Here is a 56,702-nt window from a genome sequence, read left to right as displayed (position 1 = left end):
TTTGTCGCACCTTGTTTTATAAAATCTGCAACTTTTAGCGGTTTTTCTTGCGATTGCGTTTCTAACGTAATCAATTGCAACAAGGTTTCGCGCTGTTTTGGTGCTTTATTTAATTGATTTAAAATCTCGATAAAGGCAGTTTCATTTCCTTTTAAATCTGGATGTAATCGGACATAATTATCAATTTTTGGCGTATATTTTTCGTTCAGTTTTTCATCTAACCGAATAATTCCTTTATCAATTAATAATTTAAGTGTTGGAATTGCTGATTTCTCGTCTACAATTAAAGCTGCTTCTTCAACTGAAATGATTTCACGCAATTTCAACGCTTCAAAAACTAAGAATTCATAATCATTTAGCTCTTCAATTGTTTCATAATTTGGATTAATTAATCGAACAAAAGTTTGAGATTCTAATTTTAATGCAGAAGGAAAAGCATTTCGAAAAACATCGCCCAGTGAACACATATAATAATTCGCCATCCATTCCCAAAAATTAATTTGCGTTTGCGTCACCAAAGGTTCATCATCCAAAAAAGCATGAATCGCCTTTGTTTTGTATAATTCTGGCGCATTTTGATGAATAGAATGTACAATTCCTGTATATAATTTTTGCGTTCCGAAAGGCACGGAAACACGCTGACCAACTTTAATTTGCTGTAAATCAATTTCAGAAAGATGGTATGTAAATGTTCCATTTAATGAAAGTGGTAAAATAATTTCGGCAAAATAATTCGTTGTCATTTTATATGATTAAAAACGCAAGTTAAACATTTTTTTGTGTTAAGAATGAAGATTACAATTGCTTAAAATTTCACAAATTATTAATATTTCATTTTCAGATAGTTTGAAGAATTAATACTAATTTTAAGAGAATTCAAAAACTATCATTATGTTACATGCCATTTTAGATCAGATTTCGGAATCGGAAAAACCAATTATAAAAATCATTTTCAGAAATGATGATACGCGTGTTGTTGCTTTTGGACTAAAAAAAAGTTTGAAATTAATCGATCATCAATTACCTGTAAATGCAAAAATTTTAATGCTGAAAGGTGAAATAGAAATTGATTCAAAAATTGAGATTGTCAATTTAAAAGAATTTGACGAATATATTCTTCCTCCAAAAGTTATTCATCAAGTGACTTCCTTACAAGATTCGATGATGTTGGTTATTCTAAATTTTAATAAAAAAAGTTTTTAAAATATAGTTAAACTCTATTTATTTACACTATAAAAAACTTTATATTTATGATTATTAATTTATCAAAATATGAAACTACTTTTCTCATTAACTACTCTCCTTACCTTAGCCCTATCTTCTTGCAGTACAAGTATTAAACACGATCGATTATTTACTGGAACGATTGTGAGAGATTGTACAGGAACTTACATTCGTGTTGATGACAAAGAGGATTATTTGGTTTGTAACAATGAAATATTTTCAGACAAAAAAGAAGGTGAAACCGTGAGTGTTATTTATGATTTTGAAAAAACATGCAAAGAGTTAGAAAATAAAGCAACTTGTATGATGTATCATGAACATAAAGGCAAGATTAGAATCAAGAAAAATAATAATTAATCAAAAAATCCACTCAAATTGAGTGGATTTTTGCTTTATATAAAATACGATTATTTCGATTTTTTACGACGCTCTAATTCTTTTTCAATCAGCATCAATTCGCGTCCTGTTTGTCCTGCAACAGAAGTGTTTTCTTGTGCTCGACGAACCAAGTAAGGCATTACTTCTTTGATTGGCCCGTAAGGTAAATATTTTGCAATATTGTATCCTAAATGCGCCAAGTTGAATGAAATATTATCACTCATTCCAAATAATTGTCCAAACCAGAAATTTGGATTATTTTTCTCAATTCCGTTTTCGTTCATCAATTTGATTAACAATTCGCAACTTTCTTCGTTGTGCGAACCTGCGAATAAACCAAAACGCTCGTGATGAGAAGCAATAAATTCTAACGCTAGATTATAATCTCTATCCGAAGCTTCTTTGTTTGGTTGAATTGGAGATGGATAACCTTCGGCTTGCGCACGTGCACGCTCTTTCTCCATATATGCTCCACGCACAATTTTGAATCCTAAGAAATATCCTTCGCGCTCTGCTTTTGCATGCATTTCTTTCAAATAAGCCAAACGATCATGACGATACATTTGCAACGTATTCCAAACTAATGCACGTTTTGTGTTATATTTCACCATCATTTCGTCAGTCAAATCATCTGCAGAACCTTGCATCCAAGTTTCTTCTGCATCTACCATGATATTAACATCCAAATCATATCCTTTTTGACATACTGCCTCGAAACGTTGACGAATATTAGCCCAAGATTTTTCTTCTTCTGCAGTTAACGTTTGTTTCTTCCCTACTTTTTCAAATAATTCGATTCGACCAAATGCAGTTGGTTTAAATACTACAAATGGAATTGATTGATTAGATTTTGCTAAATCAACCAAGTGTAACATAACGTCACGAACTTCGTCAAATTGTTTTTCTTCTGTTAATCCTTCGATAGAATAATCTAAAATAGAACTTACGTGATATTTAAATAATTCATTTGCGACAACCACACCTTGTTCTGCCGTTTCTCCTCCTACAAATTGTTTGTAGATTGTTTCACGAATTACAGGTTTTACGAATGGGATATCTACCGCAAATGGTAAATTAAAAAACTTAGTTCCAAAACTTGTCAATGCGGGGCTTCCGATTAACTTGTATAAGTAATACGCTTTCTTTAAATCTTTATCTGATTTCGATTCGAAAGCAAACTGTGTATTGTCGAATAAAGACATGTGAGTTAACTATTTTTTGTGTTAATATAACGTTACAAATTTATAATTAAAACCTGATTAAACTAAAAAAAACCTACAAGAAATTCTTGTAGGTTTTTGATATATTTTAAAGATTGCAAATAGTTGCCTATTCTTATCCTTTTTTAGCGTATTTGCTTCTGAATTTGTCGATACGTCCTGCAGTATCAACCAATTTAGTTTTACCTGTGTAAAATGGGTGAGATGTAGAAGAAATCTCCATTTTGATTAATGGGTACTCTACTCCGTCAACAACTAATGTATCTTTAGTATCAGCACAAGATTTTGTGATGAACACATCTTCGTTAGACATATCTTTGAATGCTACCAAACGGTAATTTGTTGGGTGGATATCTTTTTTCATTTTTTTAATCTTCTTTGTTAACTTTATTGGAGTGCAAAGATAATATTATTTACAGAATGTTACAATCAATTTTATTGAAAAAACATTTAAAACAATACATTAAGCAAATTTAATTTCGAGTGTAATGGGCTTCTTAAAATTAAACCTGCACTTCTTGTACACATTTTTCGTGGTGCAAATATAAACATTTTAGTAATTCGTACAAATATTTTTGGTGAATCTATTCATAAAAATCTATTTTTTATCTTTGTCCATCTACAATAAAACCTATTATTTGCTGTTTAAACTTATATAATGAATCATAATTTTATGAACGTAAAAACATTAATCGCCGGACTTGGTATTGCTTCTTTGATTGGTTTTCAATCTTGTCGCGATGATTTTGACTATGATCCAATTAGTTCTGAATTGCGCTTTAGCAAAGATACCGTTTCCGTAGATACCGTATATAATTTCTCTAAATCTGAAACCTATCTGCTTAAAATTTATAATCCTGAGAATGATGATCGCGTGATTCCAAAAATATATTTGACACGTGGAAATAATTCATTTTTCAATATAAATGTAGACGGAAAAGCAGGAACAAGTTTCGAAAATGTGCCGATTCGCAAAAAGGATAGTTTATTTATTTTTGTTGAAGTAAATGCTCAAGAAGCGCCTCTTAATCCGCTTTACGATGACGAAATTAACTTTAAAACAACCAATTCTTCTAAAAAAATCAAGTTACTTTCTTGGATAGAAAAAGCTAAAATTCATACAAAAGATGCTACAATTTCTTCTGCAAATTGGAATATGGACGAAGCCCAAGTAATTGACGGAAATTTAACTATTACAAGTGATTTAACAATTGATAAAGGTGCAAAAGTTTATTTCAAAAAAGGAGCAAGTTTAACAGTTGGAAACAATGCAAAACTTACTGTAAATGGAGCTTTGAATGAAGAAGTGAAATTTCGTTCAGCTCGTCATGATAATAAATACGATTCGATTCCTGATCAATGGAACAAAATCGAACTAGCTCCAAATAGTACATCAAAAATCAATTATGCAAAAATTATTGGTGCAGATACTGGTTTACACGTAAATAATTCGAAATTAGATATTAGTAATGCTAAAATTGTTAATAATCAATCGTATGGAATTTTAGCAACAAACGCTACAATTACAGGTTACAACTTGGTGATGAATAATAGTAATTTGGCAACTTTAGCAATAGAATATGGTGGTTCGTACGAATTTTATCATTCTACTTTTGCCAATTATTACAATTTTGCGACAAGTGCTGGTCCAGCTTATTCGCTTTTCTTGAGTAACGAAAACAATGATAAAAATGTTTCGGCTTTGACAAAAGCAACGTTCGGAAATTGTATTATATATAATGAACGCACGCCAAATGCTATTTTATTGGATAAAAAAGATGGTGCGGCTTTCAATTATTTATTTGACACCAATGTTATTCACAATGCGGATACTTCAGTATTAAATGTGACAACTGCGCCAAATTTCTTGGCAAGTATTACGTTAGATCCGATGTTTGAGAATACAAATTATTTCGCAAATAAATTAGCTGTGAAAAATGAATCACCTGCTAAAGGGAAAGGAAAAATATCTTTTGCGCAACAATATCCGTTAGATTATAACGGACAACCTCGAGGAACAACTCCTACAATTGGAGCATTTCAATAAAATAAATAAGGTCGAGTAAAACTCGACCTTATTTATTTATTATTTAACTGAACAGATACTTTTCCTTTAAAATCATCTCCTTTAAAATTGATTCTATAACTTTTATAAGATTCTAAATGAATAGATTCTTTTTTATTCATTTTTCCTTTCGAAGCACTACCTATTTGAGTTAATTCTTTTCCTGTATAATCTACAATCGAAAAATCCATTAAACCATTTTTTTGTTTCACTTCATAATCTAATTCAAGTTCTATATCTTGATTTGTTTTCAAGAAATAATAAACTTCTCCTTGCATTTGTGTAAAGTCCAAAACGATTTGATTATTATTTCGTCTAATCACTTTTGTTGCTGAATATGTTGTTCCTTCTGTTTTATAAATTCCATCAATACTCAAATATCTTGACGCATTCGTTGACACATTCGAAACAGTTGAAATTGTAATACAAGATTGCACCAACATCACTGCAAAACACAATAAAATAAATTTTCTCATAACATCATATCTTTACTATTAAGATGCATGTTTTATAAAAAAGTTACAACAAAGATTTAAATTCTATTCGTTATTTCTCGTACCAAAACACCAACAACTCCTAAAATAACCACCTCATCATTTTCGTGTATTTGAACACAATCTTTGTAATTTAGATTTATAGCAATCAGTTTATTGTTTATTTTATCAAAGCGTTTCAACGTATAATCTTCATTATTAACAGAAACAATAATATCATCGTGATGCAACGGAATAAGATCTGTCCGAATCACCAAAATATCATTTTTTTGATAAACAGGATACATCGAATCTCCACCAACGACAATCAAAAAAGTAGATTCGGGATGCGTTAAATAACGTTCGTCCAAACTTATTCTATCGTCCACAAAATCTTCTGCAGGTGAAGGAAATCCAGCATTTACATGACCAAAATTCGGAATATATTTTTTCTCACCATCTGTATTTATAACAAAAAGGTTGAGTTCTTTGTCTAACATTTTTATCTCTCCATTCATTTTTTCTATCGTTTAATACACCACCAACAAATCTTTCCACTTGGTTGTATAACAAGGTGATAAATTATTTTGACGCATTTTCCACGTTTTATTCAAATCTTGCGAAGCTAATTTTATTTTTGCCGCACCAAATTTTTTGTTCAACAAATCGATGACTTTCATCAAATCTGGGTGATTTGGATTTTCTTCTTCAAAAAGCGATAATTGTTTTTGATCTGACGAAACAATTCCAGACACCACTACTCCAGCCTTTTTGTACTCATAACCATCTTTATAAATTTGCTCAAACGCTTTAATTGCAAATTTGGACAACGTTATACTTGAATTCGATTCGTAAGGTAAATGGACCGAAATTGTACGGTAATATTGTGGTTTATTTCTATCAAAATTATTGGTCTGAATAAAAACTGTAACCAAATTGCAAGAAGAATTCTGTTTCCGAAGTTTCTCTGCACACGAAACCGCAAAAGTAGCAACACGCTCTTTTACATATTCAAAATCGTTGGTATATTCTTCAAAACTACGCGTCGTTGCAATACTTTTCTTTGCCGAAATCGCTTCTAAATCTAACACCGCTTCACCTAACAAATCTTTTTTCAAACGCAAACCTACTATCGAAAATTCTTTCCGAAGAAAATCATCTTTTAATTGTACAAAATCCAACGCTTTATTGACACCGATCATTCTCAAACGTCGCGACATTCGTCGACCAATTCCCCAAACATCTTCAATATTTAACCATTTTAACGCTTTATGGATTTGTTCTTGAGTCTGAATAATATAAACCCCTTGATGAACTTCTGGAAATTTTTTCGCAATATGATTCGCTAATTTCGCCAAGGATTTTGTTGGAGCAATTCCTACACAAACTGGCAATTTTGTAAATTGATATATTTTAGATTTGATTTCTAATCCGTAATTTTTCAAATCAAAACGATCAAATCCATTCAATTTTAAGAAACATTCGTCTATCGAATAAATTTCCTGATCAGGCGAATACAACGATAAAATCGACATTACACGATTGCTCATATCCGCATATAATTGATAATTTGACGAAAAAACTTTGATTTTTTTCTGTTCAAAAATACGTTGAAATTGATGCGCAGGCGCACCCATTGGAATTCCAGCTAACTTTGCTTCGGCAGAACGCGAAATTACACAACCATCATTATTAGACAATACTACAATTGGCTGATGAAGAAGCTTCGGTTGAAAAACACGATGGCAACTGGCGTAAAAATTATTACAATCTATCAATGCGAACATAATACAAAGTTGAGAAGTTAAAACGCCACATTGTGTCATCGAAAATGTTAAATTATTCAAAAATAAAAAACCACTCAAATGAGTGGTTTGTATTCTTATTTAATTTTATATTTTTTATGCAAATCTTTTATTACAACAGCTGGTTCATAAACCGTTTGAAATTTTATCGGTTTACTGTTTTTGAAATATTGTACTTTCAGCCACGTATCATTATTATCTAACTTTGTATAGCTGTTACTTTTTTCCAAAACTTTATCGTTCACCGTACTTAAAATTGCAAAATAATCAAAATTATTACGCTGACCAATTTCTGCTGCTCTCAACAAAGCATAGTCAAACGTTTTGTCTTTTTTATTGTATTCGTTTCCATCAAAACTAACAATATAGGTATCATTGTTCACCTTTTCTTCGGTATAACCGCCTGTACCATTATCTTTTTGGTATGCAACAGCCTTGCTGTTATGACAACTTGCTAAAGCAAAAATGAAAGCTCCAGCACATAAAATTTGAGTTAATTTTTTCATATCATTATAATTGGTTATTGAGCTTTAACAAAAATTGTTCCTTTTAAGATATGTTTTTGATATTTCTAAATATTTTCTTAACAAATTATTTTTGAATAAAATACTTTGTTATAAACATTTCTGATTAACAGTGTGTTTTTTAAACATTTAAAATCAATTTTGGCACAACATATTTAACATTCTATTAACTCATTGATTCTAATAAAAATCATTTAAGTTTTAATGCTTTATCTGATAAACTCACCTATTTTTGTAAATCAATTATAAGTAATGAGTAAATTAGAAAAATATCTATTTTCTACCAGAACCATGACGGTCTTGCTATTCATCTACGCAATCGCCATGGGTTATGCCACTTTCATTGAAAATGACTACGATACGGCTACTGCAAAAGCTGTTATTTACGAGGCAAAGTGGTTTGAGGTATTAATGATTTGGTTGATCGTTTTGTTCTTAATGAATATCAAACGATACCGATTATGGTCAAAGGAAAAATTGCCTTTATTGGTTTTCCACTTAGCATTTTTGTTTATTTTTATTGGAGGAGGAATTACTCGTTACATCAGTTTCGAGGGTGAAATGCCTATTCCAGAAGGAGGAACAAGTAACGAAATTACATCGTACAAATCTTATTTCAAGATGATGGTTGATGATGGTACACAACGTTTGGCGTATGACAATCATCAATACAATATGACGTATTTTGACAGAAAAGATAGTACAAGTTCTTTGTTCCGTAGACACTTTGAAGGTGAATATCAGTTCAAAGATAAAGTCATTAAATTAAAAACTTTTGATTACGTACCTCACGCTTTAGATACGGTTGTAAGAAAAAAAGAAGGAATTAATGTTTTAGAAATCGTGACAGTTGGACAAGCTGGACGTAATTCTGTTTTCATCAGAAATGGTGAAATAAAAAGTGTTAATGGAACTTTAGTTTCGTACAATAGACCGCAAGATGGTGCGGTACAAATTACTGGAGAAGGAGAAAATTTGGTTATCAAATCGCCTTTCGAAGGAGAATATGTACAAATGGCTGGACAACAAGTTGGACAAATTACAGACATGCAAAAATTGCAAGAAGGTGCTGGAAAAGTTGAATTTAATGTTCCTGCTCCATTAAAACTACGTTCGTTATATACAATCAACGGAGCGCAATTTGTAGTTCCAAATCCGGCTTTCAAAGGTGAAGTTTTATATAGACAAGGTTCTAAATTTAAAGCAGAAGAAAAGAATCTACCTGGTGCAATTAGAGCCGAAGTTATTGTTGGTGATAAACGCGATACAGTGACAATTGTTGGTGGAAAGGGTGTCACAAATTATTCTGCTGATGTACAAATTGACGGAATGAATATTTCGTTAGGTTACGGTTCTAAATTAGTAAAAGTTCCATTTAGCATTCGTTTAGATGACTTTATTTTAGATCGTTATCCTGGTTCTACAAATCCTTCTTCTTTCGAATCTAACATTACAGTTATCGACGAGGGAAAAGAAACAAAACATCACATTTATATGAACAATGTAATGGATTATAAAGGTTACCGTTTCTTCCAATCGAGTTATTTTCCAACGGAAGACGGAACTATTTTACAAGTTAACCAAGACTGGTGGGGGACTAACATTACCTATTTAGGATACTTCTTATTATTTGGAGGAATGTTTGTTTCATTATTCTGGAAAGGAACTCGTTTTACGCAATTAAACTCTCTATTAAAAAGTTTACATACCAAAAAAATAAATATTTTACTTCCATTATTTTTACTTTCTGGATTAGCATTTGCTCAAAATCCAAGTACTACTGATGGAGGAAAAAATGGACATCAAAAAATTCAGACTGATTCGGAAAAAGGGAACGTTCATTCATCAGAGCACATTGGTAGTTTTTCTACAAAAATGGCTGATGGAGATGAATTAGCGAAGAATGTAAAAATTCCTGACGAACACGCTGATAAATTTGGTCATTTACTTACACAAGATATCGAAGGACGTATAAAACCTCTTAATACACAAGCTTTAGAAATCCTTAGAAAAGTTTATAAAAAAGATAAATTCCACGGATTATCTGCCAATAAATGGTTTATTTCTTTGCAATTAGACCCTGCTTATTGGGTAAATGCTCCGATGATTGAAGTTGGAGATAAAGGAGGAGATCGTTTAAAGAAAATTACAAGCGCAAACGAAGATGGTTACACATCTTTAATGAATTTGATCGATCCAAAAACGACTCGTTTTAAATTAGATAAAGCCTATAACGAGGCATTCTCAAGAAAACCTTCAGAGCGTTCTAAATTTGATGAGGAAGTAATTAAGGTTACAGAGCGTTTCAATATTTTAGATCAAACTGCAAAAGGATATCAATTAAAAATAATTCCAGTTCAGAATGATCCTTCAGAGCGTTGGACTTCTTGGATTTATCAAACACAAGAAAATCCTGTAGAAATCGATACAATGGCACTTGGAATGATTAGTGTTTATTTTAACATGGTTTCGAAAGGATTAGAAAATGGTAATTGGACGCCTGCAGATAATGCGGTAGATTATATCGATAAATACCAACAAAAATGGGGTAAAAATGTTGTGCCTTCTCCAACAAAAGTTGAGATAGAAGTGTTATACAACAAATACAACGTTTTCTTTTGGATGATGATTGCTTATTGTATGGTTGGTGGAGTTTTAATGATTTTATCCTTCATTCAGTTATTTTCAGAAAGCAAAGCACTTCATCGAATTATCAATGTTTGTTTGGGATTAATATTTATTGTCTTTATCGTACAAGCCGCAGGACTTGGTGTTCGTTGGTATTTAACTGGACACGCACCTTGGTCTAATGGTTACGAAGCCATTGTATTTATTTCATGGATTAGTGTTTTAGCTGGATTGTTATTATACAAAAACCGAAACGCATTTATTCCAACAACAGGAGCTATGGTTGCTGTAATTATGATGGGATTTGCACACGGAGGTTCTATGTTAGATCCACAAATTACACCACTTGTTCCTGTACTAAAATCATATTGGTTAATTGTACACGTTGCGATTATCGTTTCATCTTATGGTTTCTTTGGATTAAGTGCTATTTTAGGAGTTTTCTCATTAATTATCATGATGATTAAACCAAATAAAAAGATTGAAATTTCGCTAAAAGAAATGACTTACGTTTCTGAAATGTCATTAACAATTGGTATTTTCTTACTTACCGTTGGTACATTCTTAGGAGGTATGTGGGCAAACGAATCTTGGGGACGTTACTGGTCTTGGGATCCAAAAGAAACTTGGGCTTTCGTTTCTGTAATTGTTTATGCAGTTGTTTTACATATGCGTTTAGTTCCAGGATTGAGAGGGAAATTTGCCTTCAATGTTGCAGCAATGTGGGCTGTTTGGACAGTAATTATGACGTATTTTGGCGTTAACTATTACTTATCTGGATTACACTCATACGCAGCCGGAGATCCAATTCCAATTCCATTCTGGGTTCCTGCAACAGCAGTCGCAATGTTAGTTTTATCTATTGCAGCTTGGTATTTCCAAAACAAAGTTTACCACGTAAAATCAAAAAATTAATTTCTTTAAATATTATAAAATAAAAAAGCTCATCCAAAGATGAGCTTTTTTATTTTAACCTACTTTAACTTACAAATCATAACATTTTTTTTAAATTTGTTTAAAATAGTACGCAATGAAATATTTATTCATCGGATTTTTAGGGCTATTTATAGCTTGTAATGCGCAAGAAACTAAGAAAGTTTCTAAAAAGCAAACCATTCATCAAACAACAAAAACACCTCAAAAAGTGAACAAAATTTACGATTATACATTCAAAGATATCAATGATGACGATTTTAATTTCGCGGATTTGAAAGGAAAGAAAATCTTAATTCTTAACACAGCTTCAAAATGTGGTTACACACCTCAATATGATGCTTTAGAAAAATTGTATCAAGAATATAAAGATCAAGGTTTAGTTATTGTTGGATTTCCTTCAGACAATTTTGGAGGTCAGGAATTTGACAACAATGAAGAAATTGCAAGTTTTTGTAAATTAAATTATGGCGTAACTTTTCCTTTGATGTCAAAAAGTGATGTAATTGGAAAAAATCAAAATGAAATTTTCAAATTCTTAACAAAAAAATCATTGAACGGAAAATCTGATAATGATGTAAAATGGAATTTTACGAAATTTTTGATTAACGAAGACGGAACTTTAGAGGCTTCTTATCCATCAAAAGTAACTCCAGATTCAAAAGAAATAATAGATTGGTTAAATAAATAGTAAATGAAGTTAGATATTCTTGCAATTGGAGCTCATCCTGATGACGTAGAATTGGGATGTGGAGGAACACTTGCAAAAGAAATTAAAAACGGTAAAACAGTTGGTATTCTCGATTTAACAAAAGGAGAATTGGGAACTCGTGGTACTGATGAAACGCGCCGTGTAGAAGCAAATGATGCCAAAAACATTTTGGGAGTTGCTGTAAGAGAAAATCTTGGAATTCCTGATGGTTTTTTCTTGAATGATAAAGAAAATCAATTGAAAATTGTCGAAATCATTCGCAAATATCAACCTGATATTATTTTGAGTAATGCACCTCACGATCGCCATCCAGATCATGGAAAAGGTTCAGATTTAGTGAATACTGCTATTTTCTTATCGGGTTTACCAAAAATTGATAATGGATTACCAGCTTGGCGTCCAAAAAAGCACTTCCACTACATTCAATGGTTGCCTTTAGAACCTCATTTTGTAATTGATATTTCTGGTTTTGTTGATACAAAAGTGGAAGCTTGCATGGCGTATAAAACGCAATTTTTTGATCCAAATTCGAGCGAACCTCAAACACCAATTTCATCGAAGAATTTTACAGATTCTATCCGATATCGTGCATATGATTTAGGAAGATTAATCGGAACTGAAGGTGGAGAAGGATTTATTTCGCGAAGTTATATTGGCGTAAATAATTTAGATTCTTTAATTTAGAAATAAAGGTGTAAAAAACCTTTATTTTTTTGTCAAAATTATTTGCAAGTACCGATTAATAGGCTATATTTGCAGTCCAATTGAGAGATTAAATAAAAGTTAATTTCGCAATAAAAATGGTGATTGTAGCTCAGTTGGTTAGAGCGCCGGATTGTGGTTCCGGAGGTCGTGGGTTCGAGACCCATCATTCACCCTAAAACTTTAGAATTAGTTTCAAAAGAAATTCAAACCAAATGGTGATTGTAGCTCAGTTGGTTAGAGCGCCGGATTGTGGTTCCGGAGGTCGTGGGTTCGAGACCCATCATTCACCCTAAAAACTTTAGAATTAGTTTCAAAAAAAATTCAAACCAAATGGTGATTGTAGCTCAGTTGGTTAGAGCGCCGGATTGTGGTTCCGGAGGTCGTGGGTTCGAGACCCATCATTCACCCATATTAAATCTCAATTTCAATAGAAGTTGAGATTTTTTTATTGAATTAATATCAAAACTTGGGAGCAATGCAAAAATTTGTGATAATCTGAATAAGAAAAAAGCTCTATCTCTAACTTCTTACAATTGCATTCTAAAGCTTTTTAATTTTTGGATTAGGAGTCAGGATTCTTGGTTATTTTAAATTATATTTTTATGGATAAAAAAAATAAGAATGATTTTTAGTTTGATTCTTCGTTGTAAATTTACCAAAACATTCAAAATGAAAAAATCATCAATATTCTTAGGAATGATTGCTTTTGCTGGAGTTTTAAGCTCTTGTTCAACTCAAAAAACAGCAGCAGAATCAACTCAAACCTCAATAGAAATGACAAAAGATTACGCTTTTCAATATTATGCTCAAGTTCCATTAACAACAGATATTTCGCATTTAACAAAAAACGAAAAAGAGATTTTACGTTTGATGTTCAAAACGGCAGATATTATGGACGATTTATTTTGGCAACAAGCTTATGGTGCTAAAATAGATTTGATGGACGAAACGAAAGGTGAAGCCAAAGAATATGCAAAAATAAACTACGGTCCTTGGGATAGATTGAATAACGAAACGCCTTTTATAAACGGTATTGGAGCAAAACCTGCTGGTGCAACTTTCTATCCAATTGATATGACGAAAGAGGAATTTGAACAAGCAAATATCAAAGATGGTAAATCTCCTTACTCAATTATTCGTCGTAATCGTGAAGGAAAATTATATTCGATTCCATACCACGAAAATTTCAAAAATCAATTATCAAAAGCCGCTGAATATTTAACAAAAGCATCAGAATTAGCAGAAGATGCTGGGCTTAAAAAATATTTAAAATTACGTGCTGCAGCTTTGATAAGCGATGATTTTTATGCAAGTGATTTGGCTTGGATGGATATGAAAAATGCAAATATTGATATGGTGGTTGGTCCGATTGAAAATTACGAAGATCAATTGTTTGGATATAAAACTTCATATTCTGCATATATTTTAGTAAAAGATATTGAATGGTCGAAAAAATTGGCAAAATTCGTTCAATATTTACCAGAATTACAGAAGAATTTACCTGTTTCTGCAAATTACAAAAAAGAAATTCCTGGAACTGATTCGGATCTTAATGCGTATGATGTGGTGTATTATGCGGGAGATTGTAACGCTGCTGGAAAAACAATTGCGATTAATTTACCAAATGATGAAAAAGTTCAACTAGAAAAAGGAACGCGCCGTTTGCAATTAAAAAATGCTATGAAAGCGAAATTTGATAAAATTCTTGCCCCAATTGCAACTGCTTTGATTGATGAAAGCCAACAGAAAAACATCAAATTTGATGCATTCTTTTCTAATGTGATGTTTCACGAAGTGGCGCATGGTTTAGGAATCAAAAATACAGTAAATGAAAAAGGTTCTGTCCGCGATGCTTTAAAAGAAGCTAATTCAGCTTTAGAAGAAGGAAAAGCTGATATTCTTGGTTTGTATATGGTGAATCAATTGTTGAAAAAAGGTGAATTGACAGGAACACAAGAAGATTATTTTGTGACTTTCTTGGCTGGAATCTTACGTTCAGTTCGTTTTGGAGCAAGTTCTGCACACGGACAAGCAAACATGATTGCGTTTAACTATTTTGCTGAAAATGGAGCTTTCGAAAAAACTACAAATGGACGTTACAGAGTAAATGTAGCTAAAATGGAAAAAGCAATGAATAGTTTATCAGAATTAATTTTGACACTTCAAGGAAATGGAGATTATGATGGTGTAAAAAAATTATATGCTGATAAAGGAATTATTCACGACGATTTACAAAAAGATTTAGATGTCTTGAAAACAAAAAACATTCCAGTTGATGTTGTTTTTGAACAAGGTCCAAAAATGTTGGGATTGTAAAAATAGATTCAATAAAAAAGCTTTCTCAAAATTGAGAAAGCTTTTTTGTTATTCATATAATTTCGTAGCAAAATCCTTCATCGGATTTCTAACTTTTTTCATTGGCGCTAGCCAATCTTCACTGTCTCTGTATCCCAAAGGAAGCATTAAAACGCTTCGCATTCCTTTTTCTTTCAAATCAAGCAAATCATCCAATTCAGCATTATCAAAACCTTCCATTGGCGTACTATCAATTTTCAATTCTGCTGCTTGAGCAAGAGCAAAACCTAATCCAATGTATGCTTGACGAGCTGTATGTGCAAAATTTTCTTCAGAAGTTTGAGGCAAATAAATTCCTTTCAATTTATCTGTATACGAACCAAAACGACCTCTTGGCAAATCTCTCTCATCCGTTGTATAATCGTAAATTGCATCAATACGATCTTCTGTATAACGATCCCAAGCTACAAAAACCAATAAATGCGAACAATCTACAATCGCTTGCTGATCATAGGCAATTGGAACAATTTTTTGTTGCAATTCTTTATTTTTAATAACTAAAATTCTGAACTGTTGCAAACCTGATGAAGTTGGTGCTAAACGAGCTGCTTCAACAATTTTTTTAACGTCTTCTTCTTCAACAATTAAAGACGGATCATATTTTTTTGTAGCGTAACGCCATTTCAAATCATCTATTAAAGACATAATTACTTATTTAAAATCTTTCTAAAAATACATCAAAAAAGTAATCGATCGACCAAAAAATATGCTAAAATTTATGTTATTTATCTTGTTTCCATTCCAAAAAATAACTTCCAGTTGCATTCGTAGAATTCCAACGAACTTGATAATCACCTTTTGCTAAATCAACTGTAAAATTTTCTTCTTTCGAATTTGTAAGTTGACGATTAAACACTACTTCATTATTTTGATCTACAATTTCAAAAATCATTTCGCCTTCTAATTTAATATTCGAATGAAAATTAGCAGTTAAACTTTTCGAAACATTTAGCTTGATATAACTCGTTCCAGAAGCATCTTCAAACTTCGCTTTTGTCCAATTATCACCATTCGAATTCGACCATTTCGAATCCCCCACTCCTTTGTCAAAAAAAGTTCCTTGCGATTTGATATTTGGATTATCCACTTTTCTATAAAAATTATTCGAATCAACATCTGCATTAACTTTTACTGTAATACATGATTGTAACGAAATCATTGCGATAATAAGTGCTATTTTTTTCATATTAGTTTCTCTTTTACTAAATAGATGCAGCATTTTGAAAAAAGTTACAGCAAACAAATATTTTTAAATCATTTTTGATATGCGTAACTTTCGCAAAATATTCTGATGAACGATACTACAGCTCAATTTTTGCAAGAAAACTTTACTCAAAAAGCAATTGAAAGTTTAACTCAACTTTCAGGAGGAGGTTCAGCTCGAGTATATTCGAGATTTTTTGATCAAAATCAGTCGTATATTTTGGCTGAAAGCTCTAATATTGAAGAAAATAAAGTATTTATTCAGTTCTCTTTAGATTTAAAAAAAGTCATCAATAATATTCCAGAAATTGTTTCAGTTTCAGAAGATTTTGCAACCTATGTTCAAACAGATTTAGGAGACGAAACACTGATGAATATTGTCTTGAATGATTTCGAAAAAGCAAAACCTTATTATTTTAAGACATTAGAAAAATTAGCAATTGCTCAAATTCAAGGTGCAACTAAAATCGATTTTAATCATACTTTTTCGTATCCAAAATTAGATAAAACATTAATTTTAAGAGATTTATTTCAGTTTAATTTTTACTTTTTAGATGTCTTAGGAATTGATTACAATGCAGGAAAATTAATCAAAGATTTTGATCGTTTTGCGTCTCAATTTGATAAACTTTCGCCACAAGGTTTTGTGTTCAGAGATTTCCAAACGCGCAACATTATGATTCATCAAAACGAACCTTATTTTATCGATTATCAAGGCGGTTTATATGGACCTGTTGTCTATGATTTGGTTTCGTTAATTTGGCAAGCAAAAGCCAATTTACCATTTGAATTTAAAAAAGAATTATACGAATTTTATTACCAAGAATTAACCAAACAAATTCCAACTTTAGTTCCAATAGATTTTCGTCAATCGTACGAATATTGTGTAGTTGCTCGACTTTTACAAGTTTTAGGAACCTATGGTTTGAGAGGAATTATTGAACGTAAAAAACACTTTTTAGAAAGTATTTCATTTGGGCTTAAAAACTTAGAATCAATAATCGATTATCCTATATTACAAAATTATCCAGAATTAAAACATATTATAAAAATCCTTGTTCTTCCAGAAACGTTAGAACGCATAAATCATAAAATAAATGGCTAAATTAAACATCAACGTTCGTAGTTTTTCGTATAAAAAAGGAATTCCAACCGATCCAACTGGAAATGGTGGTGGTTTCGTTTTTGATTGTCGTGGAATTCTAAATCCAGGTCGAATTCAGGCATATAAAACACAAACAGGGCGCGACGAAGAGGTTAAAAAATACTTGAAAACAGAAACTAAAATTGCAGTTTTTTTAGAAGGTGTTTTTCAAATTATTGACATTTCGATCGAAGATTATTTGCAACGAGGTTTCGAGAATTTAGAAATTAATTTTGGTTGCACAGGCGGACAACATCGATCAGTTTATTCTGCTGATGCGACTGCAAAACATATTCAAGAGAAATTTCCAGAAGCGCAAGTTACGTTACATCATATTGTGCAAGAAGAAAAAAATTGGATAAACGAGGCGTATTAATATGAAAGCAATGATTTTTGCAGCGGGTCTTGGGACTCGTTTAAAACCATTTACTGACAACCATCCCAAAGCTTTAGCAGTTGTAAATGGAAAACCTCTTTTGCAACGAAATATAGAATATTTGAAATCTTTCGGAATTAATGAAATCGTGATTAACGTGCATCATTTTGCAGATCAAATCATTGAGTTTTTAGAAGATAATAATTATTTCGGAATTGAAATTACTATTTCAGATGAAACAGATCAAGTTCTTGAAACTGGTGGTGGTTTGGTTAAAGCAAAAGCTAATTTCGAGGAAGATTTTTTGGTGATGAATGTGGACATTTTAACAGATCTAAATCTTGCTAAATTTATCAAAGCACATCAAGAAAACAAAGCGTTAGTAACGTTAGCAGTTTCTGATCGAAATTCATCTCGTAAACTATTTTTCAATGAACAAAATGAATTAAAAGGTTGGCGAAATCTGAAAACAGAAGAAGAAATAAAAGCTGTAGATTCTTTAGACAATTGCAAAGATTTAGCTTTTAGTGGAATTCATGTTATTTCTCCTACTCTATTTGATAAAATTACAGAGAAAGGTAAATTTTCTATCATGAAAGTTTATATGGACTTGATGAAAACTGAATCTATCATTGGTTTTGATCATTCTGGCGGAATTTTAATCGACGTAGGTCGACCAGAAAGCGTGTTAGAAGCAGAACAATATTTTAAATAGAAAACAAAAAACTCAATTCAATGGATTGAGTTTTTTTATGCAAAAAGTTTACATATCTTAGACAGAATGAAATACATTAATTATTTTGTCTATTTAACTATTGTTGTAGTGATAATTCTCGCTTCAATACTTTACTTTTCTTTCAAAACAAAAGTTGGAAAGATTCATAAAAAAGAAATTATTGATAAAGGCACTTCTTTCGAGCCTTGTTCTTCTATGATTTATCAATATTATGGTACTGACGCAGGTTACAAAACAGAGCGTTATGGCATTCGTAAGGTAATTTCAGAACCAATTCATCAATTAAAATTTCCTAATTTTTCTGGAAATATAAATGTACGTTTTGTAATTAATTGTAAAAACGAAATTGGTTATTTCAGAATTAAAGCAGTTGACCAAGATTATAAAAAGGTTGAAATTTCTGATGATTTGCAAAAGAAAATTGTTGCTATTGTTCAACAATTAAAAGATTGGAACGGGAAAAATGTAGATTCGTATTATCAAATTCAAATAAAATTAAAGGATGGAAAAGTTGAAGACATTTTTTAAGTCAAAAACGTGGCGAATTATTTGGGGAACATTTAAATTATTAATTTCTATTCCGATTTTTGGTATTTGTGCTTTATTAATTTATTCATTGTTTTTTTCAACTCTTAAAACAAGATTTAATTTATCATCTGATCCTCAAGGAAGTTATTTTTCAGTTTTTATGTTAGATCATTTGATAAAAACAAATCCTAAAAATGAAAAAATTCTATGGGAATCTTCAGTTGCGTACAATAAAGCTGGTGAAAATGAAGAAGGAATTCGTCGCTTAAAAAAAGTAATAGAGATGAATCCAAGAGATTATTTGGGTTATTCTGGATGGATAAAACAAACAAGATTGAGAGATTACGAAAATTCATTAATAGATTTTCATCGTTTGGATAAATTGTCTAATGTTGTAGAATATCCTTGGGGAGAAAATATTTATTATTTGATGGGGTTGTCTTATCAAGGTTTAGGAAATTACGATTCCGCGATTGTTTATTATGATAAATTTATTGCATCCGAAAAAAATCCCGATAATATTTATCCAAGAATGTACACTTATCGTGGAAAAATTGAAGCTGATCGAAAAAATTATTCAAAAGCTTTAGATTTTTACAATAAAACAATCGGTTTGGATAAAAATATTGCGGAAGCCTATTACTATAAAGCCGAAACATTCCGACTTACTAATCAAAAAGATTCTGCAAAAATAAATTACAATAAAAGCTTAGTTTTGATTAAGAAAGGATTCAAAGATACTTATCCTTATGACGAACGTTTTTTAGAAATTTATGATACAGAAATTCAGGATAAATTGAAGGAATTGTAAAAGTAATTGCTCAAAAAAAATATCCATTTTTTTTAATTTCTAGACTTCGCTTGAAATAATATTTTCTGAATTTATTTTTAAAAATCAATAAAACTCGCCATCTACATAAAACCATTTGCCATTCTCTTGCACAAACCTAGAAAGTTCATCATGTTCGTAGATTTCACCTTGTTTGTCTTGGTAATAAGCTCTAAATCGAACTTTATTATCTTTAGCAAAAACAATTTCTAACTTTAACCATTTATTCGATTTTGCCCAATCTTCGATATCACTAAAATCATTATCTTTTTGCGTAGAAGAATGTGTTGTATCAACTAAATATTCAGGCAAAACCATTGCAAAAGCAGCGTAACGAGAACGCATCAACTCTTCGGGAGTTTTTGGCAATTCAATATTCAAATGAAAAGGTTCGCAACAAGTTGCATATACTTTTCCAGAACAACAAGGACAATTCATTTTATTCTTTATTTTTTGCAAAGATACTGTTTACTTGTCTTTGTGGTAATGATAATGATCCTGAATCACCACTTGAATAAAATCAATATTTCCTAAACCATCACTTTTCACCTCCATTATTTCCTCCAGTTTTCGCGTTAATTTTAATAAAATATCATAATTATTATTGTTTAATGCAGACGTAAAATTTTCTTTTACAATATTAATATCACGATCAGACAGGCGATAAACTTCGGGAAAACGAATTTTATAGGTTTCAGAAACTTCAGCGAAAATAGTTTGTGATAAAGCTAATTTCGGATTCAAATCAATCAAACATGTATTCGCAACAATATCACCTAAACGTTGACCATTTTTATTGATAATCATTGTAATCAAAGCAATCAAACCAAAAAACATAAACAATTCGACAATTCCAATTACCCAACGCAAGAAATAATCAAAATTATTAGCGCGGTTTCCATCCATTCGTATCACACGAATCTTCATGATCCATTTTCCAACAGTTTGCCCTTTCATTAAAATCTCTAAAATCAACGGATAAAGTAAAAATATAAAACCTATTATACTATAAATTCCCATACGAAACCATTCGTCTCTATTCGGAATAAACTCAGAGAAATAATACATACCGTAGACTAATATGATTCGGATAATCATATCGATGATATACGCAAGCAAACGTTTTCCAAGTGGTGCAATATTATATGCAATTTGCACGTTTTGTGGTGTATTGACTAAAAGTTTATTCATATATTTGGTTCACTAACAACTACTCTACTATGAGAGAAGCGCATTTTATTGATAAAAATAAGGCGAAATGGTCTGATATTGAACATAATTTGAAAAATAAAATTGATGTTCATCCAGATATTTTAGCAAAAAACTACATCGAAATTACAAATGATTTGGCGTTTGCTCAAACTTATTACCCAAAAAGTAAGACAAAAGATTATTTGAACGAGTTAGCTTTATTTGCACATCAGTCAATTTACAAAGATCAACGAACTTCTGGGAATCAATTTGTGCAATTTTTCAAAGAAGATGTGCCAAATGTAGTCTACAAAAATCACAAAATGTTGTTGTATTCATTCTTGATTTTTGCTTTAGCAGTTTTAATTGGTGTTTTATCATCGCATTTCGATCCCGATTTCACACGATTAATTTTAGGGAATCAATATGTAGACGAAACATTAATGAACATCAAAAAAGGCGATCCTGCAGCAATTTACAAATCAGGAAGTCAGACAGGAAGTACGTTAGCAATTACAATCAATAATATTCGAGTTGCTTTTTTCGCTTTTACATTAGGCTTATTTTTCAGTATAGGATCAGGATATATTCTATTTTCGAACGGAATTATGTTAGGTGCATTTCATTATATGTTTTTCAAAGAAGGCGTTTTGGGAAAGGCAATGTCAGCAATTTGGATGCATGGAACAATCGAAATTTCGGTGATTATTATAGCTGGCGCTTGCGGATTAATGCTTGGAAATGGCTTTATGTTTCCAAAAACTTTATCTCGAAAAAAATCACTCACAATCAAAGCAAAAGAAGCGGTAATGATTTTATTAAGCACTGTTCCAATGTTTATTATTGCTGGATTTATCGAAGGTTTTATTACGCGTTTATATGATGTTAACATTGTATTGAGTTTATTGGTGATAATCCTTTCATTAATCTTAATTATCTGGTATTACATCATTTATCCGATTCAAAAAAATAGACAAAAAACTTTTTCGTTCAATCAAACTTTAGAATCGAATGAAACAATTTAGACTATTTTTTACATTTACATTATTATTGATTCAATTCGTTGTTTTTGCACAAGAAAAAACAGCAGAATTTAAAGCATTCAAAGAAAAATATGCTGGAAAAGAATTTGATTATAATGATGTTCCAAAACCTAAAAAAGAATTCGAATCTGGCTTTTTCTCAAAAATAGTCGAAGGTATTTTTAGATTTCTCTCTTATTTACCTTGGGAAATCATTTTCTATTTTGTAATTGGATCATTCTTAATTTTTCTTGCCACACGTATTTACAAAAATGGTGGAATTCTTAAACGAAATTCGAAAAAATTATATGACGAATCTGATTTTGATTTTATCGAAGAAAATTTAGCCGAAGTTAATTTGAATTCATTAATCAATAAAGCAGAAACAGAACAAAATTTTGCTTTAGCAATTCGTTATTTGCATTATCAAAATCTACAAAATTTAGATAAAAAAGGTTGGATTGAATGGGATCCAAAGAAAACAAATCAACAATTTATCAATCAAATAAAAGACGAAAAATCAAAGATTTTATTCAATCAAAATACTAAAATTTTCAATCAAGTTTGGTTTGGAAAATTTAAAATTGATAAAAATAAATACCACGAATTCAAGACGAATTTCAATCAGTTTAATCAATATTTAGCCTCATGAAAAAGAAATTAGGTATTCTATTAGGCGCTATTTTATTGATCGGAATTTTTGTGTTTTCGTTTTCAAAACTTCGTTATAAGCTTCCTAAATCATGGAATGTAAGCCTTTATCAAAATAGTAAAGATCCGTACGGATTATTTATTATGCACGAAGAACTTGGGAAGTTATCCAATGGAAAAATGAAAGATTTGGAAAAACTTTCTGAATTAAAAATTGATCCTAAAAAAGCAAAAGATTATGCAGTTGTTGTGCTTGGTTCTGAAATTTATTTTGATACAGTTTCTAAAAATTTATTGAGCAAAATTGCCGAAAATGGTGGAATTGTGATGATTGCAGATTATTATGACAATTTTGGTGATGACACAAATGGAAAAGAAGATATTAATGAAGAAACGTATTCTACAGATACACCAACAACTGATTCTACGGAATCTGAAGAGAATATCTTGTACAATCAGACAATAAATATTAATGATCATTTTGAGCTTAGAACAAATAAATTGTTCAAAATAAAGAAGAAAAAAGAAATCGAACATCATTATTTTAGCGACATCACAAATGATTCTGAAATTTTTGGAACAATTACTTATAAAGATAAGGCTTACCCAAATTATTTAAAAATCAAACCAAAAAATTATAAAGGTTATTATTTATATCACGCAGAACCGATTTATTTTACCAATTATTATTTGTTAAATGAAGACAGTTATTTCTATGCTAAATCAGTTTTAGAACCACTGAAAGGGAAAACTATTTTTTGGTACAATACCTCGAAAACTTATGCAGGAAGTTCATCAATGATGCGTTTCATAATGAGCGAACCAGCTCTAAAAGCTGCTTGGATTACGTTATTGGTTTTACTTTTCTTCTTTTTAATTTTTAGAAGCAAACGCGAACAACGCATCATTCCAATTTATACCAAAGAAGAAAATCATACCGTCGAATTTGCTAAGACAATTTCCTCTTTATACCAAGAAAATGGCGAAGTAAAAGACATTGTTTCAAAGAAAATCGATTATTTTTTATACAAATTGAGAAAAACATTTTTAATCGAAACAGACGATATTACAAACAAACAATTCATTGAAATTGTTGCACAAAAAGCAAATTTGAGCCAAGAAGAATGTCTTGAAAAATTCACGATTCTGAAAAATATTTATCAAAAAAATCAACCAAATGAACACGATTTGAAAATTGTGTATCAAATCATCGAAAACTATAAACAAAAAGCAAATATCTAATGAGCGAAAATACATATCAACCATTCGAAAATAGAGTCGATTTTTCGGATGTACAACATAAAATGCAAACTGTAAAAAATGAATTGAAAAAGGTAATTGTCGGACAAGATGATATTATCGATCAATTAATTTTGGCTTTGCTTTCTAACGGACATTCTCTGATTGAAGGTTTACCTGGAGTTGCCAAGACAATGATGGCAAAATTGTTGGCAAAAACGATAGATTCTGGTTTTAGTAGAATTCAGTTTACGCCAGATTTAATGCCTTCTGACGTGATTGGAACGTCTATTTTAAATTCTAAAATCAATGAATTTGAGTTCAAAAAAGGACCAATTTTTTCGAATATTATTTTAATTGATGAGATTAACCGTTCGCCTGCAAAAACTCAAGCGGCTTTATTCGAATCGATGTCAGAAAGACAAGTGACGGTTGATGGAACAACTTATCCTTTACAAGCTCCTTTTCTAGTTTTTGCAACTCAAAATCCAATCGAGCAAGAAGGAACATATCGCTTACCAGAAGCACAATTGGATCGTTTTATGTTTAAGATTTATGTCAAATATCCTTCGTTAGAAAGTGAAATTGAATTATTGAAAGAACAACAAGAACGCAAAAATATTGACAAAGAAACGTTGGTAGAAAAAGTAATTTCAGGAAATGAAATTATTGAGTTCCAAGATCGCATAAAATCAGTTTTCGTACACGAAGCGTTGATTACGTATATTGCGACAATTGTTCATCAAACCAGAATCGATCAAACCTTGTATATGGGTGCATCGCCACGTGCTTCTATCGCGATTTTAGATGCTGCAAAATCAAATGCAGCGGTGAATGGACGCGATTTTGTGATTCCAGAAGATATCAAGCAAATTGCGCATACAATTTTGGGACACCGCGTTGTGATGGTTCCTGAAAAAGAGATGGAAGGTTTTACAACACAACATATTATTCAGCAAATTATTGATCGCGTAGAAATTCCTCGTTAATGAAATTTTTCAGAAGCTTATTTCTTACCAATCGTTTTTTTTATGCGGGATTATTGATTGCATTTTGTTATGTAATCGCATTTTTTCTATCTTCTATTTACATCATTGCAAAGATTTTGACAGTTGTCTTTATCGTCAGTGTTATTGTCGAAATATTTTTGGTTTATATTCCTAAAACTTCCATTGAAGTTCTTCGAAATTATCCAGAACGACTTTCAAATGGTGATGAAAATGAATTGGAACTTTTCGTAACAAATCATTATCAATTCCCTCTAAATGTAAGGATTATAGAAGAGTTTCCTGTTCAATTACAATTAAGAGATTTTCAGTTTAGAAAACGATTTAAAAGTGATCAAAATACTAAATTTGATTTCAAAATTCGACCAACAGAACGAGGTTCGTATAAATTTGGATTAACAAATGTATTTATTTCTGTTTTTGGATTGATTGAGAAAAAGATCAAAATAAACGAACCAATTTCGATTGCATGTTATCCTTCTTATTTGCAATTAAAACAGTTTCAATTATATTCTACCGCTCAGTTACAAAATCAATTTGGAATGAAAAGGATTCGAAAAATTGGAACAAATACAGAATTTGAAAATATAAAAAATTATACGATTGGGGATGAATATCGTTTGATAAATTGGAAAGCAACGGCAAAAGTAAATCGACTGATGGTCAATCAATTTCAAGAAGAAAAATCGCAGCCTGTTTATTCGTTAATTGACTTAGGAAGAACGATGCGAATGCCTTTTGATGGTTTAAAATTGTTGGATTATTCAATCAATTCTAGTTTAGTTGTCGCAAATATTTCACTTCAAAAAAATGAAAAAGCAGGTTTAATTACATTCAATAAAAGAATTCAAGATCATGTTGTTGCGGATAGAAAAAATCATCAAATACAATTGATTTTGGAGAAATTATACAATGTACAAATTGATTTTTTGGAAAGTGATTTTGGACAATTGTATGCCTATATCAAACGAAAATTAACGCAACGTTCGCTTCTATTTATTTACACCAATTTCGAGACAATTGATGGTTTAGAACGTCAATTACCCTATCTGAAATTGATCAAAAAATCGCATATTGTCGTTTTGATTCTTTTTAAAAATTCGGAATTGAATAAACTTAATCATCAGAAAGCAAAGAATACTACTGATATTTACGATCAAACAATTGCCGAAAAGTTTAATTACGACAAAGAATTAATCATAAATCGTTTGCATCAATTCGGGATTTTAACGATTTACTGCGAACCACAAGAATTGTCTATTAACTTAATCAATAAATATTTAGAGATAAAAGCGCGAGGTTTGTTTTAAAAAAGTTTTATTTAACCAATTATTTAGAAAAAAAAGCACAATTATTGCTTAAAGTTGGTCAATTTAATCTGAACAACCCATGAAAAAACTATTACAGATCTTTTGTTTAATTTTAACAACAGGTCTTTTTGCACAAACAAATTTTATTGAAAATAAAACACCTTCTACAAAGCGCGTAATCCTTTTGGACGCTGGACATGGAGGAACAGATACTGGCGTAAAAAAAGATGAATTTCAGGAAAAAGATATTGCGCTGAAAATTGCAGAAATTATTCAAGAAAAAAATCCTTTTACAGATATTGATTTTGTATTATTGAGAAAAGGTGACGAACAAATTATCAATACAAGTCGTGCGAAAATGATTAATGAAATAAAACCTGATTTGGTTTTATCAATCCATGCAAATTATAATGTAAAAGATTCGAAAAAAGGAACAGAAATTCACCTTTCTCCATTGAATCCTACTTTCGAAGAATGTAAAATACTTGGCGAAAAAATTGGAACAAGTATAAGTTCTTTAGGTTTTGAAAACTTAGGAATTGTTGAAACAAATTCGAAAATATTACGAGATTCACAAGTTCCAATTATTATGATTGAAATCGGTTATTTAACAAATGACGATGACCGAAAAATCTTAACAAACGAAAGTAATTACCCTAAAATAGCGGATAAAATTTTTGAAGCATTGAAGAATTAGACATAAAAAAATCTCAGAGTATTTTGCTCTGAGATTTTTTGTTTTTTCTCTATTTTCCATCCAATTCTTGTTCTTGATGAAAGGCAATTTGACCAAAATCATCTTGTATATTTTGATAATAAACTTTTGCTTGTAAATAATCTTTGAATCCATAACTTAACTCGAAATTATACACAAAAGCTGGTTGCATAAAAGGATTTCCTTCTGTGTAAGAAATAGGATTACTATACCATTTATTTGGATTTAATTCCCAAAAAGCTGGTCGTTGAATTCTTCGCCCAAAATTAAAATTGAACGAATGATCTTCTGTTGACTGATATTGAATATAAAACTTTGAAAAGCTCTTTTCATAAAAATCAATTAGCAGAAAAAATTGTACAATTTTTAGAAAATTATCAATCAATATAAAACGAAAAAAAGGACTTCAATTGAAGTCCTTTTCTATATTTATTTGCAAATTGTATTAATCACAATTTCCGTCTACATCACAAGAAGCACCATTTTGTGGTTGGTCCAAATGATCTTTTTCGTAAGCTTGTGTCAAAGCAGAAACGAAATACTCGACTGGTTGAGCACCAGAAAGTGCATATTTACGGTCAATTACGAAAAACGGAACGCCAGAAACACCAATATTACGCGCATCTAAAATATCCGAAGCAACTTCAAAAACATTTGCATCAGAATTTAGCATTTCAAGAACTTCGGTTTTGTTCAAACCAATTTCTTCTCCCAATTCAGCCAAAACTTCATAATCAGCTACATTTTTACCTTCTGTAAAATACGCTTTAAAAAGTCTTTCTTCTGCTTCCGAACCTTTTCCATTCGCTTGCGCAAAATGAATCAATCGGTGAGCATCACCCGTATTGACAACTTTAGAATTTTGTTGTTGAAAATCAATTCCAACAACTTTTCCCATTTCAGCCAATTGATTATTCATTGCCGAAACTTGTTCTTCCGAAATTCCTTTTGTTTTGATTAAATAATCATTGACAGAAGTAATTTCAGTTTTTGATAAATCAGGATTTAACTGAAAACTTTTCCATTCAACCTGTATTTTATCTTGATAAGGAATTTGCGTTAAAGCTTGTTCAAAATGTTTTTTTCCGATATAACAGAACGGACACATTACATCCGACCAGATTTCAATTTTCATTATAGAAATTTTTGGTGTAAAAGTTTGTAAAAATACGCTTTTTATTTGAATGGATTCGGTTATTTTTCGGTTAATTTTATCTTGAAAAATTATTAACAAAATCTTGAAAAATAATCGTGCTAAATTGAGTTTTAAATTTGTTTAAGACAAGGTTTAAATTACCTTTGCAGTGAACCAAGAAAAGATGATTAGTTTCATTTTTATTCCAAATCAAATAACGAACAAACAATATGTCAACACACGTAGTAGTCGGTCTTCAATGGGGTGACGAGGGAAAAGGAAAAATTACAGATGTATTAGCCGAAAAATCGGATTATGTTGTACGCTACCAAGGTGGTAACAACGCTGGTCATACGGTATATGTAGGCGATGATAAATTTGTCTTACACTTATTACCTTCTGGAGTTTTACAATGCAAAGGAAAATGTATTATTGCGAATGGTGTCGTAGTAAATCCTGAAGCTTTTTTTGCAGAAACTGAACAATTAGAAGCAAAAGGTTTATCTACAGATCACGTTTTTATCTCGAGAAGAGCGCATATCATCATGCCTTATCACATTTTGTTAGACGAATATCGTGAAGAATTTGCAGGAAAAGATAGTCAAATTGGTACAACAAAACGCGGAATTGGTCCTTGTTATGAGGATAAAGTAGCGCGCGTTGGTATTCGTGCAATTGATTTATTAAATCCTGAAGTTTTAGCAGAAAAAATCAAAGAAAATTTAGTGGTTAAAAATGCTTTATTCGAAAAATTATTCAATAAAGAACCATTAAAATTCGAAGACATTTACGAAAAATATTTAGCTTATGGTGAGCGTTTGAAAGAACGTATCTTAGATTCTGAGTTAGAAATTAACCACGCAATTGACGAAGGTAAAAATGTATTATTCGAAGGTGCTCAAGCATTAATGTTAGACATCGATTTTGGTACATATCCTTTCGTTACATCATCTTCTCCAACAACAGGTGGAGTTTGTGTTGGTGCTGGAGTTCCTCCTACAAAATTGAAAAATTTGATTGGAGTTTCGAAAGCATATTGTACACGCGTTGGTAACGGTCCTTTCCCAACAGAATTGGACAACGAATTAGGAGAACAAATTCGTCAAGTTGGTCACGAATTCGGAGCGTCGACAGGTCGTCCACGCCGCACAGGTTGGTTAGATTTAGTTGCATTGAAACACGCTTGTATGATTAATGGAATTACACATTTAGTAATTACTAAATTAGATGTAATGTCGAATATTGATACAGTAAAAGTTTGTACAGGTTACAAAACAGAAGACGGAAAAATCATTGATTATTTCACTTCTTCTACAACTAAATTAGCTGATTACGAAGCGCAATACGACGAATTACCAGGATGGAAAGAAGATATTACAAACGTAAAATCTTTTGATGAGTTACCGCAAACAGCGCAAGATTACATTCACTACATTGAGAAATACTTAGGAATCGAAGTTTATTTAGTTTCGGTTGGACCAGAGCGTTCTCAAAACATTATTAGAACAACTTTATTTTAATAAATTAAATAGTATAGCCTGTCTTTTGTTGGGCTATAACTTTATGAGATATTTTTATGAACGAAATTTTAGAACGATTAAAACAATTGAATTTAGGTATAGATTCTATCGTCCCGATGAAAGGTGGTGATATTAACGATGCTTTTCGATTAGAATCGTTTGATAAAAAATATTTTTTAAAGGTAAATTCCGCAAACAACTTTCCTCATCTTTTCAAGAAAGAAGCACGTGCTTTAGAAGCCATCAAAAAGACCAAAACATTTTCGGTTCCGAAAGTGGTAAATGTTGGCGAAGCTGGAAAAGATTTTCAATATTTATTATTAGAATGGATGGAAACCTCTACTCCAACTGTTGTAAATTGGGAAAACTTAGGAAAAAATTTAGCAAAACTTCATCAAAATACAAGTAAACAATTTGGTTGGTCAGAAGATAATTACATTGCAATTGTCGTTCAGCCGAATAGTTTAACAGATTCTTGGAGCGAATTTTATGCAAAAAATCGCATCATGCCAATGATGAAACTATTGCAAAACAAACAATTAATCAATTCAAAACAAATAAAATCTGCAGAGAGTTTATGTAAACAATTGAATTCGATATTTCCAGAAGAAAAACCTGCTTTATTGCATGGAGATTTTTGGAATGGAAATATTTTAGCCAACAAAAAAGGCGAATTCTCGGTTATAGATCCTGCAATTTATTATGGTCATCGCGAAATGGATTTGGCTATTGCAAAGCTTTTTGGAGGATTTGATGATGTATTTTTTGATGCCTATCACGAAAATAATCCTTTAGCACCAAATTTCGAAGAGCGTTTACCAATTGCACAATTATTTCCATTGCTGATACACGCTTACCTTTTCGAAGGTTATTATGTGAAAGATGTGCAAACCATTTTGAAAAAATTTTAAAAAACAAAACAAACAAATACAATGAACAAGTATCAAAATCCTTTAGAATCGAGATATTGTAGCGACGAAATGCTATATATCTTTTCTCCTGAGAAAAAATTTACAACATGGAGACAGCTTTGGATTGCTTTGGCAGAAATTGAAAAGGAACTTGGATTAGATATTACAGACGAACAAATTCAAGAATTAAAAAATAATGCAACTAATATTGATTATGATGTTGCTGCGGCTTACGAAAAGAAATTTCGTCACGATGTAATGGCTCACGTGCATACGTACGGTGATGTTGCACCAAGCGCAAAAGCAATTATTCATTTAGGCGCTACTTCGGCTTTTGTTGGCGATAACACAGATTTGATTCAGATTCGTGATGGATTTCAACATGTAAAAGGACAATTAATCAATGTGATTGATGGTTTAGCAAAATTTGCGCGTCAATACAAAGATTTACCAACTTTAGGATTTACGCATTTCCAACCAGCACAATTAACAACCGTTGGAAAACGTGCAACACTTTGGTTACAATCTGTTTTATTAGATTTAGAAGAATTAGAATTCAGAATAGATACGTTACGTTTTCGCGGTGTAAAAGGAACAACTGGAACAGCGGCTTCTTTCAAAGAATTATTTGATGGAGATTACCAAAAAGTAAAAACATTAGACAAAAAATTATCTGAACGTTTCGGATTCAAAAATGTTTTTGCAGTTTCAGGACAAACTTACGATCGTAAAATTGATGCTCAAGCATTAGAATTATTATCAAACATTGCACAATCTGCACATAAATTTACAAACGACTTGCGTTTATTACAAAATTTAAAAGAGATTGAAGAACCTTTCGAAAAAAATCAAATTGGATCTTCTGCAATGGCATACAAACGCAATCCTATGCGTTCAGAGCGTATCGCCTCTTTAGCGAAATACGTGATGTCCTTAGCAACTTCTCCTGCAATGGTTGCTTCAACTCAATGGTTCGAAAGAACGTTGGACGATTCGGCTAACAAACGCTTAGCAGTACCTCAAGCATTTTTAACGATTGATGCAATTTTAATCATTTGGAACAATATTTTAGATGGTTTAGTCGTTTATCCTAAAATCATCGAGAAGCATATCGCGGAAGAATTACCATTTATGGCAACCGAATATATCATTATGGAAGGTGTTAAAAATGGTGGAGATCGTCAAGAATTACACGAAATTATCCGTACACATTCTATGGAAGCTGCAAAACAAGTGAAAATGGAAGGAAAATCTAACGATTTAATTGAACGTATCATTGCCGATGAAAATGTAAAAATTGACAAAGAGAAATTAGTCGAATTATTAGATCCGAAAAACTTTACAGGATTTGCTTCTGAACAAACAGAAGAATTCTTAAAAGATTTGGTTGATCCAATTATCGAAGAAAATAAAACACTTTTAGGCGCTCATACAGACCTTAAAGTGTAAACACGCTTAAGACAAACACATGAAACAAAAAAAAGACTTCCAAATTGGAAGTCTTTTTTTAATTTTAACCTTTAATCAATTATAACCAATGAGAAAATTCTTTCTGTTTTTTGCACTTATTTGTTCTTTTCACGTAGTTGGACAAATCAAATATATCACGAACAAAGAATTTACTGTACAAGGAAAAGCCTTTGATAATACACCTTTTTACCATAGAATCGATACCAACAAATACGCAAATCTTCCTGAAAAAGTAAAAGGTTTATTTACTGCTCCCGCTGGATTATATGTTACATTCAAATCGAATACTTCACAAATAAAACTGGATTGGACAACTCGTTCTACTTATTTGGGCGCGAATACAACTGGAATTATGGCGCGTGGGTTGGATTTGTATATCAAAGAAAACGGAAAGTGGATTTTTGCAGGTGCGGCTTTACCAAATCAGCAAAATATCAAAAGTGAATTGATATCGTCAAGAATTTATCAAAGACAGAAAAGGAATTCATACTTTATTTGCCACTTTGGAACGAAATTACAGATTTAAAAATAGGAATTGATGCTTCCGCTAATTTTATCAATCAACCGATTGCGTATAAAAAGAAAATCGTGGTTTATGGTTCAAGCATTGTGCAAGGTGCTTCGGCAAGTCGTCCTGGAATGAATTATCCTTCTATTTTAACACGAAAAACAGGCTATGAATTCATTAATCTTGATTTGAGTGGAAGTGCAAAAATTGAAATTGAATTGGCTGAAATGATCAAAGATATTCAAGGGGTTGATTTGTTTATCTTGGATTGTGTTCCAAATAGTTCACCCGAAGAGATCAAAAGTAGAACAATTCCGTTCGTCAAATTACTCCGAAAATATCATCCAAAAACACCAATCTTGATGGTAGAAAGCTTGATTCGACCAATGAGTAAATTTGATTTAATCGCTCACGAAGATATGACAAGACAAAATCAAACCTATCGAGCCCAATACGATGCGTTGATAAAAGAAGGCATAAAAGATTTGTATTTATTGAAAGGTGATAATTTAATTGGTTCGGATAACGAAGGTTCTACAGACGGAATTCATCCAAATGATTTAGGTTTTAGCAGATTATCAGAGGCCATTGAGAAAAAAGTAAATGAAATTTTGAGTAAGAAATAGATTAATACTTTATACCAACTTTTCTCAAAATAAAACCTAACAACCAAATAGGACCAACCAACAAAAATTGTAAATCTTTGAGAAAACTTGGCTTCTTCCCTTATATTTTGTGTCCAACGAATTGTAAAATCCACGTGATAATAAATACTACCAAATAAACTAACCAAGATTTTGTACCGAATTGCACATTGCACAACGAAATAAAATATTCCATAATCAACATTAGAAAAATCATAATGAAACCAACGACAACCGATAATCTAAAATAAAATATTGAAACAATAACCAATGCAATGATTGAAGCTATACTGATATAACCAAAGTTCTGAACATACAAATGCGGCGCTGGAATGTAGGATATAAAACCAAGAATCGTCCAAAAGATTAAAGGAACACAAATCCAATGAATAGTTTTGTTTGTTCCATTTTGATGACTTTCTCCATATTCACTAAAAAGTTGTTCTATTTTTCTCATATTGGATGATTTTAACTTAAATATAGGTTGAATTTGTTTGATTATTAAACTTTAAAACCAAAATTATAGTTGTAAATTTGAATATAACTTGAAATATCTTACAAAATCCAATTAATGTTTACAAAAATTATAAATGTATTTGCAATACTATTTGGTATCACACTCTTTACCCTACTAACTTATATTTTTTATAATCAAGCTTCTAAAGATTTATCTAAATATTCGCAAGTTGAAGGTATAATAACAAATAAAGGTATTATAAATTCAAACAAAAATTCTAAAATATTCTTTTTAAAACTTTCTAATTATCCTCAAAATCTCGCAGTATACAAAATGACTAAAAATTATTCAGAGCTTGATAATAATATTAGTCACGGTGACAAAGTAAAAGTATATTTTTCACCTTCAAATTCTAATAAAAATAACTTGGATATAGTTCAAATAGAGAAAGAAAATAAAATTTTATTAAGTTATAATACGCACAAAACCACCTACTATTTTTTAACCGGAATAACTACAATCGCTACATTATGTATCATTTTAATGACAGTTTATTATATAAAAAGAAATAAAATTGAGAATCCTATACCACCTATTTTCTAAATAAAACAAATTCAATATTAAAACATTAGCAATAGTTACCAAAATTTGGTAACTTTATTTTATTAAACTAAATAAGACGTTATGGGACGAAATACATCTGTTTCTTTGGGAAATTATTTTGAAGAATTTGTTGATACAAAAGTCTCTCAAGGAAGATACAAAAATGCAAGTGAGGTTATTAGAGCTGGTTTGAGACTTTTGGAAGAAGAAGAAGATAAAATTCAGTTATTGAAAAATTCGATACAAGAAGGTATAGATAGTGGAATTGCAGAGGATTTTGATGCAAAAAAACACCTCGAAACTTTGAAAGCCAAAATAAAAAATAATGGCTAAGTATTTCTTGACAAATAAAGCTGTTGAAGATCTTTCGAAAATATATGAATATACGTTTGAATTGTGGTCACAGAATCAAGCGGATAAATATTATGAAGAACTAATCAATTTTTGTCAGTTATTAGCCGAAAACCCCATGATTGGAAGAAATTATAGTGAGATTAATTCTGAACTTTACGGATTTTTAGCCAATCAACACATTATCTTTTATAGAATTCTAACTAAAGATGAAATTGAAATAACAAGAATTCTCGGTGCGGAAATGGATTTGAAGAATCGTATAAAAGAATAAACTTTTTAATTTTCTCACTTCAACTATTTTCACCGCAAAAAACGATTATACGAGAAAGCCAACTTTTTCAAGTTGGCTATTTTATTTACTTTGGATAAACGACTCGTGAAAAGCAACACGAAGTGTTGATCTATATTATAAAATTTTAAGCTTGCATCACAAAAATAGCAGGACGTTTATGAAAATCATACTTTTCATTTTTCCACTCTTTGATCGATAACGTGCGGATATCTTCGTCCTCTAATGTAATGTGGCACGCGACACAAATCTTGGTTTCGGCACGAAGAATCTTCGTTAAATCGTCTACCATTTGATTGTTACGATAAGGCGTTTCCATAAAAATTTGAGCAATTCCCGTTTTCGCGCTTTCAGCTTCCAAATGCGCTAATTTCTTTTTACGTTCTGTTTTATCGATTGGTAAATAACCGTGAAAAGCAAAGTTTTGACCATTCATTCCAGAAGCCATTAACGCCAACAAAATCGACGATGGACCAACCAAAGGAACTACCTGGATGCGTTTCTGTTGCGCAACTTTTACCAACTGCGCACCCGGATCTGCAACCGCAGGCAAACCAGCTTCGGAAATAATTCCGATCGTTTTGTTTTGATCAAATAATTTGATCAAATCTAACATTTCTTCTGGCTCTGTATCTTTGTTTAGAATGTAAATATCTAAATCGGCTTGAACTTTTTCGGGGCAAACTTGTTTGATAAATTTACGTGCAGATTTTTCGTTTTCTACCACAAACGTATCAATTGCTCGAATAATGTCAAGATTGTATAAAGGCAATACTCTACTGTGTTCGCTTTCACCTAAAAGTGAAGGAATCAAATAAACTTTAGCCGTTTTCATTGTATAATTTTAAAGATTATATTTTTTGATGATTCCGTCTGTGGCTTCATCTAATAATTGATAAACATGCTCGAAAGCATCTTCTCCATCGTAGTAAGGATCAGGAACATTTTGCGTTTGCCCTATTCCATCTTTCAAGATCAATTTGATTTTACTTTGCTCCTCTTCGCTTCGAGCTAATTGTTGCAAATTAATTAAATTTTGTTTATCCATTGCAAAGATTAAATCAAACTCATCGAAAAAAATTGGATTGAAATGCATTGCACGTTGATCAGAAATATCAACACCATATTTTTTAGCAACCGCAACCGAGCGTCTATCTGGTTGTTCACCAACATGCCAATCACCCGTACCAGCAGAATCTACCAAATGATTGTCGCCAACCTTTGATTGTAAAATTCCTTCTGCCAACGGAGAACGACAAATATTACCTAAACAAACCATCAAAATTTTCATTGAAAAAATATTTATAGATTAATCTGAAATTTTACGTGAAATATCTTCAATATAACCACGAAATTGCTTGTCCGTTTCTTGTAAATTTTTCACTGTTTTACAAGCGTGTAAAACTGTTGCGTGATCACGTTTACCGATTTGTGTTCCAATACTTGCCAAAGACGCTTTTGTATATTGTTTTGCAAAATACATTGCTAATTGACGCGCTTGTACGACATCACGTTTACGTGTTTTTGACTGAATATCTTCAATCTTCACTTTAAAGTATTCACAAACTGTTTTCTGAATGTAATCAATCGAGATTTCTTTGCGAGCTGTTTGTACTAATTTAGATAACGTACGTGATGTTAAATCTAAGGTAATTTCACGTTTATTCAACGTTGCTTGCGCAATGATTGAGTTTAATGAACCTTCTAATTCACGCACATTTGTATCAATATTTTGTGCGATATAATCCATTACTTCATCAGGAAATTCGATACCATCGTTTTCTAATTTTTGTTTCAAAATTGAAAGACGTGTATTGTAATCAGGGTTTTGCAAATCGGCTGATAATCCCCATTTGAAACGAGAAATTAATCGATCTTCCATATCTTGAATATCTGCTGGAGATTTATCCGAAGTCAAAATAATCTGATTTCCTCTTTGATGTAAATGGTTAAATATATGGAAAAAAACTTCTTGCGTTTTTGCTTTTCCAGATAAAAACTGAATATCATCCATAATCAAAACATCAATCATTTGATAAAAGTGAATGAAATCATTTTGATTATTATTTTTTACAGCTTCAATAAATTGTTGTGTAAATTTCTCAGTTGAAACATACAAAACAGTTTTCTCTGGGTGTAAATCTTTTACTTCTAAACCTATCGCATGCACCAAATGAGTTTTTCCTAACCCTACTCCACCATAGATGAATAGTGGATTGAACGAAGTTCCTCCTGGGCGTTTGGCAATCGCACGACCAGCCGCACGTGCTAATCGGTTTGATTCTCCTTCGATAAAATTATTGAATGTATAATTATGATTTAATTGCGAATCAATTTTTAATTTTTGCAATCCTGGAATAACGAAAGGATTCATCATTTTACCAGCTTGCAAATTAATTGGCGCTTCTACCTCTTGTGGGCGAGGTTTTTCTTTGTTCGAACTTGGAATACGTACCGTGAATGGCTCACGTCCTTGCGACTTTTGATCCATCAAAATACTGTATACCAATTTTGCATCAGAACCTAATTCTTTTTGTAAGGCACTTTTTAAAATTTTGATATAATGCTCCTCTAACCATTCGTAAAAAAATTTACTTGGTACTTGTATTGTTAAAACATTATTATTTAGTTTGCCCGGACGTATCGGTACAAACCAAGTATTGAAGGCATCTTCTGCAATGTTGTCTTTTATAAAAGACAAGCATTTTTCCCACACAGAATTTGCAGTTATCGTCATAATATTGTCCAAAAGTGCTTAAGTTTTAATGTAAAATACTGAAAGTCAATGTTAAATTTTCATCAACCCTTCTCTACAAAATTGTGAACAAATTTTGAATAAAAAAAATGATTTAGGTATTGATATATTAAAAAATACTTTGTATAATTAAAAATAATCAATAAGTAGTTTTAGATAAAATAAAAATACTGCAAAGATAATCTTTTCGGACATATTTTAGCTTATAAAACTATTAATTCTTATTTTTGTATCACTATGGAAATTACACAAGAAAAAATTGACTTCGCAATTATCAAAGTAGAAAATCATTTAAATGATTTGGGCATCAAAAATAATTTTTCTCTTTTACGAATTGAACAAGGTGAAGAAAAAAATGTAAGGACTTTTTATTATGAAATAGCAAATCCTACTTTCAAAACAATTATTCAAATTCAATATGATTTCTTAAAAGAAGAGCAAAAAGATTCTTCGCAAACTTCTTTTAGTTGGATGGATTACAAAAAAATTACTGAATAGACTTTTTCATTTTTTATATAATTAATGATAAAGTCTTTTTTTTGTTCTCTACTTTTGAAGATTAAAATGATGTTTTAGAAAATTATGGAGAAGATAGAAGAAACCGAACAATTAAATGTTTTTCGCACCAAAACTCGTATTCTATATAAACACACCGATCAAATGAAAGTGGTTTATTATGGAAATTATCCTGAGTTTTATGAAATTGGTCGTGTAGAATTGATGCGCAAACGTGGTTTTCCTTATGCTGAATTGGAAGCAATGGGAATTCAGATGCCAATTATTGAAATGCATACAAAATATATTGGTAGCGCTTTGTACGATGAATTAATCGAAATTGAAACAACAGTTCATGAGCGTGACAAAGGTGTTCGCATTCGATTTGATTACAATATATATAATGAAGTGGGAAAAATAATTAATCAAGGATACACTATTTTATGTTGTATTGATGCCGAAACTCGTCGTCCTGTTCGTATTCCAGAACGTATTTGGACAAGTTTAGGTTTATAATATTATTTAGAATCATTAATTATTCGTTAAAACAAATTCTTGCAAATGATTTCTCATTAAATTTGTTCCTTAACAAAACATGATTAAAAACGAATGTCAACACTTCAAGAAAAAATCAATCAAACGATTGTAGACGTTATCGATTTTCCAAAAGAAGGAATTGTCTACAAAGACATTACTCCATTGTTCTTAAATTCTGAACTTTCGAATGAAATTGTAGACGCTTTTGTAGAAAAAGCAAAAGGTAAAGTGGATATTGTTTGTGGAATTGAAAGCCGTGGATTTTTGTACGGAATTCAGATTGCACAAAAATTAAAAGTTCCTTTTGTATTAATTCGTAAAGCTGGTAAATTACCTCCTCCAACAATTAGTCAATCTTATGATTTGGAATATGGACAAGCAACTATCGAAGTAAATTCGAATTACATCAAAGATGGTGCGCGAGTTCTAATTCACGACGATGTTTTAGCAACTGGTGGAACTGCCGAAGCTTGTGCTAAATTGGTAGAAAAATGTGGTGGAAAAACAACACAGTTTTCTTTTATTGTTGATTTAACTTTCCTACATGGTAAAGATAAATTAACATCTTTTACAACTGATATTGTTACTTTAACAGAATATTAAACTAAAAACTCCGCTCAAAATTTTGAGCGGAGTTTTTTTTATTTTTTAGGCGCTATAATCACTTCTGGCGCTCTTTCATTACCAATATCCAACAAAGCTTTTATATTCGCTAAAATTTCTCTAAAACTCTGTTTACCTTCCGTTTTATAAGGTCCGCTATCCGCATTATATCCAATACAATCCAATCCGAAAACTTTTCCTAAGAAAAGCGCTCTTTTGAGATGATAAGATTGAGAAATTAAAATCACTTTATCAAATTGATAAATATTTTTGGTTCTGTAGATTGTGCTATATGTATCCAAACCTGCTCCATCTAGATAAGTATCTTCAATTTTGACACCTCTATCCAACAAGTATTTTTCCATCACATCAATTTCATTAAAATTCTCGTGAAGTTTTTCTCCAGAAAGTAAAATTACATCCACTTGATCCTCTTTGTAAAGTCGAATTGCAGCATCCAAACGATCTTTCAAAAAACGAGTTGGTTGTCCATTAGCTTGCACTTTTGCACCAAAAACAACTGCCACACGATAATCTGACGGAATATTTCCTTGATAATTGTAAATGTAATACGAAGTAAAAACTTGAATAATCAATGCAACGATCAAAGTAAAAACCGCTATTAATCCAGCGATAAACATACTTTTACGCATTACAAATCTTCCTATTTTTACAAGTTTACTCAACTATCTTTTGTTTTAAAAAATTTTAACATTCAACAGTCTATAAGTTTAGTGATATTTAAAAATTATAAATGTGAAAATTATTTTAAATTTTTCATCGTAATTTTAGAGAATGAATGAGATTGAGTTAAGAACAGTTACCGTTGAACGCTATTTGCAACCTTTGCGCGAAGGTGGTTCTTTGCCTGCACTAGCTGATGCAGATGACGGTTTTAAATATGTTTTAAAATTTAAAGGTGCTGGTCATGGTCCTCGCATGCTGATTTCTGAATTATTAGGAGGAGAAATTGCACGTGTTTTAGGATTTAAAGTTCCTGAATTAGTTTTTGCAAATTTGGACGAATATTTTGGTCAATCCGAAGCTGATGAAGAAATTCAGGATTTGTTAAAATTTAGCGAAGGAACTAATTTGGCTTTGCATTATTTATCTGGTGCAATCAATTATGATCCTGCTGTAATGAAAATTGATGATAAATTATCTTCTCAAATTGTTTGGTTAGATGCTTTTTTGACGAATGTTGATCGTACTTTTCGCAATACAAATATGTTAATGTGGCACAAAGAATTGTGGTTGATTGATCATGGTGCTTCCTATTATTTTCATCATTCGTGGGACAATTGGGAAAAAGCAGCTCTTGCACCCTTTACGCCAATTAAAGACCATGTTCTATTGAAAAATGCTACAAAACTTGAAGAAGTTGATACAGAATTTAAAGCGATTTTGAATGATGAAATCATTGATAAAATTGTCGATTTGATTCCTGATGAATGGTTAGAAACAGAAGTTACACATGCTACTCACGAAGAAATGAGAACGGTTTACAAAACATTTATCAAAACACGATTACAACATTCCGAACTTTTTATAAACGAAGCGAATAATGCCAGAAAAAATCTTATATGAGTATGCAATTCTTCGTTTGGTTCCTAAAGTTGAACGCGAAGAGTTTATCAATGTTGGAGTAATTTTATTTTCGAAAAAAGAAGATTATTTGAAAGTAAAATATTTTATTAATGATAGTAGAATCAATGCTTTTTGCCACGAATTAGATCTTGATTTTATTGACAGTAATTTGAATGCTTTGTCTAAAATTGCCGAAGGAATTCATCCCGAATCTGCTGTATCTAATTTCGAAACCCCTGAACGTTTTCGTTGGTTAACAGCTGTCAGAAGTTCGTCTATCCAAAGTTCTCGTCCGCATCCTGGTAAAACAACAAACCTTGATAAAACCTTGGATCAATTATATAAAGAACATGTTTTATAAAAGTTAAACGCTTAAAAACGAATGTTTTAAAAATATTTTCTTAAATTTGGTCATACATTAATTTTAAATTATTTATCGCCATGAGTACATTAAGAAACAAAGTTCAGCTAATTGGGAATGTTGGTAGCAATCCTGATGTTAAAACATTAGAAAACGAAAAGAAGTTTACAAAATTTAGTCTAGCAACGAACGAAAGCTACACAAATAGCAAAGGTGAGAAAGTTCAGCAAACGACGTGGCACAATTTAGTTGCTTACGGACCAATTGTAAATGTGATCGAAAAACATGTAGAAAAAGGGAAGCAACTTGCTATAGAAGGCAAATTGACTTACCGAGATTATCAAGATAAAGATGGTCAACAAAAAACGATTACAGAAATTATAATTGATGAAATTGTACTTCTTTAGCGTTTAAAATAAAAGGGAAACAGTGATGTTTCCCTTTTATTATTTTATAAGATTCCAAAATAAATTTGGAATATGAATTATCCTAACATTCGAATCGCGGTTTTTAGACCTTCGATAAATGTATCTATTTCTTCTTTTGTATTATAAACAGCGAATGAAGCGCGTACCGTTCCCGGAATATTGAAATGCTGCATAATTGGTTGTGCACAATGATGACCAGTTCGAACAGCAATTCCTTTTTTGTCCAAAATCATTCCGACATCAGATGAATGAACGCCGTCAAATTTTAAGTTGAAAGAAACTGCACCAGAATGTTCTGCATCTTTTGCATAAATCTCCACTTCATCAAATTCTGATAAACGCTGAATTGTATAATCTACTAATTCTTTTTCGTAATCGTGAATCGTTTGCATTCCGATAGAATTGATAAAACCTACAGCAGCTCCAAGACCGATAATCCCTGCAATATCTGGTGTACCTGCCTCAAATTTGAAAGGTAAACAAGCATAAGTCGAAACTTCCATCGTTACATCTTTTATCATCTCTCCTCCTCCGTGGAAAGGTGGTAATTCATTCAAGATATCTTCTTTTCCATACAAAATACCGATTCCAGTTGGACCATACATTTTGTGTCCAGAAAAAACCAAGAAATCACAATCCATTGCTTGTACATCAATAACCGTATGTGGAGCAGATTGCGCCGCATCAATCAAAACCCAAGCACCTTTTGCATGTGCTTTTTCAATAATAGTTTTGATCGGATTTACAACACCTAAAGCATTCGAAACTTGATTAACACAAACTAATTTGGTTTTATCTGTCAATAAATCATCCAACTTCTCAATATCCAAAATACCTTCTGCAGTTAACGGAATATATTTCAATTTAGCACCAGTTCGCTGACACAACAATTGCCAAGGAACGATGTTAGAATGATGCTCGATTTCGGTAATAATAATTTCATCATCCGCTGTTAGGATATTACGAAGTGAATTAGAAACTAAATTAATTCCTTCCGTTGTTCCACGCGTAAAAATAATTTCGTAATCGTGTTTCGCATTGATAAATTTCTGAATCTTACGACGCGATTCTTCCATCAAATCTGTTGCTTCTTGACTTAATGTATGAATTCCACGGTGTACATTTGCATTGTACTTTTCGTAATATTCGTCCAAAACATCTAAAACAACTTTCGGTTTTTGAGAAGTTGCACCATTATCTAAATAAACCAATGGCTTTCCATTGACTTCTCTCTCTAAAATTGGAAATTGACTTCTTATTTGTTGAATATCTATTGACATTTTTTTAAGTTTTGAGTGATGAGTTGTGAGCTATGTGTAATAAAAAAGTAAGTATTCAAAAATAGTTTCAAATACTTACTTTATATTTCAAAATAAGTTCTACTTAAAACTTATTACGTATAACTCAGAACTATATTTTATAATTCGAAATCTAAACTAACCCCTAATTTTTTTGCAATTATAGCGTTTACTCGATTTGAGATTTGTGGAATTTGCACATGTCGTAAAGCGTCTGCAGCAAAAGCATACAATAACATTGCTTTCGCTTCTTTTTTTGGAATACCACGTTGTTGCATATAGAATAAAGATTCTTCTTCTAATTGCCCAACTGTACATCCATGTGAACATTTTACATCATCAGCAAAGATCTCTAATTGAGGTTTTGTATTAATTGAAGCTCCATCAGATAATAAAACATTATTATTTTGTTGGAATGCATTCAATTTTTGTGCTTCTTTGTGTACATAGATTTTACCATTGAAAACACCTTGTGCTTTCTCATCATAAATCCCTTTGTACAATTCGTGCGACTCACAATTCGGGAAATTATGCTCCACAAATGTATGATGATCGATATGTTGTTTTCCATCAATCACCGTAATTCCGTCCATTACAGAGTTACAATTTTCTCCATTCTGGAAGAAATTCAAATTGTTACGAACAATTTTTCCTCCAAAAGCAAACGTAAATACATTTGCACGAGAATCTCTTTCTTGATTGATGTATGTATTATCAACTAAAGAAGCATCGTTAGAATCATTTTGGAATTTGTACCAATGAATCTCAGAATTACGTCCAACATTCACCTCCGAAACAACATTTGTTAAGTTTGCTTTTTCGTCTAATGTTTGATGTCTTTCGATAATTTGAACTTGCGCATTATCTCCAACTACAACCAAATTACGTGGTTGATACATCGCTTCTTGAGAAGCTCCTGTTGAGAAATAAACAATCTGAATTGGCTTAGATAAAATTACATTATTTGGAACATAAATGTAAGCTCCATCTTTTGCAAAAGCTGTATTTAAAGCAACTAAACTTTCACCTTTTTTCGCAATTTTTCCGTAATAATTCTCAATTACAGCTTGATGAGTTGTTTTATGCATTGCGCTTGACAAGACACAAATATCAGCTTCATCATGTGTTGTATTTGACAAAAACGAAGAATATTTTCCATTAATGAATACGATTGTGTACGTATCGATATCATTAATCAAATATTTCTTGATGTCTTTGTACTCAATTGCAACTTCGTCTTCTGGGAACAATTTGTAATCCACCTTCAACAAAGGAGCAAGATTTGTATATTTCCATTCTTCGTCTTTACGTGTCGGAAAACCTTTTTGATTAAAGATTTCGATGGCTTCTTGACGTAAACCTTCGATTTCTTTATTCACTTTGTTTTTTTCGTTGAACACTAAATGACGAGAAACTAAATTTTCTTTTAAATCAATCATTTTAGATATTGTATTAATGTATTATGTAAGAAGTAAAAAGTACTTTGGACTTAATACATTTTACATTTTACAAAATGTTTAGATTCCTGCTTCTTCTTTTACCCAGTCGTAACCTTTTGCTTCTAATTCTAAAGCTAATTCTTTACCACCAGATTTAATGATTTTTCCGTCTGCTAAAACGTGTACAAAATCAGGAACGATATAGTCTAATAAACGTTGGTAGTGTGTAATTACTAACACTCCATTGTTTTCATTTTTGAATTCGTTTACACCATCCGCAACAATACGTAAAGCATCAATATCTAAACCAGAATCAGTTTCATCTAAGATGGCTAATTTTGGGTTTAACATTAACATTTGGAAAATTTCGTTACGTTTTTTCTCACCTCCAGAGAAACCTTCGTTAAGCGAACGAGATAAGAAATCTTTTTTGATTCCTAATAATTCAGCTTTTGCACGAATTTCTTTCAACATTTCAGAAGCTCCCATTTCTTCTAAACCTTGCGCTTTACGCGTTTCGTTGATAGAAGTTTTGATGAAGTTTGTTACAGAAACTCCAGGAATTTCGATTGGATATTGGAAAGACATAAAAATTCCTTTTTGTGCTCTTTCTTCTGGTGCTAATTCTAAGATTGATTCATTATCAAACTCGATATCACCATCGGTTACTTCGTAATCTTCTTTACCTGTAATAACGTTAGATAAAGTTGATTTTCCTGCACCATTAGGTCCCATAATCGCGTGAACTTCACCTGGATTAATTTGAAGGTTTAAACCTTTTAAAATTTCGCGCTCTTCGATACGAGCATGTAAGTCTTTTATATTTAATAACATAATCTAATTTGTAAATTAGTTAATGTGATAATTCTTTAATTATCTTGATTTTGATGTACTTATAATTTTATTCACAATTTTAGAAATGTTTACCAATTTATCAGATAAACTTTCTGTATTTGGATAATTTTTAGATAATTGACATAATTCTAACCAATACTTGGTTTCATCAATTTCTTTTGCTGCAATCTTAAACTTGTGAATAAAATCATTCAAGCTTTCAGCGTTTTGAGCTTCTCTAATATTTGCTCCTATTGAAGTTCCTGATTTTAATAATTGATTTGAAATAACAAATTTCTTATCCAATTCAAGTTCTTCACAATATTCTATAATTAATAGTGAAAATTCTAAAGTTAATTTTAAAATGATATTATCTTTTTCCATCATTAACTCATTAACAAATTATCACATCAACTCATTATTAATAACTATCCTACAGAACCTTCTAATGAGATTTCTAATAATTTTTTCGCTTCAACGGCAAACTCCATTGGTAATTTGTCTAATACTTCGCGGCTAAATCCGTTTACGATTAATGCAATCGCTTTTTCAGTATCGATACCACGTTGATTACAATAGAACAATTGATCTTCACCAATTTTAGAAGTTGTTGCTTCGTGTTCTAATTGAGCCGATTTATTTTCGATTTCGATGTAAGGGAAAGTATGCGCACCACACTCGTTACCCATCAACAATGAATCACATTGAGAGAAGTTACGTGCTCCTTCAGCGTTTTTCATCACTTTCACCAAACCACGGTAAGAGTTTTGAGATTTACCAGCAGAAATACCTTTCGAAATAATTGTCGATTTCGTATTCTTACCGATGTGAATCATTTTTGTTCCTGTATCCGCTTGTTGATAATTATTTGTTACCGCAATTGAGTAAAACTCACCTACCGAATTATCTCCTTTTAAGATACAAGATGGATATTTCCATGTTACCGCAGAACCTGTTTCAACTTGCGTCCACGATACTTTTGCATTTTTCTCGCAAACTGCACGTTTTGTTACAAAGTTGAAAACTCCACCTTTTCCTTTATCATCACCAGGATACCAGTTTTGTACAGTAGAATATTTGATCTCAGCATCATCCATAATGATTAACTCAACCACAGCAGCGTGTAATTGGTTTTCATCACGCATTGGCGCTGTACAACCTTCTAAATACGAAACATAAGCACCTTCGTCCGCAATTAATAAAGTACGCTCAAACTGTCCTGTTCCTGCAGAGTTGATACGGAAATACGTTGATAATTCCATTGGACAACGAACACCTTTTGGAATATAACAGAATGATCCGTCCGAGAAAACTGCCGAGTTTAAAGCTGCATAAAAGTTATCTGTTGGCGGAACTACTTTACCAATGTATTTTTTCACCAATTCTGGATGTTCTTTAATTGCTTCCGAAATTGACATAAAAATAATTCCTTTTTCTGCTAATGTTTCGCGGAAAGTTGTTTTTACTGAAACTGAATCAAAAACCACATCAATCGCAACTCCAGACAAACGTTTTTGTTCATCTAAAGAAATTCCTAATTTCTCGAAAGTCTTTAATAATTCAGGATCAACTTCGTCTAAACTTGCTAATTCTTTCTTTGGTTTTGGAGCTGCATAATACTGAATAGCCTGAAAATCTGGCTTTTCGTAAGTTACGTTTGCCCATTCTGGTTCTTCCATTTTAACCCAAGCGCGGTAAGCTTCCAAACGCCATTCCGTCATCCACTCAGGCTCCTCTTTTTTGGCTGAAATAGCACGCACGATATCTTCATTCAATCCAACTGGGAATTCTTCATATTCCATTTCAGTCGTCCAACCAAACTCATATTGCTTTTGGCTAGCAAGATCTTCACGTAGATCGTCTTCTGTATATTTTGTGTTACTCATCTTATTATTTATAAAATGTATAGGTAAAATTAAACTGTAAAGGTTGCTGTTTATCAGCTTTATTTCCTAAAAATTTGAATTCTTTTAATCGTTGATTTTGATCTAAAATCACCTCAAATTGTGGTTGATTATTTTTCGAAATCTGATATTTATTTTGAGCAATTAATTTAATTTCTGACCAAGGTCCTTCTACCAAATTAATTTTTTCTGTTTTTTGCGCAACATCTGGTGTATATTCTTTTATTTTGAATGGCACCTGAAATGTCGAATTGCTATAACAAATCTTATTAATGTCTTGACCTAATGATTTTGTAATTCTACAATCGTGCATTAATCGATCTTCGAAACCAATTTTCTGCTCCATATAGGTTTTCTTCAACATCACATCTCCTTCTAACCAAATGATATCAAATAGTTTATTTCCGTTTTTGACATACATATTTTCTTGGTCATAAAAGAATTGATTTGTTTTTACTTCACTTCCTTTTCTTGCTATTGTTTCGGCAGAAATTACACCATCTTTGTACGTATAACTTACTTTAGTTGGTGTTGCAACCTCATCTGTCAATTCAAAATCAAGAAGATTTCCTGTCGCATCATAATTTGCTTTGTACGCAACTTTTTTGTTTGATGCATTGGTAATGGTGATTGTTTTGATTTTTGATTCGTCTAAATCCAACGCTTTTATAAAAGGTTTTACATTAAACAAACCGAAAAATAGTTGTTCTGAATAAGCTTTATTCAATTTTTTTGAAGATTCGGTTGGTTGAAAAACCATCAAATCTTTTCTACAATTGTATTTTGTCCAAAAGCAACAAAACCAATCAAAAACGTAACAAATAAAGCTATTTTTTTCATCTTAAACAGCAAAACTTTCTCCACAACCGCACGTGCGCGATGCATTTGGATTATTGAATACGAAACCTTTTCCATTCAATCCTCCTGAATATTCTAATGTCATTCCAACAAGGTATAAAAATGATTTTTTGTCAACCAAAATTCTTACGCCATTGTCGTCAAACAATTTGTCATCTGCACTTTGTTCTTTCGTAAACTCTAAATTATAGTTTAAACCTGAACATCCTCCACTCGTAACTCCTACACGAACAAAAGATTCTTCGATAGAAGTTCCTTCTTCTTGTAAAAGTGAAATTATTTTATTTTTTGCTGATTCTGAAACCTTAATCATTTGATTCTAATTTTATATTGCAAAGGTACTTATTTAAAATGACTTCAAATAATGAACGATATAAATATTAACAATCGCTTAAGTTATATTATTTATCGCCAACTTACAATTGGATCAAATTACTTCAATCCCAATTTGTTTCGTGTACGTTTCAATACTTTTTGTGCAACACCTCTTGCTTTCAATGCTCCATTTTCTAAAAATGCATCCAAAGTCACTTTATCATTCATCAATTCATCAAACTTAGTACGCGCATCAGCATATTTCTCTAAAATCAATTCGTATAAAGCCTGTTTTGCATGACCATATCCGTAACCTCCATTCAAATAATTTTGACGCATTTCCTCTATTTGTTCTGGCGTTGCCAATAATTTGTATAAAGCAAAAACATTGTCTGTATCTGGATTTTTTGGATCTTCTAATGGCGTTGAATCCGTTTCAATCGACATTACTTGCTTGCGCAATTGTTTTTCTGGTAAGAAAATATTGATGAAATTATTTCTTGATTTAGACATTTTGTTTCCATCAGTTCCTGGAATCAACATAATATTTTCGTCGATTGCAGCTTGTGGTAAAACAAAATTTTCTCCCATTTGGTGATTGAATTTTTCGGCAACACTACGTGTAATTTCTAAATGTTGCAATTGATCTTTCCCAACAGGTACAACTTCAGCATCATACAATAAAATATCCGCAGCCATCAAAATTGGATACGTAAATAATCCAGCATTTACATCTGCTAAATAATCTGCTTTATCCTTGAAAGAATGCGCTAAAGTAAGACGTTGAAATGGAAAGAAGTTCAATAAATACCATGTTAATTCTGTTGTTTCAGTCACATCAGATTGACGGTAAAAAACTACTTTCGAAGGATCTAAACCTAATGCCAGCCAAGTTGCAGCCACTTCGTACGTATTTTGTTTTAACACTTCCGCGTCTTTAATTTGCGTTAAAGCGTGTAAATCAGCAATAAAAATGAAAGAGTCATTTCCTTCTTTCTCCGTTAATTCGATTGCGGGAGAAATTGCTCCTAAAATATTTCCTAAGTGCGGAGTTCCAGTAGCTTGAACTCCTGTAAGTATTCTTGGCATTTGTTTAAAAATTTAAGGAACAAAGATAAACTTAATCAACGAAATGCACCAATTGTAACGAGAAGTTTATTTGAATTAATTGACAAGAATGACGAAAAACATATGGATCAACTAAAAAATCTTCCCAATTTGTCGAAATGGCCATGTGATTGTGCGACCTATTTTTCTAAAGAAAAGTGATTTCTTATGATAAACAACTTCACCTAAAAGAACATCTCCAGTTTCTGTTTTTATATTTTGACACACAGAAGGGTTTGTAAAAGTAAATTCTTTAATTCCAAAACTACCATATTCTAATGTATAAGAATCTTGGTTTTTCGGAACTTTTATTTTAAACTCACCATTTTCATTTGTATATACAATATTTTTCGAATTTTTAAGGTTCACAGGAATATCATATTCTGGAAAACCATTACCATCATTAATAATTCCTTGTACAATAATCGAATCATTCTCAGTTTGTGCTTTTATAATAGTTGAAAAGCTCAAAAATCCAACTAAAGAAGAAAGTTGTAACCATCTTTTGGATTGATTAGAAATAGATTTTGAAGCTTCGTATGAATTAAACTGTTCTAAATTTCTAGTTTTAATTTTTACACAAGCGGCAGGATTATCATTCAGAAAAGTTTTTAATTCTTTGAATGAATAATGATCCAAATCGTGAACACATTTTGAACAAACATCACAAAACTTTTGTTGTGCGTTTGTATCAGCCATTTCGTTCCAATTTTGATTACATTTTTTATCAATTTGTAGCTGCATAAAAATCTACTTTTCAATAAAATTAAACTTTTTTCGAAAATTTTTCAAACCTCAACCAACCTTTATGCAAAAAGATGAATCTATAAAGAAAAAAGATTCATTAACCTTAAATTATATTGATATGAGTAACAAAGCTTTTTTAGACATTCTTTTCGAAAATCGAAACAAAGAATATGGTGCGTATCAACTAAGACAAGTTGCAAGCCAAGATTTGATGAAGTCTCTTTTTGTAGGGATTGGTATTGTTGCATTAATTACTGGTGGAACTATTTATGCAAATAATAAAACAATGAATAATGAAATAACAAAAAAAGATGATGGTGTAATTGTTATTTTAGATAATGTGACTCCTCCTGATAAAAAAATAGAAGAAGTAACTCCTCCAAAAGAAGATCCACCGATGGAAGAAAAAACAATTCAATTGAAAACAGATCAGGCGAAACATATTATTCCGACTCCAACAGAGAGTCCGAAAGTTGAAGAAACTATAAAATCTGTTGACGAACTAAAAGGAAAAGATTTAGGCGTTTTTGATAGAAATGGTGATAAATCTAATGGACAAGTTGGTGGTGGAGAAGTAAGTGACGAAGGAAATAAAGTAGGTAAACAAAATACGGACATTCCAGAAGGTCCAAAAACTCCAGAACCTAAAAAACCTGATGTTGCAATTACAGCGAAAAATGCTGCAGTAATGGCAATTTATCCTGGTTGTGAAAGTGAGAGCAAAAAAGGAAATGCAGCTTTAACAAAATGTATGAGTGATAAAATCTCGAAAGAGTTAGGTGGAGAATTAAGTGATTTTGCCGAAACTGCTTCTCGAAATAATATTGGTTCAGCGATTGCAAAAATGCAATTTATTGTAAACAAAAATGGAGAAATCTCGCAAGTAAAACCATTAAGCGGAAGTAATCAAGATTTAGGGAAAGAAGCTAAATCTGCGTTAGAACGTATCAATAAACAAATTCTAAGAAAAGGTAAAAAAATAACGCCTGCAAAGTTAGAAGATGGTTCGGATGCAAATTTAATCTTTTCAATTCCTGTTAGATTTCAAACAAACGAATAATTAATAATACTTTTCTTTCTGAAACCATTGCATTCATTTTTTTGAGTGTGATGGTTTCTATTGTTTAAGAAATTGAATATCTATTCAGAAAAAGTTCTTTTAAATGCATATTTGTCGTATAAAATTTAAGTTTTAAGTCAATCTTAACACAATAAAATTGTAACTTCGTCGCGAATTATGAATAAGAATATTGTTTACGGATTGATTGGTTTCGGTTATTTTTTGATCGGAATTTTTACTTGGAAATATCAGTTTTTCATCATCAAATTAGATGAAACAAAAGCGATGTTATTGGGTATTTTATTTATTGTTTATGGCGCTTTTCGTGTTTATCGCGGTATAAAATCTTATAAAAATGATCAAAAAAATTAGTTTACTTTCACTTTCGGCCTTTCTTATTTTTTCTACTTTTAGTTGTAAAGACAAGGAAAAAACAACAAAAGCAGAACAAAAAACTGCTGTAAAGCGCGCTTTGCACGAATATGGAGATTTGGCAATGACGGTAGATCCAAGTTTTAAAAATTTGGCGCAGTCGTTGGCAGATATGTACATGGTTGATTATCCAGATGTGAAAATTACGATTAACGAAGAAATTGAAGAAAAAGCAATCAAAGATTTTTACGAAGGTAAAATTCCTGTTTTGATGGTAAGTAAACCGCTTACAAAAGCACAACAACAACATTTATTCGACAAAACAACAACCAAATATATTTCGTCTGTTATTGCTTTGGACGCTACAGTTTTTATTACTTCTGTTGATAATCCAATCAATTCTATTACGGTAAATAGTATTAAGGACAATTTATACAAAAAAGATCCGAAAATAACGTTTGTTTACGATCATCCAAACTCAGCGAATTTCAATACAATAAATGATAAACTGAAATTATCTGTAGAAAATGGAGCGAAAGTAACAGCGATGGGTGATGCTGAAAAAGTGATTGATTATGTGCAAAAAGATAAAACTGCAATCGGAATTATTGGATTGAATATTTTGAGTGACAAAGGAAATCCAAAAGTTGAAGAATATCTTAAAAAGGTAAAAATATTATCAATTGCAGATGATAAAGGAAATTTAGCATTGCCAACTATTCCGAATTTGAAATATGGTGTTTATCCTTTTTATCGTCAAATTTATATTTTGAAAAATGAAGTTGGTTTCGGAATTGGAGCTGGTTTCACAAGGTTTGCAGGTTCGCAACGTGGACAAAAAATTGTAACACGCGAAAGTCTTCAACCTTATTATATTTATAAACGTGAAGTTCAGATTAATAATATAGAACAACCCTTACAATAAAAACAGAAAACCTTCCGAAATGGAAGGTTTTTTTTGGTTATTGAAACGATTATTAAAATCGTAATTTATAAATTTTATAATCATCAATTTATGGTGAAAAATTCTTATATAATTCCTTTTCATTAATCAAATCTTGCTCCCCACGGATTTTGCAAATCGAAACCTAAACTAAATAACATTCCGTTCTTGCGACCATCAACTTGATAATCTGATAAACCAATATCGTAGGAAATTCCAGCTTTTAAAGAACCAACTTTAAACTTTAGGATTGGTGAAACAAACAACGGATTGCTATTTTTAGAATCCATTCCTTGCTTGTACCCTACTCCAATATCAACGCCTTGATTATTGTCTCCAAAACCAATATGCGACATCAAGTTTATATCCAAATGACGCTCCGAATTCGAGTTCAAATTATACACCAAAGAAGGTTCTAACGCAATTCCTTCGGAAACGTTCCATTTATATCCAACATTGAAATAATACCACGTTGGCAAAGGCTCTACATTGTTCACATAATACACATTTTGGCTTAACGGAATATCCAAAACCGACACTCCAGCGGAGAAACCAGCATATTTGAAAGATAATCCCAAATTCGCAAAATATGTAGAATATTTATCTTCTTGTAAAGCAGGGTCATTCGGATCTTCTGCGATAATTTTTGAATAATCAAAACGTTGCGAAACATTAGAAGCACCAACACCGAAAGAGAAAACATTGATTTCGTCTCCATCATAACTTCTATCATCAATAGGAATGTGATATGCTGCATTAATTCCGAAACCAGTCATTTTAACTGCCCCATTTCTATCGTTGAAAAATTGCATTCCCAACGCCAAACGATCTACAATAATTCCGTGAGCACTTACCGTTTGTGTACTTGGACTTTCAGGTAAATCGTCCCACTGATTGCGATGCGTTCCTGTTATAGAAATCACATTCGGGTCTTGTCCTGCGTACGAAGGATTAATTAACATTTTATCGCTCACCAAATAATGATTGTAAAACGGTAACCCTTGTTGTGCTTCTATTTTCGAAAGTGAAAATAGTGTTAATATGAATAGTGTTATTTTTTTCATAAATATTTTTCAATCAATTAATTGATTTTTCGTTTAACTAATATACTACCAGAATATAAAACTTGCAAATCATCTGATTGCTTCGAGAATTCTAACAAATACCAATATGTCCCATCTGCAACAGGTTTACCATTTAGCGTTCCGTCCCATTTTATAATATCTGTTCCTTCTTGTGTCAATATCTGTTTTCCGTACGGTCAAAAATAATCAATTTGTACGAATTTGATGTATCGGTAACTTTACCATCTTTTGTCATTGGTTGCCAAATATCATTAAAACCATCATTATTTGGTGTTACAACATTTGGTAAAGCAAGGTAAATAACATTTTTACGCTCCGAAACTCCACAATTATTCAATCTTACTCTTACTGTAAAATTATTATTTTTGATATTATCTGGAATAATTAATTCATTCTTTGTTTGCCAATCTACAATTACTTTTCCATCAGAATCAAACAACGCATATTCTAACTTTCCATTTCCTTTTGCAGAAACAATTATACTTTTTTCGTTGATTGTAATTTTATCAATTGTAGGCAATACTGAAAGAGAAACAACTAACGTTTTAACAATAGAACAACCCGATAATTTATCTTCAATTGTAATTTTATAATTACCTGCATCAAGCTCAAAAATATATGTTCCTAAAATTCTAGTTCCATCTTCTTTTTCTACCTCATAATAATACTTATCGTAATCTGTTTGAGTTGTAAAATCTAAATTGTACAAGTCTCCTGAACAAACTTCTCCCGTTGGTGAAACTGTTATTGTTGGCAAAGTATTTATTTTGTAATAAAACTTAATCGTTGCAATACCACAATAATTTGGATCATCAAAATTAATATTCACAAAACCTTCTTCTGAATTAAATTGATTATAAATTTCGTCAACTGATGATTTAGAAACCAATGTTGGATATTGCGATTTGATGTAATCTAAAATTGCTTTAATTTGATTTTTTGCATTTTCATCTTCACCTTCACAGTAAACAATTTCGTTTGTAAATGTATAAGTTTCATCGACAATTAAATCAGGTTTTTTATTGACAGTTAAATCTACATTCATTGAACATGTATCACTCAATCTATTTTTAAATTCTACGGAAATATTCAAAGAAGTATTTCCACCAAAATCTAATTCTCTTTGAACAGGATTTCCTCTTATATATTCTACTCCTTCAATATAAATTTTATAATCAAATACATTTGATCCGAAATTATCTCTCAATAAATTATCATCAATTGTTAAGGTTTCTCCTTCGCAAAATTCATCTGAATATATTTCAGATGCTACATTTGGTTGGTTAACTGTTTTTACAATCAATTCCATTTGTTCTGATAGACAACTTTCACCAACTTTCCTTACTTTAAAAACTAATGTTTGATTAGAATTCGCACCAACAATAACTGGTGAAAATGGTGTTCCATCTAAATTAATAATATCAAAATCTGCAATGTTTAAAATTCCAAATTCATCTTTAATGTGTTCTTTTATTTTATCTACTTCAAAAGTATAGTCTTGTGTCACACCTAAACAACCAGGATTGAATAAAACTTCAAAAGATTTTGTAGGAATAGAAGAAGCATTTAACGTAATTTTCAACGGAACTGTAGATTCACAAAAACCAGCTTTATTTCCGTTGATTGATAAATTAAAATCTGTTTGAGTAGCCGTTCTTATAATTAAATCGTATAAACTCTGTAATTGCAATTCGGTATAACTTGTGCCATTGTAATTTAAATCTAAAGTTACTGAATTATCATTTTTTTTCACCTCATTCATCATCTTCTGGAATTCAGAAAAATAAAAATCACTTCTGCAAAAAGTTAAAGTCAAATTATCCAAATCTACATTTGTTTTTTTTCTTAACTGTAAACTCTACAATATTACTTGTACAAGATGCATCAGAACGATCTTCAATCTGAACATTAAACTTAGCTTCATTCCCAATAAAATTATAAGGTGTTGTTGGCATATTCACTAAACGATAAATAGTTGAGTCAACTCCTAAAGCAGTTAAAATTTCAGCTTCTGATAAAATTTCAGTATTACAAACTTCTGCAAATTTTCCAGAAGGTAAAATAGGATTTGAGTTAATTAGCTTAAATTCAACTTCTCTTGAAAATAAATCTATAGAACAGAACTCAGCACCAATATATTTTAATTTGATTCTATAATTATTAGAATTATTTAAAGGAATATTTCCATTAACAATTGCGTCATCAACATATACTTCATAATCTGCATATTTAGAGGAATTAATAGATGGAGATATTCTACTAATTAAATCCTCTTTTAAAAAAGTTATTGACGTAGCACAATATTGTTCTGTTTTGTTTTGAACTGTATAAATCAACTCTGGAATAAATTTGAATTTTATAGATTTATAGATATAAACTAATTTATTAGAATTATCATAAACTCTGGCATACAAAATTTGTTCTATTCCGTTAATATAGCTGATATTATCATTTGTAGATGTATTATCTGGTTTATAAAATTCTATATTCCCAACATTTATACTTGGGTCTGAAACTCTAATATCATTTATAATTTTGGTCTTCACATCTGATAATAAATAATCATCTGTATAACAATGGTTATCAAAAACAAGATTATCTACTGTTTTAGCTCCACTAATTGTTAACTCTAAAATTGGATTATCTGTACCATAAATTGCTATTACAATAATTTCTCCTTCTTTTAACTTACTTCCATTTTCAAAAGCACTTACAAAACCATCTGTAGAATTTGATATACAATCATTTAATTTACCACCCTTTAAACCCTTCTCTTTTGTTATGTTACTATAAACAGCTCTAATTGGATTTATAGTTGTATATTCATTAGAACTTGAACCTGTTCTTACAAAAATATCATTAGGATTCGAATTTTTCGAAAGTCTCCATAACATAAAATGGAATTTATCAATATTTCCTTTCAATGTAAATTCAAAATCCATATCATTCGGTGCTACGTAATAATAAAAATTATAATAGCCAGTTGTATGGAACTCACAATTCATTAAACGTGGAACAAAAGAATTTACACTTTCGTTAGGTAATGTTATTCCAGAAGTTACTATATCATTAATTTTATTTATTAAAGGATGTGTAATCTTCCCTAAAAA

General features: G+C 31.2%; 66 protein-coding genes and 3 tRNA genes (1 of these 69 running past the window's edge). 38 read left to right on the top strand and 31 right to left on the bottom strand.

From position 1 onward, the window contains the following. A protein-coding gene (priA, locus tag B4E59_RS02980) for a replication restart helicase PriA (protein WP_286496372.1) crosses the window boundary here: on the bottom strand, positions 1–743 show its 5' portion. Its footprint begins 1,717 nt before the window's first position; only the first 743 of its 2,460 coding nucleotides appear in the window; the start codon lies at positions 741–743; its stop codon lies off the left edge, out of view. Positions 744–891: 148 nt separating this feature from the next. Between priA and B4E59_RS02975 the strand changes: the two genes are divergently transcribed. Beyond that, the gene (locus B4E59_RS02975; protein WP_115001209.1) at positions 892–1,203 is read left to right on the top strand and encodes a cupin domain-containing protein; all 312 of its coding nucleotides are present in this window, start codon (positions 892–894) and stop codon (positions 1,201–1,203) included. 69 nt (positions 1,204–1,272) lie between these two features. Then, positions 1,273–1,581 carry a hypothetical protein gene (locus tag B4E59_RS02970; RefSeq protein ID WP_115001211.1) on the top strand — a complete coding sequence of 103 codons (309 nt, stop codon included), beginning with the start codon at positions 1,273–1,275 and terminating at the stop codon, positions 1,579–1,581. A gap of 50 nt (positions 1,582–1,631) precedes the next feature. On the opposite strand, the gene B4E59_RS02965 is transcribed toward B4E59_RS02970, so the two are convergent. Both B4E59_RS02965 and B4E59_RS02960 read right to left on the bottom strand, forming a co-directional pair. Next, positions 1,632–2,804, bottom strand: coding sequence for a proline dehydrogenase family protein (locus tag B4E59_RS02965; RefSeq protein WP_115001213.1), 1,173 nt, complete (start codon positions 2,802–2,804; stop codon positions 1,632–1,634). A 133-nt stretch (positions 2,805–2,937) separates the two neighbouring features. Then, a complete protein-coding gene (locus B4E59_RS02960) occupies positions 2,938–3,186 on the bottom strand; it encodes a type B 50S ribosomal protein L31 (protein WP_038335685.1) in 249 nt (82 codons plus the stop codon). A gap of 294 nt (positions 3,187–3,480) precedes the next feature. Here B4E59_RS02960 and B4E59_RS02955 point away from each other — a divergent pair, with 294 nt between their 5' ends. Next, entirely contained in the window at positions 3,481–4,869 is a 1,389-nt protein-coding gene (locus tag B4E59_RS02955; protein ID WP_257468169.1) for a hypothetical protein, read from the top strand. A gap of 32 nt (positions 4,870–4,901) precedes the next feature. Here B4E59_RS02955 and B4E59_RS02950 read toward each other — a convergent pair whose 3' ends face one another. From B4E59_RS02950 to B4E59_RS02935, 4 genes are read right to left on the bottom strand one after another with little or no spacing between them, the layout of a single operon-like run. Continuing rightward, positions 4,902–5,363 carry a hypothetical protein gene (locus tag B4E59_RS02950; RefSeq protein WP_219034692.1) on the bottom strand — a complete coding sequence of 154 codons (462 nt, stop codon included), beginning with the start codon at positions 5,361–5,363 and terminating at the stop codon, positions 4,902–4,904. A gap of 56 nt (positions 5,364–5,419) precedes the next feature. Continuing rightward, entirely contained in the window at positions 5,420–5,878 is a 459-nt protein-coding gene (locus tag B4E59_RS02945; RefSeq protein ID WP_115001214.1) for a LexA family protein, read from the bottom strand. A gap of 12 nt (positions 5,879–5,890) precedes the next feature. Then, entirely contained in the window at positions 5,891–7,225 is a 1,335-nt protein-coding gene (locus tag B4E59_RS02940) for a Y-family DNA polymerase (protein ID WP_306459994.1), read from the bottom strand. A gap of 17 nt (positions 7,226–7,242) precedes the next feature. Further along, complete coding sequence (locus B4E59_RS02935; protein ID WP_180906237.1) at positions 7,243–7,671, bottom strand: CC0125/CC1285 family lipoprotein; 429 nt, start codon at positions 7,669–7,671, stop codon at positions 7,243–7,245. A 270-nt stretch (positions 7,672–7,941) separates the two neighbouring features. On the opposite strand from B4E59_RS02935, the gene B4E59_RS02930 reads away from it, so the two are divergent. The 7 genes from B4E59_RS02930 (at position 7,942) to B4E59_RS02900 (ending at position 14,983) form a co-directional block, all read left to right on the top strand. Beyond that, positions 7,942–11,232 carry a cytochrome c biogenesis protein gene (locus B4E59_RS02930; protein ID WP_291051234.1) on the top strand — a complete coding sequence of 1,097 codons (3,291 nt, stop codon included), beginning with the start codon at positions 7,942–7,944 and terminating at the stop codon, positions 11,230–11,232. A gap of 115 nt (positions 11,233–11,347) precedes the next feature. Further along, a complete protein-coding gene (locus B4E59_RS02925) occupies positions 11,348–11,941 on the top strand; it encodes a glutathione peroxidase (RefSeq protein WP_181816287.1) in 594 nt (197 codons plus the stop codon). Between the two features lie 3 nt (positions 11,942–11,944). Then, the gene (gene bshB1 / locus B4E59_RS02920) at positions 11,945–12,646 is read left to right on the top strand and encodes a bacillithiol biosynthesis deacetylase BshB1 (RefSeq protein ID WP_125349099.1); all 702 of its coding nucleotides are present in this window, start codon (positions 11,945–11,947) and stop codon (positions 12,644–12,646) included. Positions 12,647–12,764: 118 nt separating this feature from the next. Beyond that, a tRNA-His gene (locus B4E59_RS02915) sits at positions 12,765–12,840 on the top strand. Between the two features lie 41 nt (positions 12,841–12,881). Continuing rightward, positions 12,882–12,957, top strand: a tRNA-His gene (locus B4E59_RS02910). 42 nt (positions 12,958–12,999) lie between these two features. Further along, positions 13,000–13,075: transfer RNA gene (locus tag B4E59_RS02905), tRNA-His, on the top strand. A gap of 261 nt (positions 13,076–13,336) precedes the next feature. Continuing rightward, positions 13,337–14,983, top strand: a complete 1,647-nt coding sequence (locus B4E59_RS02900) for a DUF8614 domain-containing protein (protein ID WP_291051229.1) — start codon at positions 13,337–13,339, stop codon at positions 14,981–14,983. Positions 14,984–15,031: 48 nt separating this feature from the next. On the opposite strand, the gene B4E59_RS02895 is transcribed toward B4E59_RS02900, so the two are convergent. Further along, positions 15,032–15,667, bottom strand: coding sequence for an NAD(P)H-dependent oxidoreductase (locus tag B4E59_RS02895; RefSeq protein WP_114999737.1), 636 nt, complete (start codon positions 15,665–15,667; stop codon positions 15,032–15,034). A 76-nt stretch (positions 15,668–15,743) separates the two neighbouring features. Continuing rightward, positions 15,744–16,208 (bottom strand): hypothetical protein, encoded by a 465-nt coding sequence (locus tag B4E59_RS02890; protein WP_147279970.1) that lies wholly within the window; start codon positions 16,206–16,208, stop codon positions 15,744–15,746. Positions 16,209–16,313: 105 nt separating this feature from the next. Between B4E59_RS02890 and B4E59_RS02885 the strand changes: the two genes are divergently transcribed. The 5 genes from B4E59_RS02885 to B4E59_RS02865 all read left to right on the top strand — a co-directional run bounded on the left by B4E59_RS02885 (position 16,314) and on the right by B4E59_RS02865 (position 19,820). After that, entirely contained in the window at positions 16,314–17,330 is a 1,017-nt protein-coding gene (locus B4E59_RS02885; RefSeq protein ID WP_219034690.1) for an aminoglycoside phosphotransferase family protein, read from the top strand. Continuing rightward, positions 17,323–17,745 carry a RapZ C-terminal domain-containing protein gene (locus tag B4E59_RS02880; RefSeq protein WP_219034689.1) on the top strand — a complete coding sequence of 141 codons (423 nt, stop codon included), beginning with the start codon at positions 17,323–17,325 and terminating at the stop codon, positions 17,743–17,745. The genes B4E59_RS02885 and B4E59_RS02880 overlap by 8 nt, the downstream gene beginning before the upstream one ends. 1 nt (position 17,746) lies before the next feature. Next, entirely contained in the window at positions 17,747–18,460 is a 714-nt protein-coding gene (locus B4E59_RS02875; RefSeq protein ID WP_219034688.1) for a nucleotidyltransferase family protein, read from the top strand. Positions 18,461–18,526: 66 nt separating this feature from the next. Next, positions 18,527–19,009 (top strand): hypothetical protein, encoded by a 483-nt coding sequence (locus tag B4E59_RS02870; RefSeq protein ID WP_291051226.1) that lies wholly within the window; start codon positions 18,527–18,529, stop codon positions 19,007–19,009. Further along, entirely contained in the window at positions 18,984–19,820 is an 837-nt protein-coding gene (locus B4E59_RS02865) for a tetratricopeptide repeat protein (protein ID WP_291051223.1), read from the top strand. The genes B4E59_RS02870 and B4E59_RS02865 overlap by 26 nt, the downstream gene beginning before the upstream one ends. 84 nt (positions 19,821–19,904) lie before the next feature. On the opposite strand, the gene B4E59_RS02860 is transcribed toward B4E59_RS02865, so the two are convergent. Both B4E59_RS02860 and B4E59_RS02855 read right to left on the bottom strand, forming a co-directional pair. After that, positions 19,905–20,276: a YchJ family protein gene (locus B4E59_RS02860; RefSeq protein ID WP_219034687.1), complete on the bottom strand. Its 372-nt coding sequence runs from the start codon at positions 20,274–20,276 to the stop codon at positions 19,905–19,907. 30 nt (positions 20,277–20,306) lie between these two features. Further along, positions 20,307–21,029, bottom strand: coding sequence for an RDD family protein (locus B4E59_RS02855; protein WP_291051220.1), 723 nt, complete (start codon positions 21,027–21,029; stop codon positions 20,307–20,309). 29 nt (positions 21,030–21,058) lie between these two features. On the opposite strand from B4E59_RS02855, the gene B4E59_RS02850 reads away from it, so the two are divergent. From B4E59_RS02850 to B4E59_RS02825, 6 genes are all read left to right on the top strand, one after another. Further along, on the top strand, positions 21,059–22,054 hold the full coding sequence (locus B4E59_RS02850; protein WP_291051217.1) for a stage II sporulation protein M: 996 nt from the start codon (positions 21,059–21,061) through the stop codon (positions 22,052–22,054). Next, entirely contained in the window at positions 22,041–22,703 is a 663-nt protein-coding gene (locus tag B4E59_RS02845) for a hypothetical protein (RefSeq protein ID WP_291051213.1), read from the top strand. The genes B4E59_RS02850 and B4E59_RS02845 overlap by 14 nt, the downstream gene beginning before the upstream one ends. Next, positions 22,700–23,944, top strand: coding sequence for a DUF4350 family protein (locus B4E59_RS02840; RefSeq protein ID WP_221854557.1), 1,245 nt, complete (start codon positions 22,700–22,702; stop codon positions 23,942–23,944). The genes B4E59_RS02845 and B4E59_RS02840 overlap by 4 nt, the downstream gene beginning before the upstream one ends. Beyond that, a complete protein-coding gene (locus B4E59_RS02835) occupies positions 23,944–24,930 on the top strand; it encodes an AAA family ATPase (protein ID WP_219034683.1) in 987 nt (328 codons plus the stop codon). Before B4E59_RS02840 ends, B4E59_RS02835 begins: the two co-directional genes overlap by 1 nt. Continuing rightward, positions 24,930–26,258, top strand: a complete 1,329-nt coding sequence (locus B4E59_RS02830) for a DUF58 domain-containing protein (RefSeq protein WP_291051206.1) — start codon at positions 24,930–24,932, stop codon at positions 26,256–26,258. Before B4E59_RS02835 ends, B4E59_RS02830 begins: the two co-directional genes overlap by 1 nt. 79 nt (positions 26,259–26,337) lie before the next feature. Next, a complete protein-coding gene (locus B4E59_RS02825; protein WP_221854559.1) occupies positions 26,338–26,955 on the top strand; it encodes an N-acetylmuramoyl-L-alanine amidase family protein in 618 nt (205 codons plus the stop codon). Between the two features lie 49 nt (positions 26,956–27,004). Here the strand turns inward: B4E59_RS02825 and B4E59_RS02820 are convergent, their stop codons facing one another. Together B4E59_RS02820 and B4E59_RS02815 are read right to left on the bottom strand one after the other, a co-directional pair. Continuing rightward, positions 27,005–27,358, bottom strand: a complete 354-nt coding sequence (locus tag B4E59_RS02820) for a TonB-dependent receptor domain-containing protein (protein ID WP_185144102.1) — start codon at positions 27,356–27,358, stop codon at positions 27,005–27,007. Between the two features lie 60 nt (positions 27,359–27,418). Then, the gene (locus B4E59_RS02815; RefSeq protein ID WP_286495857.1) at positions 27,419–28,108 is read right to left on the bottom strand and encodes a DsbA family oxidoreductase; all 690 of its coding nucleotides are present in this window, start codon (positions 28,106–28,108) and stop codon (positions 27,419–27,421) included. Between the two features lie 230 nt (positions 28,109–28,338). Between B4E59_RS02815 and B4E59_RS02810 the strand changes: the two genes are divergently transcribed. From B4E59_RS02810 to B4E59_RS02790, 5 genes are all read left to right on the top strand, one after another. Next, a complete protein-coding gene (locus B4E59_RS02810; protein ID WP_219034680.1) occupies positions 28,339–29,628 on the top strand; it encodes an adenylosuccinate synthase in 1,290 nt (429 codons plus the stop codon). A gap of 56 nt (positions 29,629–29,684) precedes the next feature. After that, on the top strand, positions 29,685–30,539 hold the full coding sequence (locus B4E59_RS02805) for a fructosamine kinase family protein (RefSeq protein ID WP_291047529.1): 855 nt from the start codon (positions 29,685–29,687) through the stop codon (positions 30,537–30,539). 21 nt (positions 30,540–30,560) lie between these two features. Further along, positions 30,561–31,988 (top strand): adenylosuccinate lyase, encoded by a 1,428-nt coding sequence (purB, locus tag B4E59_RS02800; RefSeq protein WP_291051200.1) that lies wholly within the window; start codon positions 30,561–30,563, stop codon positions 31,986–31,988. A gap of 88 nt (positions 31,989–32,076) precedes the next feature. Then, positions 32,077–32,535, top strand: a complete 459-nt coding sequence (locus tag B4E59_RS02795) for an SGNH/GDSL hydrolase N-terminal domain-containing protein (RefSeq protein WP_291047527.1) — start codon at positions 32,077–32,079, stop codon at positions 32,533–32,535. After that, positions 32,505–33,143, top strand: a complete 639-nt coding sequence (locus B4E59_RS02790; RefSeq protein ID WP_286495860.1) for an SGNH/GDSL hydrolase family protein — start codon at positions 32,505–32,507, stop codon at positions 33,141–33,143. Before B4E59_RS02795 ends, B4E59_RS02790 begins: the two co-directional genes overlap by 31 nt. Before the next feature lie 100 nt (positions 33,144–33,243). Here the strand turns inward: B4E59_RS02790 and B4E59_RS02785 are convergent, their stop codons facing one another. Further along, the gene (locus tag B4E59_RS02785; RefSeq protein ID WP_286495861.1) at positions 33,244–33,618 is read right to left on the bottom strand and encodes an Mpo1 family 2-hydroxy fatty acid dioxygenase; all 375 of its coding nucleotides are present in this window, start codon (positions 33,616–33,618) and stop codon (positions 33,244–33,246) included. 114 nt (positions 33,619–33,732) lie between these two features. Here B4E59_RS02785 and B4E59_RS02780 point away from each other — a divergent pair, with 114 nt between their 5' ends. The 3 genes from B4E59_RS02780 (at position 33,733) to B4E59_RS02770 (ending at position 34,846) form a co-directional block, all read left to right on the top strand. Continuing rightward, complete coding sequence (locus tag B4E59_RS02780; protein WP_286495862.1) at positions 33,733–34,221, top strand: hypothetical protein; 489 nt, start codon at positions 33,733–33,735, stop codon at positions 34,219–34,221. An 81-nt stretch (positions 34,222–34,302) separates the two neighbouring features. Further along, a complete protein-coding gene (locus tag B4E59_RS02775) occupies positions 34,303–34,554 on the top strand; it encodes a type II toxin-antitoxin system ParD family antitoxin (RefSeq protein ID WP_219034673.1) in 252 nt (83 codons plus the stop codon). Next, positions 34,547–34,846, top strand: coding sequence for a type II toxin-antitoxin system RelE/ParE family toxin (locus B4E59_RS02770; RefSeq protein WP_219034672.1), 300 nt, complete (start codon positions 34,547–34,549; stop codon positions 34,844–34,846). The genes B4E59_RS02775 and B4E59_RS02770 overlap by 8 nt, the downstream gene beginning before the upstream one ends. A 145-nt stretch (positions 34,847–34,991) precedes the next feature. Here the strand turns inward: B4E59_RS02770 and B4E59_RS02765 are convergent, their stop codons facing one another. From B4E59_RS02765 to dnaA, 3 genes are read right to left on the bottom strand one after another with little or no spacing between them, the layout of a single operon-like run. Next, positions 34,992–35,699 carry an SAM-dependent methyltransferase gene (locus tag B4E59_RS02765; RefSeq protein ID WP_286495863.1) on the bottom strand — a complete coding sequence of 236 codons (708 nt, stop codon included), beginning with the start codon at positions 35,697–35,699 and terminating at the stop codon, positions 34,992–34,994. A gap of 9 nt (positions 35,700–35,708) precedes the next feature. Beyond that, positions 35,709–36,155 (bottom strand): low molecular weight protein-tyrosine-phosphatase, encoded by a 447-nt coding sequence (locus B4E59_RS02760; RefSeq protein WP_219034670.1) that lies wholly within the window; start codon positions 36,153–36,155, stop codon positions 35,709–35,711. 18 nt (positions 36,156–36,173) lie between these two features. Further along, positions 36,174–37,601 (bottom strand): chromosomal replication initiator protein DnaA, encoded by a 1,428-nt coding sequence (dnaA, locus tag B4E59_RS02755; RefSeq protein ID WP_286495871.1) that lies wholly within the window; start codon positions 37,599–37,601, stop codon positions 36,174–36,176. Positions 37,602–37,856: 255 nt separating this feature from the next. On the opposite strand from dnaA, the gene B4E59_RS02750 reads away from it, so the two are divergent. From B4E59_RS02750 to B4E59_RS02740, 3 genes are all read left to right on the top strand, one after another. Further along, positions 37,857–38,117, top strand: a complete 261-nt coding sequence (locus B4E59_RS02750; protein WP_038333588.1) for a hypothetical protein — start codon at positions 37,857–37,859, stop codon at positions 38,115–38,117. Between the two features lie 84 nt (positions 38,118–38,201). After that, the gene (locus B4E59_RS02745) at positions 38,202–38,630 is read left to right on the top strand and encodes an acyl-CoA thioesterase (protein ID WP_125349076.1); all 429 of its coding nucleotides are present in this window, start codon (positions 38,202–38,204) and stop codon (positions 38,628–38,630) included. Positions 38,631–38,723: 93 nt separating this feature from the next. After that, a complete protein-coding gene (locus B4E59_RS02740; protein WP_219035195.1) occupies positions 38,724–39,254 on the top strand; it encodes an adenine phosphoribosyltransferase in 531 nt (176 codons plus the stop codon). 38 nt (positions 39,255–39,292) lie between these two features. Here the strand turns inward: B4E59_RS02740 and B4E59_RS02735 are convergent, their stop codons facing one another. Further along, positions 39,293–39,940 (bottom strand): SanA/YdcF family protein, encoded by a 648-nt coding sequence (locus B4E59_RS02735; RefSeq protein ID WP_286495865.1) that lies wholly within the window; start codon positions 39,938–39,940, stop codon positions 39,293–39,295. A 109-nt stretch (positions 39,941–40,049) separates the two neighbouring features. Between B4E59_RS02735 and B4E59_RS02730 the strand changes: the two genes are divergently transcribed. From B4E59_RS02730 to B4E59_RS02720, 3 genes are all read left to right on the top strand, one after another. After that, positions 40,050–40,841, top strand: a complete 792-nt coding sequence (locus B4E59_RS02730) for a HipA family kinase (RefSeq protein WP_219035197.1) — start codon at positions 40,050–40,052, stop codon at positions 40,839–40,841. After that, positions 40,819–41,202: a DUF3037 domain-containing protein gene (locus B4E59_RS02725; protein WP_125349073.1), complete on the top strand. Its 384-nt coding sequence runs from the start codon at positions 40,819–40,821 to the stop codon at positions 41,200–41,202. The genes B4E59_RS02730 and B4E59_RS02725 overlap by 23 nt, the downstream gene beginning before the upstream one ends. 80 nt (positions 41,203–41,282) lie before the next feature. Further along, positions 41,283–41,609, top strand: coding sequence for a single-stranded DNA-binding protein (locus B4E59_RS02720; RefSeq protein ID WP_125349072.1), 327 nt, complete (start codon positions 41,283–41,285; stop codon positions 41,607–41,609). 77 nt (positions 41,610–41,686) lie between these two features. On the opposite strand, the gene B4E59_RS02715 is transcribed toward B4E59_RS02720, so the two are convergent. From B4E59_RS02715 to B4E59_RS02675, 9 genes are all read right to left on the bottom strand, one after another. Beyond that, positions 41,687–42,910, bottom strand: coding sequence for an aminotransferase class V-fold PLP-dependent enzyme (locus tag B4E59_RS02715; RefSeq protein ID WP_291051196.1), 1,224 nt, complete (start codon positions 42,908–42,910; stop codon positions 41,687–41,689). Between the two features lie 137 nt (positions 42,911–43,047). After that, a complete protein-coding gene (gene sufD / locus B4E59_RS02710; protein ID WP_291051193.1) occupies positions 43,048–44,367 on the bottom strand; it encodes a Fe-S cluster assembly protein SufD in 1,320 nt (439 codons plus the stop codon). A gap of 78 nt (positions 44,368–44,445) precedes the next feature. Then, positions 44,446–45,201: a Fe-S cluster assembly ATPase SufC gene (gene sufC, locus B4E59_RS02705; protein WP_219035199.1), complete on the bottom strand. Its 756-nt coding sequence runs from the start codon at positions 45,199–45,201 to the stop codon at positions 44,446–44,448. A gap of 39 nt (positions 45,202–45,240) precedes the next feature. Next, positions 45,241–45,585: a four helix bundle protein gene (locus B4E59_RS02700; protein ID WP_219035200.1), complete on the bottom strand. Its 345-nt coding sequence runs from the start codon at positions 45,583–45,585 to the stop codon at positions 45,241–45,243. 44 nt (positions 45,586–45,629) lie between these two features. Then, on the bottom strand, positions 45,630–47,087 hold the full coding sequence (sufB, locus tag B4E59_RS02695; RefSeq protein ID WP_114999857.1) for a Fe-S cluster assembly protein SufB: 1,458 nt from the start codon (positions 47,085–47,087) through the stop codon (positions 45,630–45,632). Positions 47,088–47,091: 4 nt separating this feature from the next. After that, positions 47,092–47,865 (bottom strand): hypothetical protein, encoded by a 774-nt coding sequence (locus B4E59_RS02690; RefSeq protein ID WP_291051190.1) that lies wholly within the window; start codon positions 47,863–47,865, stop codon positions 47,092–47,094. Between the two features lie 81 nt (positions 47,866–47,946). Next, positions 47,947–48,276 (bottom strand): HesB/IscA family protein, encoded by a 330-nt coding sequence (locus B4E59_RS02685; protein ID WP_180906272.1) that lies wholly within the window; start codon positions 48,274–48,276, stop codon positions 47,947–47,949. Positions 48,277–48,395: 119 nt separating this feature from the next. Beyond that, positions 48,396–49,367 carry a tryptophan--tRNA ligase gene (gene trpS, locus B4E59_RS02680; protein WP_221854568.1) on the bottom strand — a complete coding sequence of 324 codons (972 nt, stop codon included), beginning with the start codon at positions 49,365–49,367 and terminating at the stop codon, positions 48,396–48,398. Positions 49,368–49,478: 111 nt separating this feature from the next. Further along, a complete protein-coding gene (locus B4E59_RS02675) occupies positions 49,479–50,129 on the bottom strand; it encodes a peptidase associated/transthyretin-like domain-containing protein (RefSeq protein ID WP_291051185.1) in 651 nt (216 codons plus the stop codon). 64 nt (positions 50,130–50,193) lie between these two features. Here B4E59_RS02675 and B4E59_RS02670 point away from each other — a divergent pair, with 64 nt between their 5' ends. The 3 genes from B4E59_RS02670 to B4E59_RS02660 all read left to right on the top strand — a co-directional run bounded on the left by B4E59_RS02670 (position 50,194) and on the right by B4E59_RS02660 (position 52,489). Beyond that, a complete protein-coding gene (locus B4E59_RS02670; protein ID WP_291051182.1) occupies positions 50,194–51,192 on the top strand; it encodes an energy transducer TonB in 999 nt (332 codons plus the stop codon). A gap of 177 nt (positions 51,193–51,369) precedes the next feature. Then, the gene (locus B4E59_RS02665; RefSeq protein ID WP_219035204.1) at positions 51,370–51,564 is read left to right on the top strand and encodes a C4-dicarboxylate ABC transporter; all 195 of its coding nucleotides are present in this window, start codon (positions 51,370–51,372) and stop codon (positions 51,562–51,564) included. After that, positions 51,548–52,489, top strand: a complete 942-nt coding sequence (locus B4E59_RS02660) for a PstS family phosphate ABC transporter substrate-binding protein (RefSeq protein WP_291051178.1) — start codon at positions 51,548–51,550, stop codon at positions 52,487–52,489. The genes B4E59_RS02665 and B4E59_RS02660 overlap by 17 nt, the downstream gene beginning before the upstream one ends. 122 nt (positions 52,490–52,611) lie before the next feature. Here the strand turns inward: B4E59_RS02660 and B4E59_RS02655 are convergent, their stop codons facing one another. The 4 genes from B4E59_RS02655 to B4E59_RS02640 form a co-directional block, all read right to left on the bottom strand. Then, entirely contained in the window at positions 52,612–53,571 is a 960-nt protein-coding gene (locus B4E59_RS02655; protein ID WP_221854572.1) for a PorP/SprF family type IX secretion system membrane protein, read from the bottom strand. A 17-nt stretch (positions 53,572–53,588) separates the two neighbouring features. After that, on the bottom strand, positions 53,589–53,750 hold the full coding sequence (locus tag B4E59_RS02650) for a T9SS type B sorting domain-containing protein (protein ID WP_291051174.1): 162 nt from the start codon (positions 53,748–53,750) through the stop codon (positions 53,589–53,591). Then, on the bottom strand, positions 53,747–55,417 hold the full coding sequence (locus tag B4E59_RS02645) for a T9SS type B sorting domain-containing protein (RefSeq protein ID WP_291051171.1): 1,671 nt from the start codon (positions 55,415–55,417) through the stop codon (positions 53,747–53,749). The genes B4E59_RS02650 and B4E59_RS02645 overlap by 4 nt, the downstream gene beginning before the upstream one ends. After that, on the bottom strand, positions 55,410–56,702 hold a 1,293-nt coding region (locus tag B4E59_RS02640; RefSeq protein WP_291047508.1), incomplete at its 5' end, for a hypothetical protein. The genes B4E59_RS02640 and B4E59_RS02645, both read right to left, overlap by 8 nt.

The organism is Empedobacter sp. UBA2044, assembly GCF_002333005.1.
GTDB classification, from domain to species: Bacteria; Bacteroidota; Bacteroidia; order Flavobacteriales; family Weeksellaceae; genus Empedobacter; species Empedobacter falsenii_B.
This window is presented reverse-complemented; position numbering and strand designations above follow the sequence as displayed.

Coding starts and splice junctions, on each gene's coding strand:
- B4E59_RS02975 (WP_115001209.1), top strand. CDS start 892: ATGTTACATGCCATTTTAGATCAGATTTCGGAATCGGAAAAACCAATT.
- B4E59_RS02970 (WP_115001211.1), top strand. CDS start 1,273: ATGAAACTACTTTTCTCATTAACTACTCTCCTTACCTTAGCCCTATCT.
- B4E59_RS02965 (WP_115001213.1), bottom strand. CDS start 2,804: ATGTCTTTATTCGACAATACACAGTTTGCTTTCGAATCGAAATCAGAT.
- B4E59_RS02960 (WP_038335685.1), bottom strand. CDS start 3,186: ATGAAAAAAGATATCCACCCAACAAATTACCGTTTGGTAGCATTCAAA.
- B4E59_RS02955 (WP_257468169.1), top strand. CDS start 3,481: ATGAATCATAATTTTATGAACGTAAAAACATTAATCGCCGGACTTGGT.
- B4E59_RS02950 (WP_219034692.1), bottom strand. CDS start 5,363: ATGAGAAAATTTATTTTATTGTGTTTTGCAGTGATGTTGGTGCAATCT.
- B4E59_RS02945 (WP_115001214.1), bottom strand. CDS start 5,878: ATGAATGGAGAGATAAAAATGTTAGACAAAGAACTCAACCTTTTTGTT.
- B4E59_RS02935 (WP_180906237.1), bottom strand. CDS start 7,671: ATGAAAAAATTAACTCAAATTTTATGTGCTGGAGCTTTCATTTTTGCT.
- B4E59_RS02930 (WP_291051234.1), top strand. CDS start 7,942: ATGAGTAAATTAGAAAAATATCTATTTTCTACCAGAACCATGACGGTC.
- B4E59_RS02925 (WP_181816287.1), top strand. CDS start 11,348: ATGAAATATTTATTCATCGGATTTTTAGGGCTATTTATAGCTTGTAAT.
- bshB1 (WP_125349099.1), top strand. CDS start 11,945: ATGAAGTTAGATATTCTTGCAATTGGAGCTCATCCTGATGACGTAGAA.
- B4E59_RS02900 (WP_291051229.1), top strand. CDS start 13,337: ATGAAAAAATCATCAATATTCTTAGGAATGATTGCTTTTGCTGGAGTT.
- B4E59_RS02895 (WP_114999737.1), bottom strand. CDS start 15,667: ATGTCTTTAATAGATGATTTGAAATGGCGTTACGCTACAAAAAAATAT.
- B4E59_RS02890 (WP_147279970.1), bottom strand. CDS start 16,208: ATGAAAAAAATAGCACTTATTATCGCAATGATTTCGTTACAATCATGT.
- B4E59_RS02885 (WP_219034690.1), top strand. CDS start 16,314: ATGAACGATACTACAGCTCAATTTTTGCAAGAAAACTTTACTCAAAAA.
- B4E59_RS02880 (WP_219034689.1), top strand. CDS start 17,323: ATGGCTAAATTAAACATCAACGTTCGTAGTTTTTCGTATAAAAAAGGA.
- B4E59_RS02875 (WP_219034688.1), top strand. CDS start 17,747: ATGAAAGCAATGATTTTTGCAGCGGGTCTTGGGACTCGTTTAAAACCA.
- B4E59_RS02870 (WP_291051226.1), top strand. CDS start 18,527: ATGAAATACATTAATTATTTTGTCTATTTAACTATTGTTGTAGTGATA.
- B4E59_RS02865 (WP_291051223.1), top strand. CDS start 18,984: ATGGAAAAGTTGAAGACATTTTTTAAGTCAAAAACGTGGCGAATTATT.
- B4E59_RS02860 (WP_219034687.1), bottom strand. CDS start 20,276: ATGAATTGTCCTTGTTGTTCTGGAAAAGTATATGCAACTTGTTGCGAA.
- B4E59_RS02855 (WP_291051220.1), bottom strand. CDS start 21,029: ATGAATAAACTTTTAGTCAATACACCACAAAACGTGCAAATTGCATAT.
- B4E59_RS02850 (WP_291051217.1), top strand. CDS start 21,059: ATGAGAGAAGCGCATTTTATTGATAAAAATAAGGCGAAATGGTCTGAT.
- B4E59_RS02845 (WP_291051213.1), top strand. CDS start 22,041: ATGAAACAATTTAGACTATTTTTTACATTTACATTATTATTGATTCAA.
- B4E59_RS02840 (WP_221854557.1), top strand. CDS start 22,700: ATGAAAAAGAAATTAGGTATTCTATTAGGCGCTATTTTATTGATCGGA.
- B4E59_RS02835 (WP_219034683.1), top strand. CDS start 23,944: ATGAGCGAAAATACATATCAACCATTCGAAAATAGAGTCGATTTTTCG.
- B4E59_RS02830 (WP_291051206.1), top strand. CDS start 24,930: ATGAAATTTTTCAGAAGCTTATTTCTTACCAATCGTTTTTTTTATGCG.
- B4E59_RS02825 (WP_221854559.1), top strand. CDS start 26,338: ATGAAAAAACTATTACAGATCTTTTGTTTAATTTTAACAACAGGTCTT.
- B4E59_RS02815 (WP_286495857.1), bottom strand. CDS start 28,108: ATGAAAATTGAAATCTGGTCGGATGTAATGTGTCCGTTCTGTTATATC.
- B4E59_RS02810 (WP_219034680.1), top strand. CDS start 28,339: ATGTCAACACACGTAGTAGTCGGTCTTCAATGGGGTGACGAGGGAAAA.
- B4E59_RS02805 (WP_291047529.1), top strand. CDS start 29,685: ATGAACGAAATTTTAGAACGATTAAAACAATTGAATTTAGGTATAGAT.
- purB (WP_291051200.1), top strand. CDS start 30,561: ATGAACAAGTATCAAAATCCTTTAGAATCGAGATATTGTAGCGACGAA.
- B4E59_RS02795 (WP_291047527.1), top strand. CDS start 32,077: ATGAGAAAATTCTTTCTGTTTTTTGCACTTATTTGTTCTTTTCACGTA.
- B4E59_RS02785 (WP_286495861.1), bottom strand. CDS start 33,618: ATGAGAAAAATAGAACAACTTTTTAGTGAATATGGAGAAAGTCATCAA.
- B4E59_RS02780 (WP_286495862.1), top strand. CDS start 33,733: ATGTTTACAAAAATTATAAATGTATTTGCAATACTATTTGGTATCACA.
- B4E59_RS02775 (WP_219034673.1), top strand. CDS start 34,303: ATGGGACGAAATACATCTGTTTCTTTGGGAAATTATTTTGAAGAATTT.
- B4E59_RS02770 (WP_219034672.1), top strand. CDS start 34,547: ATGGCTAAGTATTTCTTGACAAATAAAGCTGTTGAAGATCTTTCGAAA.
- B4E59_RS02765 (WP_286495863.1), bottom strand. CDS start 35,699: ATGAAAACGGCTAAAGTTTATTTGATTCCTTCACTTTTAGGTGAAAGC.
- B4E59_RS02760 (WP_219034670.1), bottom strand. CDS start 36,155: ATGAAAATTTTGATGGTTTGTTTAGGTAATATTTGTCGTTCTCCGTTG.
- dnaA (WP_286495871.1), bottom strand. CDS start 37,601: ATGACGATAACTGCAAATTCTGTGTGGGAAAAATGCTTGTCTTTTATA.
- B4E59_RS02750 (WP_038333588.1), top strand. CDS start 37,857: ATGGAAATTACACAAGAAAAAATTGACTTCGCAATTATCAAAGTAGAA.
- B4E59_RS02745 (WP_125349076.1), top strand. CDS start 38,202: ATGGAGAAGATAGAAGAAACCGAACAATTAAATGTTTTTCGCACCAAA.
- B4E59_RS02740 (WP_219035195.1), top strand. CDS start 38,724: ATGTCAACACTTCAAGAAAAAATCAATCAAACGATTGTAGACGTTATC.
- B4E59_RS02730 (WP_219035197.1), top strand. CDS start 40,050: ATGAATGAGATTGAGTTAAGAACAGTTACCGTTGAACGCTATTTGCAA.
- B4E59_RS02725 (WP_125349073.1), top strand. CDS start 40,819: ATGCCAGAAAAAATCTTATATGAGTATGCAATTCTTCGTTTGGTTCCT.
- B4E59_RS02720 (WP_125349072.1), top strand. CDS start 41,283: ATGAGTACATTAAGAAACAAAGTTCAGCTAATTGGGAATGTTGGTAGC.
- B4E59_RS02715 (WP_291051196.1), bottom strand. CDS start 42,910: ATGTCAATAGATATTCAACAAATAAGAAGTCAATTTCCAATTTTAGAG.
- sufD (WP_291051193.1), bottom strand. CDS start 44,367: ATGATTGATTTAAAAGAAAATTTAGTTTCTCGTCATTTAGTGTTCAAC.
- sufC (WP_219035199.1), bottom strand. CDS start 45,201: ATGTTATTAAATATAAAAGACTTACATGCTCGTATCGAAGAGCGCGAA.
- B4E59_RS02700 (WP_219035200.1), bottom strand. CDS start 45,585: ATGGAAAAAGATAATATCATTTTAAAATTAACTTTAGAATTTTCACTA.
- sufB (WP_114999857.1), bottom strand. CDS start 47,087: ATGAGTAACACAAAATATACAGAAGACGATCTACGTGAAGATCTTGCT.
- B4E59_RS02690 (WP_291051190.1), bottom strand. CDS start 47,865: ATGGTTTTTCAACCAACCGAATCTTCAAAAAAATTGAATAAAGCTTAT.
- B4E59_RS02685 (WP_180906272.1), bottom strand. CDS start 48,276: ATGATTAAGGTTTCAGAATCAGCAAAAAATAAAATAATTTCACTTTTA.
- trpS (WP_221854568.1), bottom strand. CDS start 49,367: ATGCCAAGAATACTTACAGGAGTTCAAGCTACTGGAACTCCGCACTTA.
- B4E59_RS02675 (WP_291051185.1), bottom strand. CDS start 50,129: ATGCAGCTACAAATTGATAAAAAATGTAATCAAAATTGGAACGAAATG.
- B4E59_RS02670 (WP_291051182.1), top strand. CDS start 50,194: ATGCAAAAAGATGAATCTATAAAGAAAAAAGATTCATTAACCTTAAAT.
- B4E59_RS02665 (WP_219035204.1), top strand. CDS start 51,370: ATGAATAAGAATATTGTTTACGGATTGATTGGTTTCGGTTATTTTTTG.
- B4E59_RS02660 (WP_291051178.1), top strand. CDS start 51,548: ATGATCAAAAAAATTAGTTTACTTTCACTTTCGGCCTTTCTTATTTTT.
- B4E59_RS02655 (WP_221854572.1), bottom strand. CDS start 53,571: ATGAAAAAAATAACACTATTCATATTAACACTATTTTCACTTTCGAAA.